Below are 56981 nucleotides of genomic sequence, written 5' to 3'. Positions count from 1 at the left end.
GCCGGGCGGCAACGAAAGTTGTCCTTACTTGCCAGCGACAGCGGCCACGACCTTCTGGGCGGCTTCTTCCATCGTGTCAGCCGAGATGATCGGCAGACCGGAATCGGCCAGCATCTTGCGACCCAGTTCTTCGTTGGTGCCCTTCATGCGGACGACCAGCGGCACGCCCAGCTGCACGGCCTTCGACGCGGTGATCACGCCTTCGGCGATCACGTCGCAGCGCATGATGCCGCCGAAGATGTTGACCAGGATGGCCTGCACGTTCGGGTTCTTCAGCATCAGCTTGAAGGCTTCGGTCACCTTCTCGGTGGTGGCACCGCCGCCAACGTCCAGGAAGTTGGCCGGCTCGCCGCCGAACAGCTTGATGGTGTCCATGGTGGCCATGGCCAGGCCGGCGCCGTTCACCAGGCAGCCGATGTTGCCGTCCAGCGAGATGTAGGCCAGGTCGAACTTCGAGGCTTCGATTTCGTTGGCGTCTTCTTCGTCCAGATCACGGTACGCAACGATTTCCGGGTGACGGAACAGTGCGTTCGAGTCGAAGTTGAACTTGGCGTCCAGGGCGATGACCTTGCCGTCGCCGGTCAGGATCAGCGGGTTGATTTCGGCCAGCGAAGCGTCGGTTTCCCAGAACGCCTTGTACAGGCCTTGCAGTGCCTGGCGAGCCTGGGCGATGCTGGCGTCGGGCACGCCGATCTTGCGGGCGATGTCGTCGGCGTCAGCGTCCTTCAGGCCTTCGGCCGGATCAACGATCAGCGTGTGGATCTTTTCCGGGGTGTGGGCAGCGACTTCCTCGATGTCCATGCCGCCTTCGCTCGATGCCATCAGGGCCACCTTCTGCGACACGCGGTCCACCACCAGCGAAACGTACAGTTCCTTCTTGATGTCGGCGCCTTCTTCGATCAGCAGGCGGTTGACCTTCTTGCCTTCCGGGCCGGTCTGGTGCGTCACCAGCGTCATGCCGAGAATGTTGCTGGCGTAGGTCTTCACCTCGTCGATGCTCTTGGCCACCTTCACGCCGCCGCCCTTGCCGCGGCCGCCTGCGTGGATCTGTGCCTTGACAACCCACACCGGGCCGCCGAGCTGTTCAGCCGCCTTCAGGGCCTCTTCGACCGAGAAAGCCGGGATGCCGCGCGGAACCGGCACATTGTATTTGCGCAGGATTTCCTTGCCTTGATACTCATGGATATTCATGCGTGTTTCCTTTCGGGTAGGCGTAAAGGGATTGGAAAAATAGTTGGAGACGAAGGGCTTGCGCCTGTTTCCTAGAGCCGACCGTGACGGTCAGCCCGACGTACCGTTGGGCCGGTGGGCCAGGGTGTCTTCGCCACCTGATGCGGGGGCATCGGCGCGTGACGCGGTCTGGGGGGACGACGCCGCAGCGCCGGCTTTCGGTTTCGGCTGGTGACCATACCAGCGCGGGTAAAACTGGCGAACCACCTCGCCCTCGAAATGGAGCGCGTGGCATCCATGGAGTTGCATCGGTGGTTCGGGATTGGGATCGTCGGCGCCGTCGCGAATCTTGAACACGTCGCCCGCGAAGGCCTGGATGGCTGCGGTCGGCAGCACGCCGGCCAGTTCGGTGAGATGGGTGCAGCCGGCCACATGGCCCAGCCGGTCGCGCACGGCCTTGCGGAACCCCTTCATCAGGTTCAGGCCGATCAGCTTGCGGTAAGCCGGGCCGATCGTGTCGCAATGCGTCGGATAAGGCACCCAGTCAGAGCATGCCTCGGCGTCCACGATATTCAGGCGCAGATCGATCGTCACGCGCAGCCACAGATCGTGCAGCGGCTGGCCTTCGGGACGGATGCGGTTGGCGGCCAATTCGATATCGCGCGGCTTCGTATCGGTCAGCCGGGCCTCGATGTCCCACAGGCCGTCATCCCGCAAATACGCTTCGGCCGTGATGGCACGGCGATGACGCAAGGCACGGTTGACGGGTGGGGAAAGCGGCATGACAGCGGGGCTGAAGCGGCAGGCTGAACGTGGCGGAATTCGGGGGCGGTACTTACGCGGGGTTCGCTACGGCGAACTTCGCGGCTTGCTTCCGTCCGGGCAGCCCGGCGCACGCCGGACGGCCGCCTGGGCCGGGGAACTCGTGGAGTTTAACATGCCGCGCTGCTTTGACCGGGAACATCCTGCGCGACAGTCTGTCCGGCCCGGATTGTTGCAATGACAAAGACGTCAAACCCGCTCCACATCAGGGTTTCCGGCCTGCGGCGCGAAGTGGCGCTGCGTTGCATCAGTGGTACGACAACTGGCTTGACGTCCGCACGAATACCCCTTATGCGTACGCAGGTATGCAGATGGCCACCCGGTGTTGCTACTCGCCGTCGTACTCGTCTTCGGCGCCCCGGATGATCTTGCCGATCACCGCACGCGAGAACCCGCGAGCCATCATGAACCGGATCTGCTTGGCCTTCGCCTCAGGTGAATCGGGCGGCACACCGAAGCGCTTGCGCCAGACTTCGGCGGCCCGCTCCAGTTCGGTATCGCGCAACCGGTCCTGGAGGTCGCGCAGTTGATCGTTGCCCAGCTGGTGCGTCTTGGCCTCCTGCATCACCCGCGCCGCGCCATATCGGCTGGCGCGCCGGTTGACCAGGCTGTCGACGAAGCGATCATTCGACAGCCAGTTTTCACGCTCCAGCGCGTCGAGCAAGGCTTCCACTTCCTCCGCCGATTCGGCATGGGGCGCCAGCTTGCGCGCCAGCTCGGCACGGCTGTGCTCGCGGCGCGACAGATAGCCAACGGCGCGGGCCTTGAGGGAAAGCGGAGGACGGGTTCCGGCCATCAGGAATCAGGGAAGCGTTTCGGGAAAAGGAAGGGGCAGAAAACAAAAAAGCCGCCGCACTGTCATGCGACGGCTTTCGTTGCCGGCAGGCGTCAACCTCAGCCTTCGAGTTCGGCCGGCGCGCCCAGCGTGGTGTTCGTCGGGGCCACACCCAGTGCCGCACGCACCTTGTTTTCGATCTCGGCGGCGATGTCCGGATTCTCGCGCAGGTATTCACGCGCGTTGTCCTTGCCCTGACCGATCTTGTCGCCGTTGTAGCTGTACCACGCACCCGACTTCTCGACGATCTTGGCATCCACGCCCAGGTCGATGATCTCGCCCTGACGCGAAATACCCTGGCCGTAGAGGATGTCGAAGAACGCCTCGCGGAACGGCGGCGAGACCTTGTTCTTGACCACCTTGACCTTGGTCTCGTTGCCCACCACTTCGTCGCCCTTCTTGATCGAGCCGATACGGCGAATGTCCAGGCGTACCGAGGCGTAGAACTTCAGCGCGTTACCGCCGGTCGTGGTTTCAGGCGAACCAAACATCACACCGATCTTCATGCGGATCTGGTTGATGAAGATGACCAGGCAGTTGGTGCGCTTGATGGTGCCGGTCAGCTTGCGCAGCGCCTGGCTCATCAGGCGGGCCTGCAGACCCGGCAGCGAATCACCCATCTCGCCTTCGATTTCGGCCTTCGGCACCAGCGCTGCCACCGAGTCGATCACGATCAGGTCGATCGAGCCCGAGCGCACCAGCGCGTCGGTGATTTCCAGTGCCTGCTCTCCGGTGTCCGGCTGGGAGATCAGCAGGTTGCCCACATCCACGCCGAGCTTGCCGGCGTACTGCACGTCCAGCGCGTGTTCCGCGTCGATGAACGCGCAGGTGCCGCCCAGCTTCTGCATTTCGGCAACAACCTGCAGCGTCAGCGTGGTCTTGCCCGACGATTCCGGGCCGTAGATCTCGACCACGCGGCCGCGCGGCAGGCCGCCGACGCCCAGCGCGATGTCCAGGCCCAGCGATCCGGTGGACACCACCTGGATATCCTGTTCGACGTCGCCATCGCCCAGGCGCATGATCGAGCCCTTGCCGAACTGCTTCTCGATCTGGGAGAGCGCGGCGGCAAGCGCCTTCTGCTTCTCAGCGCTTACGCCGGCGCCGGCCTTCTTGTCGTCCATGGTCGTCCTTCAGTCAATGGGTGGTCAATTGGTGTATAAATAGGCCGCATGCGGCGTGGCGCCTGCTTTTCAAGCCTTTTCCGATCAATTTCGGAGGCTTTCCGAAGCCTTTCGGCGCCGTGACTCGCCAGTCCCGGCCCTGCGCCGGTCCCTTCCGGGACCACTCTCGCGGAATGTCGGGTACTGTATAAAAAAACAGTATGCTTGGCAAGCCCCACCGGCACCGCAAACCGGAGGCCGGCGATGCCGGCCCGAAAAAGGTGTCAAGGGTGGAGACAAACCATGCGGATTCTGATCGCCGAAGATGACGACGTGCTGGCGGACGGCCTGACACGGTCGTTGCGCCAATCCGGCTATGCCGTCGACCACGTCGCCAATGGCGTGGAAGCCGACTCGGCCCTTTCCACGCAGAATTTCGACCTGCTGATCCTGGACCTTGGCCTGCCCCGCATGCCAGGCCTGGAGGTGCTCAAGCGGCTGCGCGCGCGCGGCGCGATGCTGCCGGTGATGATCCTGACCGCGGCCGACGGCGTGGACGAACGCGTCAAGGGGCTCGACCTGGGCGCCGACGACTACATGGCAAAGCCGTTCGCGCTGTCCGAACTGGAGGCGCGCGTGCGCGCGCTGGTGCGGCGCGGCGCCGGCGGCGGGGCCACGCTGATGCGCCACGGCCCGCTGGCCTTCGACCAGGTCGGCCGCATCGCCTTCCTCAACGACCAGATGCTGGACCTGTCGGCGCGCGAGATCGGCCTGCTGGAAATCCTGCTCACGCGCAGCGGCCGGCTGGTGTCGAAGGAACAACTCGTCGACCACCTGTGCGAATGGGGCGAGGAAGTCAGCAACAACGCCATCGAAGTCTACGTGCATCGCCTGCGCAAGAAGATCGAGGTGGGTGGCATCCGCATTGCCACCGTGCGCGGCCTGGGCTACTGCCTGGAGAAATTCCAGCCGGCCATGGCCACCCACGGCTGACGCGAACCGCCCATGAGCCTGCTGCGCCTGCCCTGGCGACGCCATCCCGCCGCAGGCACCGCCCCCCTGCCTGAACCCGCGCGCCCCACGCTGGCCGATGCCGCCGCCGAGGACTCGGCGCTGGCCGACGCCCTGCCTCACCTGGAAGAATCGTCGGCCCATCCCGCGCCGCGCTCGCTGTTCGGCGAAATCCTGGACTGGATGCTGGCGCCGCTGCTGCTGCTCTGGCCGATGAGCATCGCGGTCACGTACCTGGTCGCAAAGTCGATTGCCAACGGGCCGTTCGATCGTGCGCTGGAGGCCAGCGCCATCGTGCTGTCGCAGCAGGTGCGCGAAGTGAACGGGCGCGTGACGCTGCAGTTGCCGCTGTCGGCCCGCGAGATCCTGCGCGCCGACGAGACCGACAACATCTATTACCAGGTGGTGGGCAAGCGCGGCGAGTACGTGGCTGGCGACCACGACCTGCCGCTGCCGCCCGAAGAGGAACAGGGCCATGCCGGGCTGGTGTCGATGCGTGACGACCGCGTGGCCGGTAACGATGTGCGCGTGGCTTATACCTATGTCGACCTGAAAAATGTCGGCGGCAACCAGCCGGTGCTGGTGCAGGTGGCCGAGACGCTGGACAAGCGCGCCCGGCTGGCCAACGAGATCATCAAGGGCGTGATCCTGCCGCAGTTCGTGATCCTGCCGCTGGCCGTGGTGCTGGTGTGGTTCGGGCTCACGCGCGGGCTGGCCCCGCTGACGGCCATCCAGCAGCGCATCCGCTCGCGCAATCCTGGCGATACCAGCCCCATCGACGAGCGCGCCGCGCCGCAGGAAATCACGCCGCTGGTGGCATCGTTCAACGACCTGCTGGCCCAGCTGGACCAGTCCGTGCAGACACAGAAGCGTTTCATTGCCGATGCCGCGCACCAGATGAAGACACCGCTGGCGGGGCTGCGCATGCAGGCCGAACTGGCGCAGCGCGAGCAGTCGCCCGAGGAACTGCGCCGGTCGCTGGCGCAGATTGCCGGCAGCTCCGAGCGCACGGCACACCTGGTAACGCAGCTGCTGTCGCTGGCGCGCATGGAAAACCTGGCCGGCGCCGGCGGCATGGCGCCGCTGGATCTTGCCGCACTGGCGCGCGATGTGGTCAAGGACTGGCTGCCGCAGGCATGGGCGCGCAACATCGACCTGGGGCTGGAAGCCGACGACCATCCCGTGATGATCACCGGCAACCGGCTGATGCTGACCGAAATGCTCAACAACCTCGTGGACAACGCCATCCGCTACACACCCACCGGCGGCCACGCCACGGTGCGCGTGACCAGCGATGCGTTCGAGCCGTTCGCCTACCTGGATGTGGAAGACACGGGGCCGGGCATCGCGCCCACCGAGCGCGAACGGGTGATGGAGCGCTTCTACCGTGTGCTGGGCACCAACACCGAAGGCAGTGGCCTGGGGCTGGCCATCGTGCGCGAAATCGTGCAGCAGCATGGCGGCGAGGTAACCATCGACGACAACGTCTACCAGACGTCGCCACGGCTGGCCGGCGCGCGCCTGCGCATTACCCTGCGCCGCACCACACCGGAAGAGAGCGCGGCATGATCCGGAAAAAGCCCCGCGACCGCATGACGCCGCTGGAACGGCACGCCTGGCATCACAACGTGCGATGGATCCTGGCACTGCTGGCCGCGTGGTTCGTGATCACGTTCGGCGTAAGCTGGTTTGCGCGCGAACTGCGCTTTGACTTCCTGGGCTGGCCCTTTTCGTTCTGGATGGCCGCGCAGGGATCGCTGATTCTTTACGTGCTGATGGCCGCGCTGTATGCCTGGCGCATGAACCGCGCCGATGACGACATGCACGCCCGCGAAAACGAGCTGGCCGGCGCCGGCACCGAAGCCCACCCGGCGCCACCCGTCCAACCTGACAGTGGCAGCGGCGAACGCCGTCACGACACGATCTAAGGGTTTCCTCTGGGGCCGTGCGCATTGCTGCGGCGCAAGAACGGCGCCCGGCGCGGCAGCAGGCCGCCCCCGGCCCGGATGCGTCGCAATGCAGCACGCCAGCGTCCTGAACCGGCCCGATTTTCCTAGCGTATACCCCGACGGATTCAGCCCCCTTTGTCCTGAATCTGTCAGAACTCAGTAAGTTTCGCCTCCCACAATCGTTGCAACCTTGCCGCAGTGGGCCGGTACGCGCACACGTGCACGCCCCCGACGGCGAGGACCCCTTGAAGATTTTCGACGGAAGAACGGAAACGGAGGAGACAACAAATGGCAAACGCGCAAAACGTGGGGGCCGTACCTGCGGCCCACAATGCGCCGATGACGAAGGAAGAGAAAAAGGTCATTCTGGCCTCTTCCCTCGGCACGGTGTTCGAGTGGTACGACTTTTACCTGTACGGTTCGCTGGCGGCGGTCATCGCCAAGCAGTTCTTCGCCGGCCTTGACCCGACCTCGGCATTCATCTTCGCGCTGCTGGCCTTTGCCGCGGGCTTCATCGTGCGACCCTTCGGCGCACTGGTGTTCGGCCGCCTCGGCGACATGATCGGCCGCAAGTACACCTTCCTGGTGACCATCCTGATCATGGGCCTGTCGACGTTTATCGTCGGCCTGCTGCCCAGCTATGCCACCATCGGCTGGGCGGCCCCGATCATCCTGATCCTGCTGCGCATGCTGCAGGGCCTGGCACTGGGCGGCGAGTACGGCGGCGCGGCTACCTACGTGGCCGAGCACGCACCGCACGGCAAGCGCGGCGCCTACACGGCATGGATCCAGACCACGGCCACGCTGGGCCTGTTCCTGTCGCTGATCGTGATCCTGCTGGTCCGCGAAGCCACGGGCGCAAACTTCGAAGTATGGGGCTGGCGTATCCCGTTCCTGGTCTCGATCCTGCTGCTGGCCATGTCGGTGTACATCCGCCTGTCGATGAGCGAGTCGCCGGCCTTCCAGAAGATGAAGGCCGAGGGCAAGACGTCGAAGGCACCGCTGACCGAGGCCTTCGGCCAATGGCGCAACCTGAAGATCGTGATCCTGGCACTGGTGGGCCTGACCGCCGGCCAGGCCGTGGTCTGGTACACGGGCCAGTTCTACTCGCTGTTCTTCCTGACCCAGGTGCTGAAGGTCGATGCCAAGACGGCCAACCTGCTGATCGCCGGCGCACTGGTGATCGGCACGCCGTTCTTCATCTTCTTCGGCTCGCTGTCGGACAAGATCGGCCGCAAGTGGATCATCATGCTGGGCTGCGCCCTGGCCGTGCTGACCTACTTCCCGCTGTTCAAGGCAATGACCCACTACGCCAACCCGGCGCTGGAGCGTGCCCAGCAGTCGGCCCAGATCGTGGTGACGGCCGATCCGGCCACCTGCTCGTTCCAGGGCAGCCCGATCGCCCGCGAGATCGACTTCCGCAGCTCGTGCGACATCGTCAAGCGTACGCTGGCCCAGGCATCGGCCAGCTATGAAGTGGTGGCCGCTCCGGCCGGCACCGTGGCTTCGGTGAAGATCGGCGACAAAGAGATCAAGGCCTTTGACGCCACCGTGGGCAACGGTGCGTTCGACGACGCCAGCAAGAAGCAGATCGCCGACTTCAAGAAGGCAGTCAGCGGCGAGATGACGGCGCACGGCTACCCGACCAAGGCAGACCCGGCCCAGATGAACACGATCATGGTGCTGGTGGTCCTGGTCATCCTGGTGATCTACGTGACGATGGTGTACGGCCCGATCGCGGCCATGCTGGTCGAAATGTTCCCGACCCGCATCCGCTACTCGTCGATGTCGCTGCCGTATCACATCGGCAACGGCTGGTTCGGCGGCCTGCTTCCGACCATCTCGTTCGCGCTGGTGGCCCAGAACGGCAACATCTACTACGGCCTCTGGTACCCGATCATCATCGCTGCCATGACCTTCGTGCTTGGCGCGCTGTTCGTACGCGAAACCAAGGACGTGGACATCTACGCCAACGACTAAGCGGCCACACGAACAACAGGCCATCAGGCATTCGCCGGAGGGATACAACCGGTAACCCTCGCTCAGGATGGCTGGCCTACCGGCCAGCCGCTCCTTCCAGGCAGACCCTCGGGTCTGCCATTTTTTTAGGCAGACGCCGAAGCTTGCAGAAAATTGTCACGAAGGTGTTGACAGGCCGAAAACCGAAGGTATAATTTCGATCTTCGTTGGCGAATTAGCTCAGTCGGTTAGAGCGACGGAATCATAATCCGCAGGTCCGGGGTTCGAATCCCTGATTCGCCACCATCTATTTGAAAAGCCGCAATCCTTCACGGGATTGCGGCTTTTTGCTTTGGGCCGCAGTGGACGGCCATGGGTGCCGAGGCTGCATGCGCCCCCGCATACCCCCCGAAACGGGTTGCCCGTGCGCACCGGGGCTACCGTAGACTGTCATCACCGCCTGCCCCCATCGCCCCACACCCCAGGAGCCCATCATCGCCCAAGGCCGCATTGAACTGATCATGCCCGCCCCGGCTGCGGCGGCGTTCGAGGCGTTTCACAACCATGCGGTGCGACTGTCGTGGGACACGCTGCTTTCCGAAGCCTATGTCGAAGGCGGCGGCAGCCATCCGTACGTTGGTGCGATCACCGTGAACAAGGGCAAGGGGTGGAAGCGCCTGCTCGGGATGCAGACGCGCTTCGTCAGCTACGAGCCCGCGCGTGCGGCGGCGGCCGTGATGGTGGCGCCCACGGGGCTGTTTCATTCGTGGGGCGCTTCGATGCGGCATCGCGACCTGCCGCACGGCACGTCGCAACTGATCTACACCTTCAATATCAAGATGCGGCCGCGCTGGCTGGGCCTGCTGTTCGATCCGCTGATGGCCCGCATTTTCGCGCTGGAAACCCGCCGCCGATTCCGGGCGATGGCGGCGTATCTGCGCCAGCCGTAGGTAGCGGACGCAGGCCGCCGGAAGCGTCAGACCAGCGCCATCAACGGCGCCAGCATCGGGCTCCGCGCGGCCAGCGCGCGCTGTTCGGCCAGCACGCCCTGCAGGATGTCATGCGTCGTGTCAGGGTTGGCCAGCACCACGCGGAACACCGCGATGGCCCGGCCGCCCCACTGCGACGACGTCAGCTGCGTGCGCGACACGAACGACCGCCCGGCGTCGCGCTGCAACTCCTGGATACTGATCGTCAGCGCGTCCAGCGCCTGCTGGATCTGCTCGCGCTTCTCCGCCGGGGTCGACGCCGACAACAGCGCGGCGCGCACAGCCTCGGGCACATGACGGTAAGTCAGGATGCAAAGCTGCGGCCGGCTATCGAGCTCAAAGTCGGGCTGCTGCTCGATCAGCGAGGCAAAGTACTTTGCGTTGTCGATGCCGGTGTCGATCAATCGCGCCAGGCCCTTGCGCCCCAGCAGGTGCAGGTTGGCATAGAGCATCACTGCCGCCGCGCCGCGCGAGCCTTCCAGTGTGTGGCGGCCCAAATCGACCGAGCCCTTACGCACGATGTAGTTGGCGTGCTGGATGATCTCCTGCGTCCAGGCCGGATCGCGGAACAGCACCATGCCGGCGCCCATCGGCACATAGAACTGCTTGTGAGCATCGATCACCACAGAGTCGGCGCGCTCGATGCCTGCGAAACGCCAGCGTTCGCGTTCGGACAGCAATGTCGCGCCACCCCAGGCCGCGTCGACATGGAAATGGCACCCGGCTTCCTGGGCCACGTCGGCCATCGCGTCCAGCGGATCGACCGCGCCGGTCTCGGTCGATCCAGCGATGCCGACGATGGCCATCGGCCGGATATTGCGCGCCTTCAGGTCTGCGAGCGTTTCACGTAGCTTGTCGATCCGCATGCGGCCGTCGCCGTCGACCGCCACCGGCACAAGGTTGTCGCGGCCAATGCCCAGCACGTCGGCGGCCTTGCGCAGCGAATAATGGCCGCGCTCCGACACCACGATTGCCAGGCCGTCGTAGCCGTAGTGACGTAACGCCGCCATCAGGCCGGCATTGTGGAGGCCCGGGAAGCCGTCGCGTGCACGCAGAACGTTGTTGCGGCTGGCCCAGAGCGCCGCCAGGTTGGCCGTGGTGCCGCCCGCGCAGAACGCGCCAAGGGAATGTTCAGGGTTGTGCAGCCACTGCGCATAGAAGCCGCCATCGCGCGCAAAGACCAGCTTGTGCAGCATGCCGATGACCTGGCGCTCCAGGCCCGTCAGCGCGCCCGAGGTTTCCAGCTTGACCACGTTCTGGTTCAGCGCCGCCACGATCTTGGCAAGCGACGGCATGAACGACGGCAGCGACGACGTCATATGACCGACGAAGGTCGGCGAGGCCACGGGCATCACGTGGCGAAATACGTCGTGCAGCAGGTGATCGGCATGCGCCTGCGGCGCGGTCGGATCTTCGGGCAGGTCCACCGAGGTGAACTGCGCCTCGCGCGTGGCACAGGCGCCCACCGGATCGAAATCGGCGCCGGCGAAGAAATCGGCGGGATGCTCGGCGATGCGCCGTTCAAGGTCTTCGAACGCGCCCCGGTCCGCGTCGAACCAGTGCAGCGGACAGTCGTCGTCCAGTTGGTGGTCGTGCGAGTTGTCTGACGTCTCCGTCTTCGGCGCGTTCATTTGCAAAGCCCAGTCAATACCGTGCCGCGCCGGATGCGGCGCGGTTTGGCTGGGATTATGCCGGATAAGGACGCGCAAGGACGCGCAAGGACGAATAGGAACGGACGGAGCCGGACGCCGCCGCGGCCTGCGTGCGGCCCAGTTCGCCGATGTGCGTCAGCGTCTCGCGCGGATGCCGCCTGGACGGCGGACTAGCACACGCCGGCAACGCCTAGAGTGCGGCGGCATCGGGCCGCCTGGCGCGCGGCTTCATCACCCGGGGAGCCGGCTCGCCTTCCATTGGCAGCAGCCGATGCACACGCGCAAATTCCGCGAGGTCGATCAGCGAGCCCAGCCCCAGCTTGTCCATGATGCTGGCCTTGTGCGAACTGACGGTCTTGTTGCTGATCTCCAGCACATCCGAAATCGCCTTGTTGGAATGACCAACCGCCAGCAGCCGCAGCACGGTCAGTTCCCGGCGGCTCAGCAGGGCCTTGGGGTCGGCCGGATTGGCGGCGGCGCGGCGGAAGGTGGGCAGCGACTTCAGCGGGAATGCCGCATAGCCGCTCATCAGCGCCCGCACGGCGTCGGCCAGCGCGTCCAGCCCCGCGGCCTTGTCGATATAGCCGTGGGCACCGCCCAGCAATGCACGCTCCGCCGCGCGCCGCTGCGCCGACAGCACCAGCACGCATGTGAGCGGCCAGGTCGACACCACCTCCTCAAGCACGGCGTCGCCGGGCAGGTCGTCGAGTTGCAGATCCATCACCACCAGGTCGGCCGGGCGGTCGCGCAGTGCCAGCAGGCCGGCGGCGCCGCCTGTCGCAACACGGACTTCGTCAAAGCCGGAAGCGGTCTCCAGGATCTTGCAGACGGTCTTGCGAACAGCGATATGCGGATCGATAACGATTGCGTTGGGCATGCCAGGTCTCCGTGAACAAGAACAGCGGGCAGCTTAGGCTGTTCAGCGCCTTGCCAGCGGCAGAACGGGCTGAAAATGCGTGCTGAAACTTCCGGGCTTTCTTACGGAAATTTCAGACGTTGAGCCGTTGCGTCCGCCAGTTCGCGGAAGAACGCGTTTCGGCGCGCCGATCAAGCATATCGCCGCGCAGATAACAATCGTGAAATCCTTAAAAATTGCGCGCAGATTTGATCTAGGTTACGGTGTGAGCCTTCTCTGCGTGCCATGATGATCACGTCGCGCCAGCCACGCGCCGTAGCATTTCAACCAAGGAGATAGCGCCATGCCCCCGATGTCCAATATCGTGCTCGCCACCGACGGTTCTGCTTTCAGCGACGCCGCCGCACGCTTCCTGGCCGATGGCAAGCTGCTGCAGAGCGGTTTCACAGTGCATGTGGTACACGTGTCACCCGACGTCACGGGCCAGGTGCGCGCCTTCGTCAGCAAGGAAACCATCGACGCCTGGCACAACGAGGCCAGCGAAAAGGCCATGACATCGGTCTGCGCCATCCTTGAAGGCGCGAAGATTCCGTTCGAACGCCACGCGCTGCATGGCTACCCGCCCGAGAAAATCCTGGGCCACGCAAAATCGGTGAATGCCAGCGCCATCGTCATGGGCACGCACGGACGCGGATCGTTCTTCGACGCCGTGCTCGGGTCGGTGGCCGGCCGCGTACTGGCGCAGGCCGATTGTCCGGTGGTGATGGTGAAGGCGGAAGGAAAGGTCAAGCCGCAGGCTTGACGCATCTGCCGGCCTGGTCCGGCGAATACGGAGGGATCAAGCCGCCCAGAGCGGCGGCTCGTCCATCAGCGCAATCTGTTCGCGCAGTTCCAGGATGCGATCCTGCCAGTAGCGCGCGGTACCGAACCACGGGAACGCGGCCGGGAACGCGGGATCGCGCCAGCGGCTTGCCAGCCAGGCGCTGTAATGCAGCAGCCGCAGCGTGCGCAGCGCCTCTACCAGCCACAGCTCGCGCGTATCGAAATCGGCAAAGTCCTCGTAGCCTGCCACGATGTCGGCCAACTGGTCCTGCATTGCTGCACGATCGCCTTCCAGCAGCATCCAGATGTCCTGCACCGCCGGGCCCATGCGGCTGTCGTCGAAGTCGACGAAGTGTGGGCCTGGCGTGCCCCGGCCGCGCGCATCCTCTTCATCGATCCATAGCACGTTGCCGCGATGGCAGTCGCCATGCAGGCGCAGCAGGCGCACGTCACCGGCCCGCTCGTAGCAGCGGCGTACGGCATCGAGCGCCAGGTCCACGGCCGCGCGCCAGGGCGCCAGCAGATCGGCCGGAATGCAGTCGTGGCCGAGCAGGTAGTCGCGCGGGGCCACGCCGAATGTCTCGATATCGAGCGCCGGCCGTGCCTGGTACGCCGTGGCTGCGCCACAGGCGTGAATGCGGCCGATGAAACGGCCCAGCCACGTGCGCGTGGCGGCCTGGTCCAGTGCCGGCTCGCGGCCGCCGCAGCGCGGAAATACGGCGAAGCGGAAACCCGCGTGCGCAAGCAGCGTGCTGGCCGGCGCTTCGCCCGTGCGCAGGGGCAGCGCCGGCACGGCGGGAATCTCCGCATCGGCCAGCTGCTGCACGAACGCATGCTCTTCAAGGATGGCCGCGTCGCTCCACCGGCCTGGCCGGTAGAACTTGACCACCACGGGCGAGGCATCCTCGATGCCGGCCTGCCAGACGCGATTCTCGTAGCTGTTCAGGGCCAGCAGACGGCCGTCCGGATAGAAACCCGCTGCCTCCAGCGCATCCAGGATGCACTCGGGCGTCAGTCCCGCATAGGGGACATCGGCGTCTGACAGGGGGCTATCCGGGTTGGTCATGGGCAGGTCCGGTCAGGGTGCCGGCTTGCGGCTGCCGCCGAGCAGCGCGGCTTGCGGCGCCGGACGACGATTGCGGGCCGGTGCCGAAGCCGCTGCATCCTGTGCCGGACGCGGCTGCTGGGGACGAGCCTGTTGCGGGCGCGGCTGCTGCTGCGAACGGGCCTGTTGCGGACGCTGGCCCGCCGGCTTGGCGGCGCCATTGCCCGAACCGTTGCCATTGCCATTGCCGTTGCGGCCTTCGCCGCGTGCGGGCTGCGCGCCCTGTGCGGGACGCGGCTGGCGCGACTGGCCCGGCTGACCGGCCGACTGGCCGCCCGATTCCTGGCGCTGCCCTTGCGGAGCACGCGGCGCGCGGCGCTCGCCGCCATTGGCATTGCCACCGCCGTTGCCGCGCGGCTGGCCGCCACGGCCCTGCTGCGGGCCGCCGCGTTGCTGGCGGCCCTTCTGGATCGGCTCGGCCGCGATGTTCGGGTCCACTTCAAACCCGGGCAGCACCACCTGTTCGATCTGGCGCTTGATCAGGCGCTCGATATCGCGCAGCAGGCCGTGCTCGTCGACGCAGACCAGCGAGATCGCCTCGCCTTCGGCGCCCGCGCGGCCCGTGCGGCCGATACGGTGGACGTAGTCCTCGGGCACGTTGGGCAGGTCGAAGTTCACCACGTGCGGCAGCTGGTCGATGTCGATGCCGCGTGCGGCAATGTCGGTCGCCACCAGCAGACGCAGCGTGCCGGCCTTGAACTCGGTCAGCGCGCGGGTGCGGGCCGACTGGCTCTTGTTGCCGTGGATCGCCAGCGCGGACAGGCCATCCTTGGTCAGCTGTTCCGCCAGGCGGTTGGCGCCGTGCTTGGTACGCGTGAACACCAGCACCTGGTGCCAGTCGTGCTGGCGCACCAGGTGGGCCAGCAGTTCGCGCTTGCGTTCACGGTCCACGGGGAACACGCGCTGCGCCACGGTTTCGGCCGTGGTATTGCGGCGGGCCACCTCGATCGAGGCCGGGTTGTTCAGCAGGCGGTCGGCCAGCGCACGGATATCGTCCGAGAACGTGGCCGAGAACAGCAGGTTCTGCCGCTTGGCCGGCAGCACGTTCAGGATCTTGCGGATGTCGTGGATGAAGCCCATGTCGAGCATGCGGTCGGCTTCATCGAGCACCAGCAGTTCCACGTGTGACAGGTCGATGGTGCGCTGGGACACGTGATCGAGCAGGCGGCCCGGGGTGGCTACCACGATGTCCACGCCGCGCTTGAGCGCTTCGATCTGCGGATTGATGCCGACGCCGCCGAACATCACCATCGAGCGCAGCTTGAGGTACTTGCCATAGTTGCGCACGCTTTCCTCGACCTGTGCGGCGAGTTCGCGCGTGGGGGTCAGCACCAGGGCGCGTACCTGCGGACGGGTGCCGCGCGGCGCCGGGTTGCGCGCCGCGGCATCGCCCAGCAACTGCAGCATGGGCAGGGTGAAGCCGGCGGTCTTGCCAGTGCCGGTCTGGGCACCGGCGAGGAGATCGCCACCTTTCAGAATTGCGGGAATGGCTTGCGCCTGAATCGGGGTCGGCGTGGTGTAGCCCTGTTCGGCCACGGCACGCACCAGCTTGTCGGACAAGCCGAGTTCGGAAAAAGACATGAATTGACGCTTCGGCTGCCCGTTGCGCAGCAGATGTGCGCCAATCGTGGGGCAGCTCGGGTAGATAACCGTACCTGAGGGTCAGGGCCGGCGGGATGGGTCGATTGCCCCCGTTCCCGGGCTGGAAAGGCCCGTAGTGTACCAGTCTGTGGAAACCCGCGCGCCGCTTGTCGACCCCAGGTGGCGCTGCGCTATCATGACGGCCACCCGGCGCCGGCGCGCGCCAGCCCCCTCCCATCGCCCTTCCCCCATCGCCATGCGGTTCCGTTTCGTCGAAGACCAGGAAGTCACGCTCTTTGCGGCCATCCCCGTGGGCCTGCTGGCCGGCATCGTGACCACGATGTTCAAGGAAGCGCTGGAAGCCAGCGGCCTGGTCATGTTCGGCAAGGACGCCGATATCGTGATGATCTTCGCGGGCCTGGCGCTGGCCTGGCGGGTCGTGATCCCGATGGTGGGCGGCGCCCTGGCCGGCGCGCTGCTGGTGGCGGCACAGCGTTATGCCCGCACCGAGACCCTGCCCAGCGAATACATGGAAGCCGTGGCGCGCGGCACGGGCCGCCTGCCGGTGCGCATCACGCTGCTACGCGCGCTGTCGTCGTTCTGCTCGATCGTCTCGGGCAGCTCGGTGGGCAAGGAAGGCGCGATGATCCAGCTGGCCGCGCTGACCGGGTCGATCTTTCCGTCCGGGCGCGCCGACCAGGCCTCCGGCGACAGCAACATGCGCCGCATGCTGACGGCCTGCGGCGCTGCGGCCGGTCTGGCTACGGCCTATCACACCCCTTTGTCGGCCGCGGTATTCGTGGCCGAAGTCGTGTTTGGCGCACTGGCCGTGCAGCGCCTGATGCCGCTGTTGCTGGCCTCGGTGGCCGGCACCATGGTCAGCCAGTGGCACGGCGGCCTGGAACCGCTCTACTCGGGGCTGCATATCGGCCCCGACCTGCTCCAGCAGCCGCACCTGCTGCTGGCCGCCGCCGGCATCGGCCTGATTGCCGGGGTGTCGGGGGCGGTATTCATGCGCGCCAATACGCTGGCCCGCGCCGGATTCCGGCACGTGCCCGGCGGCCCCGTGGCGCGCCTGGCGCTGGGAGGCCTGCTGGTGGGACTGCTGGCTATCGTGGTGCCGGAAGTGGTGGGCAACGGCTACTACACGATCCAGACGATCCTGCGCAACGAACCGCTTTCGGTTGCGGTCTGGGGCGTGCTGCTTGCCAAGCTGGTGGCTACCGTGGTCAGCATGGGCTCGGGGGCCGTGGGCGGCGTGTTCACGCCATCGATGTTCGTGGGCGCGGCACTGGGCCAGCTGGTGGCGCTGGGCATTCCGGGCGGCACGGCCACACCCGTGCTGCCGCTGGTGGGCATGACGGCCTTCCTGGCGGCAACCAGCCAGGCGCCGCTGATGTCGATCCTGATGGTCTTCGAAATGACGCTGGCGCCCACGCTGCTGCTGCCGCTGATGATCGGCGCGGTGGCGGCGTACTACACGGCGTCACGCTGTCAGACCCTGTCGCTCTACAGCGTGGTGGTCGAGCGCGCGCAGGCGTCGGCGGCCGTGGAGCGGGCTCGCGGCCTGCGCCTGGCCGGGCTGTGCGATCCGACCACCACGGTGATCGACCCCACTGCCACGGTGGCCCAGGCGGCCGACAAGTTTGCCGAAACCGGCACCCGATACCTGTACCTGGTGGACACGGCCGGCACGCTGCTGGGCGCGATCTCGATCCATGCTGTCCAGCGCGCGCAGCGCGAGGCGCCCGACGCCACGCTGCTCAGCCTGGGCGACCTGGCATTCCCCTCCCTGACACCCGACTCGCGCTTGCGCGATGCCCTGGCGATCTTCTCCGAGCACGGCATCAACCGCATTCCGCTGGTGCGCGACGCCGCCAGCCGCGAACTGATGGGCACCGTCTCCAAGCAGCGCGTGCTGCAGGAGGCATCCTGCCTGTTCTGAGGCGGCTACGCCACAAATGCCCGGCGCGACGTTCCCCCGCCCACGGCGCAAACGGGTAAAATTGCGGGTTACCCTGCCTGCGCAATGGCTGCAAGCGTGATGGCGTCCGGCGCCGGCGGTATTCCAAGAACGATCGCTGTATTTCTTGTCGGGAGCCTTCATGCTGAAGCCGTTGTCGCGTTCGTCGCACATCGCGTGCGCCGCAGTGTTGCTGTTGTCCGCCGCCCCTGCCATGGCGCAGACCGTCCAGACCACGACCCAGACCACCGGGCAGGTCACGACCCAGGTGACAAACCTGGCGATGGCCGGCACCCCGGTACGGGTCATTCCGGACGATGCCCCGATGGCACGCCTGGAACTGGCGCGTCCGACGGCCACCGACCCGCTGCAGGCAAAGCTCGACGGCAAGGCCCACGGCGTGGCCCCCGGACTGCGGCTCTTCAGCACCGACACCGTGCTGATGAACCCGAACACGGTGGCAGGCAAGAAGCTCAACGTGCGATACAAGCTCGACCTCTATGGCCAGTTGCTGACCGCGTGGGTACTGACCGACGCGGAAGTGAAGGCATGGAAGGCCGCGCACTGACCCTTTCCGAATCAACCTGTTGTGCCCTGATGCCCCCAGGTAAACCACTGAGACCGGCACCATGAAGAAGGTATTTGTCAAAACGTACGGCTGCCAGATGAACGAGTACGACTCGGACAAGATGGTGGACGTGCTGAACGCCACGCAGGGCATGGAGCCCACGGACAACGTCGAGGACGCCGACGTGATCCTGTTCAACACCTGCTCGATCCGCGAGAAGGCCCAGGAGAAGGTGTTCTCCGAACTGGGCCGCATGAAGGCGCTCAAGGCCGCCAAGCCCGACCTGGTGATCGGCGTGGGCGGTTGCGTTGCCAGCCAGGAAGGCGCGGCCATCGTGTCGCGCGCCCCGTACGTCGACGTCGTGTTCGGCCCGCAGACGCTGCACCGCCTGCCCGACCTGATCAACCGCCGCCAGTCCACCGGCCTGTCGCAGGTCGACATCTCGTTCCCGGAAATCGAAAAGTTCGACCACCTGCCGCCGGCGCGCGTGGATGGCCCGAGCGCCTTCGTGTCGATCATGGAAGGCTGCTCCAAGTACTGCAGCTACTGCGTGGTGCCCTACACGCGCGGCGAGGAAGTATCGCGTCCGTTCGAGGACGTGCTGGCCGAAGTGGCCGGCCTGGCCGAGCAGGGCGTGCGCGAGGTGACGCTGCTGGGCCAGAACGTGAACGCCTACCGCGGCACGATGGGCGGCACCAGCGAGATCGCCGACTTCGCGCTGCTGATCGAATATGTGGCCGAGATTCCCGGCATCGAGCGTATCCGCTACACCACCAGCCATCCGAAGGAATTCACCTCGCGCCTGGTGGAACTGTACGAACGCTGCGACAAGCTCGTGAACCACCTGCACCTGCCCGTGCAGCATGCGTCGGATCGCGTGCTGATGGCGATGAAGCGCGGCTACAGCGTGCTGGAGTACAAGAGCATCATCCGGCGCCTGCGCACCATCCGCCCGGACATGTCGATGTCGTCGGACTTCATCATCGGCTTCCCTGGCGAGACCGACGCCGACTTCGACAAGCTGATGGCGATGGTCCACGAGATCGGCTACGACACGTCGTTCTCGTTCATCTTCAGCCCGCGCCCCGGCACGCCGGCCGCGAACCTGCACGACGACACGCCGCATGACGTGAAGCTGCGCCGCCTGCAGATCCTGCAGGCCGCAATTGAAGAAAATGTGGTGCGGATCAGCCAGGGCATGGTTGGCACGGTGCAGCGCATCCTGGTGGAAGGCCCGGCCCGCAAGGACCCGAACGAACTGCACGGCCGCACCGAGAACAACCGGGTGGTCAACTTTGCGCTGCCGGGCATCCCCCAGGCCCAGCGCGACCGCATGGTCGGCCAGATGGTCGACGTGAACATCACGCAGGCGTTCCCGCACTCGCTGCGCGGTGAAATCGTCGTGCGCCAATAAGCCTTTATGAAGATTCCGACAGCAGAATTTGTCGCCCCCAAGGACGACAACACGCGCCTGCAGAACCTGTGCGGGCCGCTGGATGAAAACCTGCGCCAGATCGAACAGGCGCTGGACGTGACGATCCAGCGCCGCGGCCATCGCATGACGGTGCGTGGCGAGCGCGCGCAGGACGCAGCGCTGGCGCTGGAGCGCTTCTACAACAACGCCAGGGTCACGCTGTCGATCGACGACGTGCAGCTTGGGCTGGTGGAATCGCGCCAGATCGCCGCGCACGGCGCCTACCTGCCCGGCAACGAAAACGACGCCGGGTCACCCGATCCTGACGACGATTCGCCGGTGCTGCACACGCGCCGTGCCGGCCTGCAGGGCCGTACGGCCACGCAGCGCGAGTACCTGCGGCACATCCTGTCGCACGACCTGACGCTTGGTGTCGGGCCAGCCGGTACCGGCAAGACCTATCTGGCGGTGGCCTGCGCCGTGGACGCGCTGGAGCGCGATGCCGTCAAGCGCATCGTACTGACGCGCCCGGCCGTGGAAGCCGGCGAGCGGCTCGGCTTCCTGCCGGGCGACCTGGCCCAGAAGGTAGACCCGTACCTGCGTCCGTTGTACGACGCGCTGTACGACCTGCTGGGCTTCGATCGCACGCAGAAGATGTTCGAGCGCCAGATGATCGAGATCGCGCCGCTGGCCTACATGCGCGGCCGCACGCTGAACCACGCCTTCATCATCCTGGACGAAGCCCAGAACACCACGCCGGAACAGATGAAGATGTTCCTGACGCGGATCGGCTTCGGCTCGAAGGCCGTGATCACCGGCGACACCACGCAGATCGACCTGCCGCGCGGCCAGAAGAGCGGCCTGGTGGAGGCGCAGCACGTGCTGCGCGAGGTGCGCGGCGTCGCTTTCACACGCTTTTCCAGCATCGACGTGGTGCGCCATCCGCTGGTGGCACGCATCGTCGATGCCTACGACGAATATCACGCCCAGCACAAGGACGCCTGATCTTGACCAAGAAGTCTCCCGCAACAAAGACGCCCGACGCCACGCGCGTTGTCCTGTTCGATGCCGACGGCCGCGCCCGCAAGGCGTCGGCCCACGCGCTGCGCATCCAGCTGGCCGACGGCCGCAGCCTGACGCTGGACCTGTCGCAGGCCAACGACGGCGTAGTGGCGCTGCTGGCCGAACACACCGACCCGCGCCAGCAGGCCGGCCTGCTGGTGCGCCCCGACAACGGCGACGCGCTGTCGGTGGCCGTGACCGCCACGCCGATCGTCACCACCACGGGCACGCCGGCCACGCCGGCCGAGGTGGAACTCGACATCCAGTTCGGCGACGGCACGCGCAAGCGCAAGGGCGTACCGACCCGCAGGCAGATCGAAAAATGCGTGAAGTCGGCCCTGTATGACGATGCCGCGCTGACCATCCGTTTTGTCGACGAGGAAGAAGGCCGCGCGCTGAACCGCACCTATCGCGGCAAGGACTACGCGACCAATGTCCTGACATTTGCCTACGCCGAGACGGCCGACGACCCGGTCAGCGGCGACATCGTGCTGTGCTGCCCGGTGGTGGAAGCCGAGGCAAAGCAGCAGAAGAAGCCGCTGGAGGCGCACTATGCGCACCTGATCGTCCACGGTGTGCTGCACGCGCAAGGCTACGAGCACGAGGACGACGCCGAGGCCGAGGAAATGGAGGCCATCGAGACCGAAACGCTGCAGGCGCTGGGCTTCAGCGACCCGTACCAGCCTGTGCGCGAATAAGCACAAAAGGCTGACACCCGTGATGCCGGCGCCATTGCAATGCTGGCGTCACGGGGGCTGCAAGCCTTTTAGTGTATGCTTCAGACGATCTCCACCACGCGCTAGCCGCGACATGAACGACCCCTATCCCAGTTCGAAGCCTGCCAGCTTCAGGCAGCAGGATCGGCCCCGATCCCTTCTCGAACGTCTTTCGGATTTCATTTCCCCCGAGCCGGACACCCGCGCCGAACTGCTGGAAGTGCTGCAGGACGCGCATGAGCGCAACCTGATCGACGCCGATTCGCTCTCGATGATCGAGGGTGTGTTCCAGGTGTCGGAACTGACGGCGCGCGACATCATGGTGCCCCGCGCCCAGATGGATGCGGTCAACATCGCGGATACGCCAGAAGCGTTCATCCCCTACATGCAGCAGACCGCGCACTCGCGCTTTCCGGTGTATGAGGGCAATCGCGACAACATCATCGGCATCCTGCTGGCCAAGGATCTGCTGCGCTACTACACCGACGAGAGCTTCGACCTGCGCGAGACATTGCGCCCGGCCGTGTTCATTCCGGAGTCGAAGCGGCTGAACATCCTGCTGCGCGAATTTCGTATCAATCGCAACCATATTGCGATCGTTGTCGACGAGTACGGCGGCGTAGCCGGGCTGGTCACGATCGAGGACGTGCTGGAACAGATCGTTGGCGACATCGAGGACGAGTTCGACCTGGACGAAGACCAGGACATGATCCTGCCCACCACGGACGGCGCCTGGCGCGTGCGCGGCCTGACCGAGATCGAGCAGTTCAACGAGGCGTTCGGCACGGCATTCCCGAACGATGACGTCGATACGGTGGGCGGCCTGCTGACCAACCACGTGGGCCATGTCCCGCATCGCGGCGAGATCATCACCTTGCCGCCGATCCGTTTCGAAGTGCTGCGCGCCGACGCGCGCCAGGTGCATCTGCTGCAGGTACACCGCGAGGCTCCGGCCGACACCAACGGCGTGGCCGACGCATGAAGCGCGCCGGCACGCCCGACGCCGTGGGTACCCGCCGCGCCGATCCGCTGATCGGCGCCGGTCCAACCTCCCCCTCTTCCGCACCGGCTGGCGCCCAGCGCGCATCGCGCCAGGGTGTGCTGTTCCGGCTGCTGATCGCCGCAGCGCTGGGCGTGGCCCATACGCAGGCGTTTGCGCCGCATGACTGGTGGTGGCTGCAGATCCTGTCGCTGGCCGGGCTGGTGGCGCTGGTCGCCGATACCGCGCGCCCGCGTGCGGCGGCCGCCACGGCCTACGCCTTCGGCATGGGCTGGTTCCTGTCCGGCATCTGGTGGCTCTATATCAGCATGCACGTCTACGGCGAGATGCCGGCGTGGATGGCCGCGCTGGCCGTAGTGCTGTTCGGGGCGTACCTGTCGCTATGGCCGGCGCTGGCCGCCGGCGTCTGGCACTGGCTGACCCGGCGCGGCCAAGGCGGCATCCTGTCCGCGCTGGCGTTCGCCGCCGCGTGGGCCCTGTCGGAATGGCTGCGCGGCGTGGTGTTCACCGGTTTCCCGTGGCTGGGCAGCGGCTATCCCCATACCGACGGCCCGCTGTCGGGCTTCGCGCCGCTCATCGGTGTTTATGGCATTACGTTCCTGGCAGCGGCATCGGCGGCATTGCTGGTCGTTGCCGTGCGCGCCGCACTGCGCCGCGCCGCGCCGGGGGCTGCACGTGTCGCCGCCTGGTCGGCCGGGCTGGTGGCCGTCACGCTCGGCGGCGGGATGGCGCTGGCGCCAGTTGCGTACACCACCCCGATCGGCAAGCCCGTCAGCGTGCGCCTGCTGCAGGGCAACGTGGCGCAGGACATCAAGTTCGAGCCGGTAGGCATCCAGCGCTCGCTGCAACTGTACCGCGACATGATCACGGCGGCGCCGGCCGACCTCGTCGTCACGCCAGAAACCGCGTTCCCGGTGATTCTGCAGGACCTGCCGCTGGATATCGCCAGGGATGTGCGCACCTATATGGAGAAGACCGGCACGACGGTCGTCTTTGGTGCGGCGGGCGCCGATTCGCCGGTGGACTTCACCAACAGCGTGTTTGCGATCGGGCCCGAGCTGGAGGCGCTCTACCGCTACAACAAGCACCATCTGGTGCCGTTCGGCGAATTCATCCCGTTCGGCTTCCACTGGTTCGTCAACATGATGAAGATGCCGCTGGGCGACTTCCGGCGCGGCACGCTGGACCAGCCGGCAGTGCCGGTGCGAGGCATCCATGTGGCGCCCAATATCTGCTACGAGGATCTGTTCGGCGAGGAAATCGCCGCCACGCTGCGGCAGCAGGCCACGCCCGCCAATCTGCTGGCGAACGTCACAAACCTGGCCTGGTTCGGAGACACCATCGCGCTGGACCAGCACCTGCAGATCTCGCGCATGCGGGCGCTGGAAATGCGCCGGCCCATGCTGCGCGCGACCAATACCGGCATGACCGCCGTGGTCCGGCCGGACGGCACGGTGCAGGCGAAGCTGCCGACGTTCGAGGTGGGTACGCTGACGGCGGACGTGCAGGGCATGCAGGGCCTGACGCCGTATATCCGCTGGGGCAACGTGCCGGCACTGGCCGGCAGCGTGCTCGTGTTGTTGCTGGCGCTGCGGGGGCGGCGCCGCTTGCTGGATTAACCGACCAGCGAGGTCGCCATCGAGACGGCGGCGGCGGCCACCATCACGGCGATGGCGACGATATAAGGTTTGCGAGACAGCAGCGACATGACCAATCCCCTTGAAGTTGTTATTTCGAGCCCGCATCGCGTTATCGGTCCGCCGGGCTGAAAGCTGACGCTTCCGGCCCCGGCAGGCCCGCAATCCGGCCTGGCGGCCATCTGGTTTGTGATTCGGTGACCGCGTGCTTTTACTGTATACAAAAACGGTATCGGCACCTATCGGACAGTTCTGAAACCCGTGTCAGGATTTACCCGACCCGTTGCGCCGGCCCGACACCCGCTGCATGCACGATTCGTGCCCTGCGATACCGTTTTCCTGCCGGTTCCCGGCTGAGACAGGCCAAAAACCCGATAGAATCCAAGGTTTGGCAAACCCGGCGCGAGACGGTTCGCGCACTTGCCCGCCAGCTTTCCATTTCGTCTTCCTATGCTGACCTTCCAACAAATGATTCTGACCCTGCAGGCCTACTGGGACCGGCAGGGTTGCGCATTGCTGCAACCGATCGATCTGGAGGTCGGCGCCGGTACGTCCCACGTGCACACGTTCCTGCGCGCGATCGGCCCCGAGCCGTGGCGCGCCGCCTACGTGCAGCCGTCGCGCCGGCCCAAGGACGGCCGCTACGGCGAGAACCCGAACCGCCTGCAGCACTACTACCAGTACCAGGTGGTACTGAAGCCGGCGCCCGAGAACATCCTGGAGCTGTATCTGGGCTCGCTGGAAGCGCTGGGCCTGGACCTGAAGCAGAACGACATCCGCTTCGTCGAGGACGACTGGGAAAATCCGACGCTCGGCGCCTGGGGCCTGGGCTGGGAAGTCTGGCTCAACGGCATGGAAGTCACGCAGTTCACGTACTTCCAGCAGGTGGGCGGCATCGACTGCAAGCCGATTACCGGCGAAATCACCTACGGCATCGAACGCCTGGCGATGTACCTGCAGAAGGTGGAAAACGTCTACGACCTGGTCTGGACCGAGTGGGAAGAGAACGGCGAGACGCGACGCCTGACCTACGGTGACGTCTACCACCAGAACGAGGTGGAGCAGTCCACCTACAACTTCGAGCACAGCAACACCGACATCCTGTTCCGCCACTTTGCCGAGCACGAGGGCGAGGCCCGCCGCCTCATGGGCGATGCCGGCGAGAAAAACGAAGACGGCACGCCGAAGCTGACCGACACCCGCCTGGCGCTGCCGGCGTACGAACAGGTGCTGAAGGCCGCACATACGTTCAACCTGCTGGATGCGCGCGGTGCCATTTCGGTGACCGAGCGCGCCGCCTATATCGGCCGTATCCGCAACCTGTCGCGCATGGTCGCGCAGGCCTACTACGATTCGCGCGAGGCGCTGGGCTTCCCGATGTGCAACAACGGGGCCCGCGCATGACGGCCCGCGTGCGCGGCGCGCTGGCACTGATGGCGTTTGCCGTGCCGGTTGTGCTGTCGCCTGCCGGCAGCGCGTTTGCCGCCGCGCGGACGTCACCCGTGCCGTCGCCCCAGGCGCTGTACCTGCCGTCCGACCTGACCAATATCTGCGAGGCGGATACCCAGACGCTGCAGCAGGCCATCACGCGGCACTGGCGCCCGTCGCTGTCGTCGATCGACCAGTGGACGCAGCTGGTGCGTTCGTTCTCGTGCGACCTGTCCGGGTCGCGCGACCTCGGCTGGCACCGCGTGCCGCTGCGCGCCTACGAGAGCGCCATCCGCTACCCGCTGCAGTGGGTCGAATGGGAGGAAAACGGCGGGCGTTCGCGTCGCACGGTGCGGACCTACTATTCCGCCGCGCAACTGCCCGCGAAGATCGATTTCTGGGTGGGCGGGCGCATCGACGAGATCCGCTACGACCGTCGGGCCCATCGCATCGACGCGCGTTTCCCGGCCGCAGGCACCCGCGGCGCTTCCGGCGTGGCCGTGCAATGCGCCTACACCACGCTGCAATTCCGCCAGCAGAACGGCCTGTGGCTGCTGTCTGGCGTGGAACCCAATCTCGCGCCGCGCTGCTGATGCGCGCGCCCATACCTGTTGGATAGATTCATGTCGCAACCCATGACCGATTCGCTGCTGATCGAACTGTTCACCGAAGAACTGCCGCCGAAGGCGCTGGCCCGCCTGGGCGAAGCCTTCGCACAGGGGCTGTTCGATGGCCTCGGCGCACGCGATCTGCTCGAAGCCGGCGCCGCCGTGACGCCCTTTGCCACGCCGCGCCGCCTGGCCGCCCTGGTAACCGGCGTGCGCCGCACCGCGCCGGATCGCGAACAGCGCGAAAAGGTGCTGCCGCTGACCGTGGCGCTTGACGCCAACGGCGCCCCGACCGCCCCGCTGTCCAAGAAGCTGGCCGCCCTGGCAAAGTCGGTAGGCGTGGCCGAGATCGACTGGCAAACGTTGGAGCGTGCCTCGGATGGCAAGGCCGATGCGTTCTTCTACCGCTACACGGCCAAGGGCGCCGCGCTGGCCGACGGCCTGCAGGCCGCGCTGGACGACACCCTGGGCAAGCTGCCGATTCCGAAGCTGATGAGCTACCAGCGCCCGGACGGCACCACGGTGCATTTCGTGCGCCCGGCGCACAGCCTGATCGCGCTTTACGGCGCAGAAATCGTGCCGGTGTCCGTGCTCGGCCTGCCTGCCAGCAACATCACACAGGGCCACCGCTTCCTGTCGCAGGGCACCATCGAGATTCCGCACGCTGGCGAATACGCGGGCCTGCTGGAATCGCGCGGCCGCGTGATCGCCAGCTATGCCGACCGCCGCGAGCGCATCCGCACCACCCTGCTCAAGGAAGCCGGCGCCGACCAGGTGATCATGCCCGAGTCGCTGCTGGACGAGGTGAATTCGCTGGTCGAGTGGCCCGTGGTCTATCCGTGCCACTTCGAGGAAGCCTTCCTCGCCGTGCCGCAGGAATGCCTGATCCTGACGATGCAGACCAACCAGAAGTACTTTGCGCTGACCGACGCCGCCGGCCACCTGCGCAACCGCTTCCTGATCGTCTCGAACCTGGCCACCGACACGCCGCAGTCGATCATCTCGGGCAACGAGCGCGTGGTGCGCCCGCGCCTGGCCGATGCCAAGTTCTTCTTCGACCAGGACCGCAAGAAGACGCTGGCATCGCGCGTGCCGCAGCTTGCCAACGTGGTCTATCACAACAAGATCGGCAGCCAGCTGGACCGCGTGCAGCGTCTGCAGCAGATTGCCGGCCACATTGCCGACGCGATGAATGCCGCCGGCGCGCCGGCCGACAAGGCTGCCGCGATGCGCGGCGCCGAGCTGGCAAAGGCCGACCTGCTGACCGACATGGTGGGCGAGTTCCCCGAGCTGCAGGGCACCATGGGCACGTACTACGCGCGCCATGACGACGAGGCCGAAGACGTGGCGCTGGCCTGCTCCGAGCACTACCGCCCGCGCTTTGCCGGCGACGCGCTGCCCGAAGGCAACGTCAGCACCGCCGTGGCGCTGGCCGACAAGCTCGAAACGCTGGTGGGCATCTGGGGCATCGGCCTGCAGCCCACGGGCGAGAAGGACCCGTTCGCGCTGCGCCGCCACGCGCTGGGCATCCTGCGCATGCTGATCGAAAAGCCGCTGGCGGTGTCGATCGACACGCTGCTGGGCCTGACCGAACAGGCGTTCGCGGGCATTGCCACCGTGAAGCCGGCCCGCGAGGCGATCTCCGACTTCCTGTACGACCGCGTGCGCGGCTACCTGAAGGACAAGGGCTACACCACGAACGAGGTGGAAGCCGTGGTGAGCCTGCGTCCGCAAAGCCTGCACGACATCCTGGCCCGCATGGAAGCCGTGCGTACGTTTGCCGCGCTGCCCGAGGCCGAGGCGCTGGCCGCCGCGAACAAGCGCATCACGAACATCCTGAAGAAAACCGACGAGGCCATCGGCTCCGTCGACACGGCGCTGTTCCAGGAAGCTGCCGAAGGCGCGCTGTTCGAAGCCATCGAACGCGTGCGCCCGGGCGTGGAAGCCGCCTTTGCGGGTGGCGATTTCACCGCCGCGCTGCGCGACCTGGCCCAGCTGCGCGACGCCGTCGACCGCTTCTTCAACGACGTGATGGTGATGGCCGACGACGCGAAGCTGCGCGCCAACCGCCTGGCGCTGCTGTCCACGCTGCACGGCCTGGCCAATCGCGTGGCAGACATTTCGAAGCTGGCCGCCTAAGCTGTCTACAAGCCGCCCCGGAGCCGCCATGCCACAGTCCCTGCCGAAGTTCGTCATCCTCGACCGCGATGGCGTGGTCAACCTGGACAGCGACCACTTCATCAAGACCCCCGACGAGTGGGTGCCGATCGCCGGCAGCCTCGAGGCCATCGCCATGCTGAACCAGGCTGGCTATCGCGTCGTCATTGCCAGCAACCAGTCGGGCATCGGCCGGGGGCTGTTCGAGATGAGCGCGCTCAACGCGATGCACGAGAAGATGTACAAGGCGCTGGCTGCGCTGGGCGGCCGCGTGGAGGCCGTGTTCTTCTGTCCGCATACCGCCGCCGACAACTGCGACTGCCGCAAGCCGAAGTCGGGCCTGTACGAGCAGATCGGCGAGCGCTTTGGCGTGGAACTGCGCAACGTGCCCACCGTGGGCGATTCGCTGCGCGACCTCGAAGCCGGCGTGGCCGTGGGCTGCGTGCCGCACCTGGTGCGCTCCGGCAAGGGCCTGCGCACGCTGGACAAGGGCGGCCTGCCCGCCGGCACGCGTGTCCATGACGACCTGGCCGCGTTCGCGCGCTGGCTGGTTGCCGAAGGGGCGCACAAGACCCCTGCCCCGGCGGCCCACGCGGCGCAGCCCGCTCCCTGAGGCACCGTCCGCCCCCTGAATCTCGCCCCCATCGATGACCTTTATCCGCTCCTTGCTGTTCGCGCTGTACCTGGTGGTGCTGACCCCGCCCTACGCGTGCATGTGTTTCATCGTCTTCCCGTTCATGAACGCGGAAAACCGCTTCCGCTTCGTGCGCGGCTGGCCGCTCCTGGTGATCTGGGCCGCGCGCCTGATCTGCGGCATCCAGTACCGCATCGAAGGCATGGAGAAGATGCTGGCGATGCTGGACAAGCCCGTGGTGCTGCTGTCCAAGCACCAGTCGGCCTGGGAAACCGTGGCCTATGTGGCGCTGATGCCCAAGCCGCTGTGCTTCGTCTTCAAGCGTGAACTGCTGTTCGTGCCGTTCTTCGGCTGGGCGCTGGGCATGCTCAAGATGGTCCACATCAACCGCAAGGACGGCACCCGGGCGTTTGCCTCGGCCGCGAGACAGGGCCGGGAGCGGCTCAACGAGGGCGCCTGGATCATCATGTTCCCCGAAGGTACGCGCACCCCGTCCGGCAAGGAAAACCCGCGCTACAAGAGCGGCGGCGCCCGCCTGGCCGTGGAGACCGGTGCCTGGGTCTTTCCGATGGCGGTCAACTCGGGCCGCGTCTGGCCGCGCAATTCGTTCATGAAATATCCGGGCATGATCACGATCTCGATCGGCGACGCGATTCCGTCGGCCAACAAGACCGCCGACGTGCTGAACCAGGAAGTGGAAACCTGGATCGAGGCCGAGATGCGCCGTATCGATCCGGAAAGCTACCGCCGCGCAAGGAGCCAGGCCACCGCATGAAGCTGCTGCGTCCCACCGCCGACCCCAACGCGCAACTGGAGCTGCCGCTGGCCGACTTCACGCCGCCCGTCCAGTCGCTGCAGCATAACCTGCTCGCGCCGGCGCCCGACGCGCAGCCGGGGACCGAGCGGGCCGTGGACCGAGCCGGTGACGTATGGCCGCCGGTGCTGCCGAACGGCCGCGTGCTGCAGGTGGGCGAACGGACGCTGCACTATTCGCTCAAGCGCTCGTCGCGCCGGACCATCGGGTTCACGGTGGATGACCGCGGGCTGTCGATCACGGCGCCGCGCTGGGTGACGCTGGTCGATATCGAGTCGGCCATCCTGGAAAAACAGCGCTGGATCTTCACCAAGCTTGGCGAATGGCGCCACCGCGAGTCGCGCCGCGTACTGCCCACGGTGCAGTGGCGTGACGGTGCCGAGTTGCCATTCCTGGGCCAGCCGGTCACGCTGCGGCTGGAATCCCCGGCCGGCGTGCTGTGTTTCGATGCCGATACCCGCGTGCTGCATCTGGCGCTGCCGGGCCACGCCGAAGAGCAGCAGATCAAGGACCGCGTGCAGGGCTGGCTGCAGAACCAGGCCCGCCGGCTGCTGGCCGAACGGCTCGATGTCTACGCGTCCAAGCTCGGCGTGCGCCATACCGGATTTGCGCTGACCTCGGCCGCCACGCGCTGGGGCAGCTGCACCGCCGACGGCAAGATCCGGCTCAACTGGCGCCTGATGCACTTCCCGCTGTCGATGATCGACTACGTGGCCGCACACGAGCTGGCGCACCTGAAGGAAATGAACCACAGCCCGCGTTTCTGGGAAACCGTGGAATCGATCTTCCCCGAGTTCCGCGACGCACGCGCCCGGTTGCGCGCGCATCCGCCCGAACTGCTGCCAACGTTCTGACGCACCGGCGGCCCACCGTGGCCCCGGCTCACCAGGCATAGTGCGCACCCAGCCGCAGCGCGTATTGCCGGTACCCCTGGCTGCCCCACTGCCCGCCCACATTCCCCCAACTGCTCCAGCCGCGTGCCAGCCTGGCATCGATCCCAAGCTTGAGCTCGTAGCGGTCGCGCGGGAACAGCTGCCCGAGCACGGTCTCGCCGAACTTTACCGATGTACTGGCCTGGTCATGCCACCAGTTCAGCGTGGCGTAGGGCTGCATCCGCCCGCCATCGTCGCGGTCCAGCGTTTGGAAGATCCGTATGCCGAACCGGGTCACCACACCATTGGTGTCGCCACCACCGATCTGCGTGCCGCCGGGCTCGGTCAGGCTGACCCCGCGATGCCGCAACCATGCCACCTGCGCCTGCGGCTCGACGCGCCATGACGACGCGGCCAGCGGCAGGGCCCAGCCACTTTCGAGCGACACATTCCACGCCTGGCCGTGATAGCCGACCTTGGGCAACTGGTCGCCACGCACATTGCTGTCGAACCAGGCGTACTGGAACCAGGTGTCGACATAAGGCCCGAGGTCCGAAGCCGCCTGGCCGAACCAGGTGGCGTACATGCCCGCGCCATAGCCGTTCACCTCGCCCTGGGCCCGGGCCGTGTTGCCCGCAGCCAGGCCATCGTTCCGCACGTTGCCGTAGCCGAACATCGCGCCCAGATGCAGGCGGTCGGCCGTGCCAAACAGCGACCCGCGCGCGAAGTCGCCACCGCCGTGCAGGATCACCGTATCGCCACGGGCGCTGTAGTCGTTGCTGCGGCTGCCGCTTTCGGCGGTCTTGCCCACCAGCCGCAACCATCCGGCAGGTGCCGACGAAAACGGCAACTCGCCCATGCGGTCATGCAAGCTATGCAGGAACAGGCTGGCCGCCGCTTGCTCGTTGGCGATGTAGGCGGGCACTTCGGGCCGGTACATCGGCCTGGAGGGGGTCGGGGGAACGGGCGGCCCAGGCAGTTGCCGGGACCTCAGGTACCAATTGCCGTCAGCGGCATCGTGCAGGCTACCGCGATAGAGCTTGTACTCGTACGGCCCCGCCACCGCACGCCCAGCCAGCACGAAGGTACCATCCGGCGCGCTGCCGCCGCCGGTCATCACGATCACCGGAATGCCCTGGTCCGTCAGGGCGCCTTTCCCGCCCGCATTGACGATGCGCAGTGCCGTGGTGCCGGTCACGCTTCCGGTATCGATCACGAGGCGATCCGACGGCGAGCCGTCGCCGTTCAGCGCTGCGGTCATCGTCAATGTTCCGCCCTCGCTGTGATAGCGCTGCAGCGTCAGTGTATGAAAGACCCTGTCGGTGGGCACCATGAATGAAACCGTGCTGCCAAGGTTGTCCAGCCGCATCAGATTCGAGTCGCCGGTGATCCACCATGCCGAGCCATCACGGAGCGTCAGCGTTGCTGCGGCCGCGCTGCCGTCGGCGGCCGGTGCCGCACGCACGGCACCTCGCAGGTAGGTGGCGCTTGCATCGACATCCACGCGAAAAGCAGTGGCGCCGCTGTCGATTGCCAGCAGCAATGGCCCGGTGACCCTGCTGCTGGCAAGCCCAATGCTTGCGGGGCCGCTGGCAACCCGGATGGCGGCCCCCTGGGGCGCCGAGAGCGTGCTCGCGGTCACGGTGGTAGTTTGCAGTGCGCCCGTTCCCTCGTCGGACAAGGCCAGCCCGCTGCCGTCGACGCCCGTGCCGGTCGCACTGCCGTTGGCAAATGCAAGGTGTCCGCCCTGCTCGACCTGCAACGCGGATGTTCCAGCGCCTGCGGCCACCACCGCCGTCCCGTCCGCCTTGATCGTGCTGCCCAGCCCCTGCACCGACAGTCCGGCAGACCGGGCTTGCGACGTCGTTACCCTGCCGCCGCGCAGCGCGATGGTGCCGCCGTCGAGCGCGCGGACACCGATGGCCGCCTGCCCTGTCGTTTCGATGTTCGTATTGTCCGCCTGAACGCTCGTCGTGCCTTGCGCAAAGATGCCGAACGACGCCGTGCCCTGCGTGGCGATATCGACGTTACGCAGCACAACCGTGCCCCGGCCCTCCGCCGACCCGGAGCCGAACGACGCCTGACCCGTCGTACGAATGGAGATCCGGCTTCCCTGCCCATCCACGACGACATTCGACACTCCCGACGTGAGCGCCACGCCGGGCGCAACGTCTCCGGTGGTGAGAATGGTGCTATGGCCCAGCAGCGTGATCATGCCAGCCGCCAGGCCCAGCCCGGCCGCCTCGGCCCCATGCGTGACGATGGACGTATCGTGCAGCATCACCACGCCGCCAAAGTCGGCAAACACGGCATGGGCGCGCTCGCCGGACGTCACGATGTTGACTTGCCCGGAGATGCTGGCCAGCCCGAATGCGTGTACGCCATTCGAGTGCGCGCCGCGCATCGTCAGCGTGCTGCCCGGTGCCTCGAAATGGATGGCACCATTGGATTCCGCATACGCGCCGGTCGAGTTGCCGCCCTCGGAATGCAGCGATACCGGCCCGATGACCGTGATCGAGCCGCCGTTGGCGGCATGAAAGACCGACGCATAGCCGGCGGTGCCGGTGTCGAACGTGCCCCCGGCAACGGTGCCGCTGCAGTTGTCTGCCATATAGAACGTCGCGGTCGGCGACGGTGGCACGCAGTCCGCAGCGTGGCCGGCGGACGCACCGAGCGCCATTGCCGACGCACACGCCAGGGTGCCGCAGGTACTGCCCCGGAAGCATCGCGTCATACAGTTTCCTCTCTGTCAGGGAAAGCCTGTCGCGCGACCTTCGGCGCTGCCGCGCCGTGTTTGACCGGCGTAGGCATTCATGCAGCTGTCGAAGCATTGAAGACTCTAGCAACTGCCCGGCGTCCACATGGGCGCCGTCGATGTGAAATTTTCTTTGCTGCGTGTTTAGCGATGCCCCGCAGGGCAATCAGGCACGATGGCGCGGGCAGGACTAAAATGGCGGACTCTGTTGTCTCAACAACCCACAGAAGGTCCCCCCTATGCGACTCCTCCACACCATGCTGCGCGTTGGCGACTACCAGCGCTCGATCGACTTCTATACGCGCGTGCTGGGCATGCAACTGCTGCGCGAGAGCGACAACCCCGAGTACAAGTACCGCCTGGCCTTTGTCGGCTACGGCCCGGAAAGCGAAACGGCTGTGCTCGAACTGACCTACAACTACGGCGTGGACCAATATGACCTGGGCACCGCCTACGGCCATATCGCGCTGGAAACCCCGAACGCCGCCGAAGCCTGCGACCGCATTCGTGCCGCTGGCGGCAAGGTCACGCGCGAGGCCGGTCCGGTCAAGGGCGGCACCACGGTGATCGCTTTCGTGGAAGACCCCGACGGCTACAAGATCGAACTGATCGAACGCAACTCCACCCGCGACGCTGCCCGTCCGTAAGCGACGCGGCGATGTCCACACAACTTATAACAAGGCGCCCGCTGGACGGCACGGCCATCGGACTGATGGTATTGCTGTGCGCCGCATGGGGACTCCAGCAGGTGATCATCAAGGTCACCGCTCCGTTGATGGGCGCCGTGCTGCAGGCCGGCGTCCGCTCCGCTATCGCCGCGCTGCTGGTGTTCGCGTTCGCTGCGTGGCGTGGCACGCCGCTCTGGGAACGCGACGGCACGCTGCGCGCCGGGCTCGTCGCCGGACTGCTGTTCGGCGCCGAGTTCTTCTGCATCTTCGTCGGGCTGGGCCACACCACGGCATCGCGCATGGCCGTGTTCCTCTACACGGCGCCGATCTTCACCGCGCTGGGCCTGCACCTGTTCGTGCCGGGCGAACACCTGCAGCGCGGCCAGTGGGCCGGCGTGGCACTGGCGTTCCTGGGCATGGTGCTGGCATTCGCGGACGGCATCGTCGCAGCGTCCACGCAGTCGAGCACGCTGCTGGGCGACTCGCTGGGCGTACTGGCCGGCGCCCTATGGGCCGCAACAACCATCGTGGTACGCGGCAGCAAGCTGTCGCACGCCCCCGCCAGCAAAACGCTGCTCTACCAGTTGACCGTATCGGCCGTGCTGCTGCTGGTCATGGCCCTGGCCGCCGGTCAGGTCCATCGCGTGGAAGTCACCGGGTTCGTGGTCGCCAGCCTGTTCTACCAGTCGGTGCTGATCGCCTTTGCCAGCTACCTGATCTGGTTCTGGCTGCTGCGCCAGTATCTGGCATCGCACCTGTCCGTGTTCTCGTTTTTGACCCCGCTGTTCGGGGTCGCCTTCGGCGTGCTGCTGATGCACGACCACGTTGGCATGCGATTCGCGCTGGCGGCGGTGATGGTATTGGGGGGGATCGTGCTGGTGAACCGGAAGGCCTGAGCGGCCTTCGGTGTTCGTCCCTCCCGGCGGGCGGGAGGGACGCGTGACGCGGCAAGCGCCGATTACTTCGGGAACGAGAACATGCCCACGGCGCTGCGCACTTCGTCCAGCGTCTGCTGGGTCAGCTCGCGGGCGGTTTCGGTACCCTTCTTCAGGATGTCGAACACGTAGCCCGGGTCCTGCGCCAGTTGCTCGCGGCGCTCGCGGATCGGGCGCAGCATTTCCTGAAGGATGCCTTCCACACGGCGCTTGAGCACCATGTCGCCCAGGCCGCCGCGCTGGTAGTGGTCCTTCAGCGCCTGCACTTCCTCCACGTTCGGATCGAACGCATCCAGGTACGTGAACACGACGTTCCCCTCGACCTGGCCCGGGTCCGACACCTTGAGGTGGTTCGGATCGGTGTACATCTTGTGCACGGCCTCGCGGATCTGCTCCGGCGATGCGCCGAGCGGAATCGCGTTGCCCTGCGACTTGCTCATCTTGGCCTTGCCATCGACGCCCGGCAGCCGGCCATGCTTCGGAATCAGCGCGGCGGCTTCGGGCAGGATATCGCGGCCCACCTGATGGTTGATACGGCGCACGATCTCGTTGGTCTGCTCGATCAGCGGCGCCTGGTCCTCGCCCACCGGCACCAGCACGGCCTTGAAGCCGGTGATGTCGGCGGCCTGCGACGCCGGGTAGCACAGGAAGCCAGCCGGGATGTCGCGACCAAAGCCACGCGCCTGGATTTCTTCCTTGATCGTCGGGTTGCGCTCCAGGCGCGACACCGTGACGAAATTCAGGTACATCAGCGTCAGTTCGGCCAGCGCCGGCAGGTGCGATTGCACCGTGATCGTGGTCTTGGCGGGGTCGATGCCCACCGCCAGGTAGTCCAGCGCCACTTCCAGCACATTGCGGCGGACCTTGTCCGGGTCGTGCGCGTTGTCGGTCATCGCCTGCGTATCGGCCAGCAGCACGTACTGCTTGTGCGTTTCCTGCAGGGCCACGCGGCTCTTCAGCGAGCCAACATAGTGGCCCAGATGCAGCGGGCCGGTGGGACGGTCGCCAGTCAGGATGACGGGACGCGGATCGGTCTTGGTCTGTTCGGTCATGAGCGTCGCGATAGCTTCAGGATGTTCGGGTAGTTCAGCGGAAAATTCGAAATCGGTGTCGGCGGCGATGTCGCGCTGTGGCGTCAGGCCGCACCGCGCGTCGGCGGCACGGCGCTGTTGCCGACGATGCGGGCCAGCTCGACATACTCGGCCACCGGCACTTCCTCGGCACGGCGGCCCAGGTCGAAGCCAAGCGCATCGAAGTCCACCTGGTCGCGCAGGAACGACAGCGTGTTGCGCAGCACCTTGCGGCGCTGCGAGAACGCGGCGGTCACCACATCACCGAGCACACCGGGGTCGCACGCCGGATACGGCGAACGCAGCGTACCGTCTTCGGCACGCGGCCAGGGAATCATGCGCACCACGGCCGAATCGACCTTGGGCGGCGGGTTGAACGAGGCGGGCGGCACGTCGAGCACGTGTTCCATGTGGTAGCGCACCTGCAGCATGATCGACAGCCGGCCAAACGCCTTGCTGCCGGGTTCGGCCACCATGCGCTCGACCACTTCCTTCTGCAGCATGAAATGCTGGTCTCGCACGTGATCGGCGAAATCCATCAGATGGAACAGCAGCGGGCTCGAAATGTTGTACGGCAGGTTGCCCACGATACGCAGCGCGCGGCCCGGCTCCTTGAGCTTGCCGAAGTCGAACGCAAGCGCGTCGCCGGCATGCACGGTCAGACGGTCGTTGTAGCGGTTGCGCAGGCGCTCCACGAGATCGCGGTCGAGTTCCACCACCTGCATGCTGGGCAGGCGTTCGAGCAGCGGGTTCGTCAGCGCGCCCAGGCCCGGTCCGATTTCGACGATAACGTCGTCCGGTTGCGGATCGATGGCGTTGACGATGCCGTAGATGATGCCGTCATCGACCAGGAAGTTCTGGCCGAATCGTTTGCGGGCCACATGGCCCTGATGCACGTTTGGACGCATAAGTCAGTGCCGGCCGCTGGCGGACGCGCCGTGGCGTCCGCTGGCATGGCCGGCCATGGTAATGGCACACCGGATGGCTTCGATCATGCTGCCGTGCTCGGCCCGGCCGGTGCCGGCCAGGTCGAGCGCGGTGCCATGATCCACCGATGTGCGGATAAAGGGCAGGCCCAGCGTGATATTGACGCCGTGACCAAAGGTGCCGTACTTGAGCGGCGCCAGGCCCTGGTCATGGTACATCGCCAGCACGCAGTCGGCATCGCGCAGGTGGCGCGGCTGGAACAGCGTGTCGGCAGGATACGGCCCGCGCGCGTCGATATCGGCATCGCAGGCCAGCGCCAGCGCCGGCCCGATGACATCGATCTCCTCGCGACCCATATGCCCCGATTCCCCGGCATGCGGATTGAGCCCGGTCACCAGGATACGGGGGCGGGCAATGCCGAAGTGGCGCCGCAGATCGTGGTCGACGATCTTCAGCGTTTCCTGCAGCATCGGGATCGTCAGCGCGTCGGGCACGGCCCGCAGCGGCAGGTGCGTGGTGGCCAGCGCCACGCGCAGCATGGCGTTGTCATGCGCGGGCTGCGGGCCAGCCAGCATCATCACCACGCGCGGCACGGCGGCGCGTTCGGCCAGGTATTCGGTATGGCCCGTGAACGGTACGCCCGCGTCGTTGATCGTGCTTTTCTGCACCGGGGCGGTGATCATGGCCGCAAAACGTCCGTCCTGCAGACCGTCGATGGCGGTATCGAGCAACTCCAGCACGTAGCGGCCGTTGCGGGCATCGAGCTGGCCGGGCTCGCAGGCCACGCCCAGCGCGACATCCTCGACCACCACGTCGCCATCGGCCAGCCGCCGCTGCCACGCATGCGCCACGCCCAGCGACTCGGCGCGCCGCGCCAGCAGGCGCGCGTCGCCGATCACATGAAACCGGTACGCGCCATGGCCCATGCCATTGGCCGCGCCGCCAAGCTGCAGCAGGGCGCCGATCGTGATGTCGGGACCGATGCCGGCGGGTTCTCCGGTGGTGATGGCAAGCGCCAGTGGCGCGGGTGCAGGGTCGGGCATGGCAGGAGCGGTGCGCCTCAGCGCTGTCGGTTGATCCGGTATTCGACGTACGCCGCGCTGCGGAGCTGGCGCACCCAGTCATCATAGGCGGCGCGCAGCTTCTGTTCCCGCACTTCCTGACGGGCGAAGTCCCGCTGCTTCTCGGCCGACACCTCGGTCTCGCGGCGGTTTTCCACCTGGATCAGGTGAACCCCGAACTGCGTGACCACGGGCTCCGAGATTTCACCCGGACGCAGGCGGTTCATGGCCTGCTCGAACTCGGGCACCAGTTCGCCCGGCGATACCCAGCCCAGCTCGCCGCCCTGCTGGGCGGACCCATCCTGCGAGTAGCGCCGCGCCGCATCGGCAAAATCGGCGCCGTGCGTGAGGCGGTCGCGCAGCGTCGACATCTGGCGCTTCGCTTCGGCCTCCGGCATGTTCGGACCGGTACGGATCAGGATGTGGCGCACCTGGGTCTGCGTGATGTGATCGGCAGCAGCCTGCTGTGCCGGTGCGGCCGTACGCTTGGCAGCCAGCTTGAGCACATGGAAGCCGTTAGCCGATTCCACCACTTCCGGCACCACCTTGCCAGGCTGCAGGTCGACCACGGCATTGGCGAACAGTGCCGGCAGGCGACCGATTTCGCGGAAGCCAAGCGCACCGCCCTGCGACGCTTCGGGCGCCTCCGAATTGGCCTTGGCCAGCTCGGCAAAGTCAGCCCCGCCCTGGGCCTGCTTGAGCAGGCCTTCGGCCTTGGCCTTGAGTTGCGCCTTCTGGGCTTCGGATGCGTCATCCGGCACGCGCACCAGGATCTGCTGCACGTTGTATTCGGCCGGGCCCACGGCGGCAGGCTGTCCGCTGCGCGCCGCCAGGAAGTTGTCGATCTCGCCGTCGTAGACCTGCACCTTCGAGTCCACTTCGCGTTCGCGCAGGCGAATCACCTGCACCTGCTTGCGCAGTTCGTCGCGGTACTTGGTCCAGGTCATGCCGCTGGCTTCCACGCGTGTGCGCAGATCCGTCGCGGACATCTTGTTCTGCTGCGCGACCGATTCGATCGCACGGTCCACTTCCTGGTCGGTCACCTTGATGCCCGCGTCCTGCGCGGCCTGCGTCTGCACGCGTTCCATCACCAGCCGTTCCAGCACCTCGCCCAGCAGGTCGGGACGTTCGGGAATCGGACGATTGGCGGCGCGCAGCTGGTTCTCGATCTCGTCGGCCCGGTCAAGCAGCTCGCGGCGCGTGATCACGCTGTTGTTGACGATGGCAACAACCTCGTCCACCAGTTGCGAGCGCTTCTGCGCCGGCTGCGGAATGCCCATCTGCGGCTGGCTTGGCGCCACCGTACTCGTCTGGCTGCCGCCCTGCTGCGGCACGAAGATGCCCTGGGTACGCGCTCCCGGCGCGCGCAGTTGCGCGGCGGCCGGCGCGGCCAGCGTGACGAGCACCGCGGAGAGCAGCAGCTGCTGCCAGGGATTCAGGCGGGACATAACCGAAAAGGTTTGACGTTTCATCTTGGTCCGTCATTCATAGTGATCGTACGGGGACGTGGGCACCGGTCGCGCGGTCACGGGCTCGTAGCCCGGCACGTTCAGGCGCAGCATGTCCAGCGGATTGGAGCCAACTTTCGACAATCCGCGGAATTCCACCTGCAGGAAGACCCGGCCGGTGTATCCGTTCGTGGTGTTGCGGAAACGCTGGTACACGAAACGGCCAACCCAGCAGTCGGCCGTGTACTCGAAGCCCGCCAGCGCATCCACCAGCTGGTTGGCCGACTGGTCATACGCCACACGGCCAATGCCGTAGACGCGCTGCGTGACCGGCCACTGGCCCGACACCTCGAACTGGTCGATCGCGGTATTGTCGGTCACCGACGTCGGCCGGCGATAGCGGTAGCCCACGTTGAGCAGCTTGCGCGACTCCGGGCGCCATTGGAATGCCACGTTCGAGTAGTTGACGCGGTTTTCATCCGGGTTCCACTGGATGCCCGCGTCGAGATAGTAGCCGCGGAACAGCTGGATCGTCGTCGCGGCCAGCAGGTCCGAGTATGTCGGCTTGGTGTCCGTCAGCGTGCCGCCAATCTGCACGCGCTGCCCGGTGAAGTCGATCCGTTGCGCAATCGTGCCACGGAACCGCTCTACCCCGGTATCGGACTCGATCAAGCGTGTGGTCAGGCCAGCGGTCAGCTTGTTGTTGTCGGCAATCCGGTCGTTACCGCTGAACGGATTCTCGGTAAAGATCTGGCCATAGCTGAAATCCGACTGCACCGTGTCGAACAGCGGGAACTGGCTCTGGTCGCGGAACGGCGTGTAGACGTAGAACAGGCGCGGTTCCAGCGTCTGCGTGTAATTCACGCCGAACAGCCGGCTGATGCCCGGCGCATCGCGGTCGAACGTCATGCCCGAATCGACGCTGACGGTCGGGATCGCGCGGCTCAGCGTGTTGGATGCCCCGGTCGTGTTGGTGCCGACATCCATGTTGTACTGCGCCGCGTTGAAGATCACCTTCGGCGTCACGTACCAGCCTGGCCGGATGATCGGATAGCTGATCGACGGGTTGAAGTAGGCACGGCTGCCTTCGGGCTGCTGAACGCCGGTTGACGTCAGCGGAATCTTGAAGCGCGTGTAGTCGGTGTCCAGCGCAATATCGAAGCCACCGAGGTCATAGCGCGTGTACTTGGCATTGATCTGCGGCTCTCGTTCGTAGGACGGCCCGCTCGGAAGCAGCGTCTGGAACTTCTGCACGCGCGCCATGAACGTCCAGTTCTGCCAGTTGTAGATCACGCCGCCTTCCTGCGTGTATTGCCGCAGGGTGGATTGCGACACGCTACGGGTCAGGTCGTCCGGATACTGGTCATCCGAGACCTTGCTGACGTTCGCGTACGCCAGCATGCCAGGCATGATCGTCTGGAAGTGCTGGATCGAATAAGCCCAGCGGTTGCGACCAGCCTTCTTGTCGTCCGGCAGGAACTCGGCGCGGATGCGGCCGTTGTAGCCATCGCCCAGGTAGCGGAAGTCACCACCCAGTTGCACCCCGCGCTCCGACAGGATACGCGGATACACGGTCAGGTCGCGGTTCGGTGCCAGGTTGAAGTAATACGGGACGGTCAGGTCCGCCCCCGACTTCGAGCTGTAGCCGAACAACGGCGGCAGCACACCGCTGCGGCGGTCGTTGTTGAGCGGGAACGAGAACGCCGGTGCAGCCGCCACGGGCACACCGAAGAAATTCAGCACGCCGCCATATGCCACGCCCACTTCGCGGTCGCTATCCAGGTCCAGCTTGCGCGCGCTGAAATACCAGTCGGCGTTGTCGGGCGAACAGGTCGTGTAGGTGGCCTTCTTGAGCGTACTGCGGTCCGGATCGAGAAAATCGATCCGCTCGGCGCTGCCCGATCCCCCGGTCTGGTCGAAATAGTAGTCCGGCGACAGCATGTAGCCTTCGTTGGCCTGTACGCGCAGCTTCGCCTCGGGGCCCACGGCCAGCGTACCGTTCTTCGACAGGCGCACGTTGCCCGTCGCATGGGCTTCGTCGGTGTCCTGGTCGTAGGTCAGCTTGTCGCCCTTGACCACGCCGCCGTCGCGGCGCAGCTCGGCGTTGCCCTCAAGCTCGACACCCTTCTCGTTGTATCCGGTCATGCGGTCGCCCGATGCATAGGCTGGCGCATTCGGATTCGACGGGGTCGACGCGGGGGCCGCCCCCAGCGCGCTGCTGCCCGCATTGGCGGGCTTGCGCGGCGGCTCGGTCAGGCGCGGCACCAGTTCGCCTGCCTCGGGCGGCGGCGGTTCCGGCTCGGCGGCCTGCGTGACAGCCGGCTCGACCATATCGATATTGGGAATGGTAGAGGCGGCGCCGTACTGTGCATGCGCGTTGACCGAAAGGCCAGCCATGGCCAGCACGAGCGGTCGCAGGGCGCTGGCGGGCACGCGGGCGCGCCGGGGCTTGCCCTGGAGCGCAGGCGGTCGGGTGGCCGGATGATGCGGTTGTCGTTGTTCGGTCATGCAAACGGTTATCGGTCGGCTCGGCGGCGGGCGCTGCGCGGGGGCTCGCAATGCGGCTTCCCGCGCCCCCCAGCCCAATGCCGGAGCGGGCTGCGGGGCGACAAAGGCCCCTCCCGAGGGCCACCCGGCGCCCGGGTCTGGTCGGGTATTATACGGGGCATCGTATTCTCCCTTTCCGGCATGGCAGCACTTATTGACGACCCGGGCCACGACCCGCGTATCGAACAACTGAAATCGTGGGTTGCCGGACTCGGCACAACTTGGTCGATCGACCCCGCTTCGTGTGCCCCGGCATCGGCCGACGCGAGCTTCCGCCGCTACTTCCGCGTGCGGACCGGCCACCCGCGCCACCCGACCGCCATCGTGATGGATGCCCCCCCGTCCCATGAGGACTGCCGGCCTTTCATCCACGTGGCGAAGCTGTTCGGCGATGCCGGCGTGACGGTGCCCACCGTGCTGGAACAGGACCTGGCGCAGGGTTTCCTGCTGCTGGCCGACCTGGGCAGCCAGACCTACCTGTCGCGCCTGGACGCGGCCTCGGCCCGCCCGCTGTATGGTGACGCCGCCTCCGCGCTGGTGCAGATCCAGCTGGCTACCCGCCCTGGCGAACTGCCGGCCTACGACCGCCCGCTGCTGCAGCGCGAGCTGGACCTGTTTCCGCAGTGGTATGTCGCCAGGCATCTCGGGGTCACGCTCGACGACCGCCAGCAGGCCGATCTGCGCGAGGTGTTCGACACGATCCTGGCCAACAACCTGGCCCAGCCGCAGGTCTACGTCCATCGCGACTACCATTCGCGCAACCTGATGGTGCTGCCCGAAGGCGCCACGGTGGGCGCCAATCCGGGCATCCTGGACTTCCAGGACGCCGTGATCGGCCCGATCACCTACGACGCCGTGTCGCTGTGGCGCGACGCCTATATCGAATGGGAAGAGGAGCAGCAGCTCGACTGGCTGATCCGCTACTGGGAACAGGCACGCAAGGCGGGCCTGCCGGTGGCTGGCGATTTTGGCGATTTCTACCGCGATTTCGAATGGATGGGGCTGCAGCGCCACCTGAAGGTGCTGGGCATCTTCGCGCGCCTGTACCATCGTGACGGCAAGGACGGCTACCTGGCCGACATGCCGCTGGTGCTCAAGTACACGCGCAATGTGGCGGGCCGCTACTCGGAAATGCGCAAGCTGGTGCGGCTGCTGGACGCCCTGGAAGGCACCGAGCGCCCCACCGGCCTGACATTCTGACCGTGGCCGCCCCCCTTGAAACGCCCGCAGACCCCACCATCACGCGCCGCGGCGAGTGGTGGGCCGGGGTATGCGCCCTGGCGCCGATGCTGCTCGGCGTGGTGCCGTTCGGGCTGATCTACGGCGTGCTGGCCGTCAATGCCGGCATGCCGGCGTGGCTGGCCTGCGCGATGAGCGCGATCGTCTTCGGCGGTGCATCGCAGATGATCCTGACCCAGCTCTGGTCCGCCGGCACCCCGGCGCTGGTCATTGCGTTCACGGTCGCCATGGTCAACCTGCGCCACGCGCTGTATTCCGCCACCATCGCGCCGTCGCTCGCGCCCTTGCCGCGCCGCTGGAAGGCGCTGGTGGCCTATCTGCTGACCGACGAGGCCTTTGCCGCGATGACGCGCCGCCTTGGCGATACCGGCCCACGGGCCCGCTACCGCCACTGGTTCTATTTTGGCGCCGGCATCGCGCTGTGGTCGAGCTGGCAACTGTCGACGCTGGCTGGCGTGCTGGTGGGCGCCCAGGTGCCGCGCGACTGGCCGCTCGATTTCTTCCTGCCGCTGACCTTTATCGCGATCATCGTGCCGAATCTCAAGCACCGCGCCCAGGTGGCGGCCGCGCTGGTCGCCACCGCGCTGGCGGTAGCCTGCTACGCGATGCCGCACAAGCTCGGCATCATGGTGGCCGCGCTGGGCGGTATTGCCGCGGGAATGCTGCTGCTGGAACGCAATCGGCGCGGCGGGCAGCCTGCCGCCGGCGCGTCCGACAGCAAGGAGCATGTGGCATGAGCTCGCTGACCCTGCTGTGGGTATTCCTGGGCGCGGGCCTTGCCACATACCTGATCCGCCTTTCGTTCATCGCCGTGGAAGGCCGGGTGCGCCTGCCGCCATGGTTCCGCACCGCCCTGCAGTTCGTGCCCGCCGCCATGCTGTCCGCGCTGATCGCGCCAGACCTGCTGATGCACGACGGCGCGGTGTATCTGAGCCCCTACAACACGCGCCTGGTGGCTGGCCTGGTGGCCATCGTCGTCGCGGCCCGCACGCGCAGTGTGGGCTGGACCATTGCCAGCGGCATGGCCACCCTGATCGGCCTGGAGACCCTGTTTTGAAAGCGATGATCTTTGCCGCCGGGCGCGGCGACCGCATGCGCCCGCTGACCGATACCACGCCCAAGCCCCTGCTGGCCGTGGCCGGCAAGCCGCTGATCGTCTGGCAGATCGAGGCGCTGGCGCGCGCCGGTTTCAGCGACATCGTCATCAACCATGCATGGCTGGGTGACAGGCTCGAAGCGGCGCTTGGCGACGGCCGGCAGTTCGGCGTACGCATCCACTGGTCGGCGGAGGGCAGCGCGCTGGAAACAGCGGGCGGCATCGCCCATGCGCTGCCGTTGCTGACCGCCGATGGCGGCGACGGCGTCTTCCTGGCCGTGTCGGGCGACATCTTCTGCGACTTCGACTACCGGCAGTTGCTGCCGCGCACCCGTGCCATGGCCGCCGCCGCGCGCCCCCAGATGCATCTGGTCATGGTGCCGAACCCGCCCTTCCATCCGCACGGCGATTTCGTGCTTGGCGATGACGGCCACCTGCGCATGCCCGCCGACGGCGCCGGCGGCCACGCGCTGACCTTCGGCAATATCGGGCTCTACGACACCCGCCTGTTCCGCGATATCGCGCCGGGACAGAAAGTGCCGATGTCGCCGTACTACCGCGAGGCGATCCGCCAGGGTACGGCGACCGGCGAGCGCTTCGACGGCCGCTGGGAAAACGTCGGCACCCCCGCGCAACTGGCCGCCCTGGACCGCGCACTGCGCGGCTGAACGTCCGGATCCGCACGGCGCGCGGCCTTTCAAGCGCCTTTCAGGGCGCATGTCACGCCCGCATCGCGCGCCGGCGGGTTTAGAATCGGCACATTCCCCTCACCGGCTTCACTCCATGTCCGCACCCGAATCCGCTCTTCTTGGCGCGTGCCGCGACCGCCGCGCCCGTGTGCTGCAACACCTGCGCGCCCAGGGCGGCGGCGTGGCCATCGTGCCGACCGCGCCGGAGGCCATGCGCAACCGCGACAGCGACTATCCGTACCGGCACGACAGCTATTTCTATTACCTGACCGGCTTCACCGAACCCGAGGCGGTGCTTGTGCTCGTGGCTGGCGCGGCCGGCGAAGGCGACAGGAGCATCCTGTTCTGCCGCCCCAAGCATGAGGAGCGCGAGATCTGGGACGGCTTCCGCTTCGGCCCGGAAGGCGCCCGCGCGACGTTCGGCTTCGACGAGGCCCATTCGGTCGAGGACATCGACAAGCTGCTGCCGCCGCTGCTGGCCAACCGCGCCCAACTGGCCTATCCGCTGGCCGCCACCACCGACATCGACGTGAACGTGCGCCGCTGGCTCGACGCCGTGCGCATGCAGGGCCGCGCCGGCGTATCGTCGCCGTCGGTGGCCGTGGACGTGCGTACGCTGCTCGACGAAATGCGCCTCTTCAAGGATGCCGGCGAACTGGCGACGATGCGCCGCGCGGCCGAGATTTCCGCCCAGGCCCATGTACGCGCCATGCGCACATCGCGTGCCGGGCTGCGCGAATTCCACCTCGAAGCCGAGCTGCTCTATGAATTCCGCCGGCATGGTGCGCAGAGCGTGGCCTACAACTCGATCGTGGCTGCCGGCCCCAATGCGTGCGTGCTGCATTACCGCGCCGGTCCGGCGGAACTGCGCGACGGCGACCTGTGCCTGATCGACGCAGGCTGCGAGCTGGACGGCTATGCGTCCGACATCACGCGCACCTTCCCGGTCTCGGGCCGCTTCACGCCGGCCCAGCGCGAGCTGTATGACCTGGTGCTCGCCGCGCAGGAAGCCGCCATCGCCGAAACGCGCGCCGGGGTGCCCTACAACGTGCCGCACGACGCGGCCGTGAAGGTACTGGCGCAGGGCATGCTCGACACGGGCCTGCTCGACCGCAACAAGGAAGGCACGCTCGATGACGTGCTGGCCAGCGGCAGCTATCGCCGCTTCTACATGCACCGCACGGGCCACTGGCTCGGCATGGACGTGCACGACGTGGGCGAGTATCGCGTGCCCGGTCCGCTGCCGGCCGGCCAGGAAGGCGAGCGCCCATGGCGCCCGCTGGAACCGGGCATGGTGCTGACCATCGAGCCGGGCATCTATGTGCGCCCGGCCGAAGACGTGCCCGAACGCTACTGGCATATCGGCATCCGCATCGAGGATGACGCCGTGGTGACCTCGGGTGAATGTGAACTGATCACGCGCGGCGTGCCTGTAAAGGCCGACGAGATCGAGGCACTTATGCGCGGCAACGGAGGATCGTCGCGATGAAGGCGTTGTTGAGCAAACTGTTTGGCGTGGGCGTACCGAAGCACCGGAGCACCGTCCACCCGGTAGACCCGAACCAGCCGTTCGTGGTGAACCTGTATGACGACCGCCTGGTCGTGCATCGCCCGGACGGCCAGCGCGAAGAGCTGGCGTGGGACGCACTGGAACGCGTGGTGGTGCGTGTTTCGGACCGCGGGCCCTGGGCCGGCACGCCATGGCTGATCCTGGCCGGCGACGCCAGCAGCCAGCAGGGCTGCGTGGTGCCGATGACCGCTGCCAACCACGATGCGCTGGTCGAACGCCTGCAGCAGCTGCCCGGCTTCAGCCAGCAGAAGCTGGATAACGCGATGCGCGACGCGGCTGCCGGCAAGGCGCGCACCGATGCGAACCTGTGGAAGCGCGGCGCGGTCGAGGCAACGCCCGTGCAGGAGGAAGCCAGCCATGACGCAAGCGGGCAGCCCTGACACTGCCGGTCTGGCATCCGTGACTGACGCCGAGCCGAGCGACATCGCCATCGTCGGCGGTGGCCCGGTGGGCCTGGCGCTGGCGTGCCAGCTGCTGCGCACCACGCGCTGGCGCATGACGCTGATCGACGCGGCCACGCCAGCCCGCGCTGCGCGCGACCCGCGCGCCATCGCCCTGTCGCACGGCAGCCGCCAGTTGCTGGAGCAGATCGGCGCCTGGCCGGTGCCGGCGCAACCGATCGAGCACATTCACGTCTCGCAGCGCGGCCGCTTCGGCCATGTGAAGCTGCATTGCGACGACTATGGCGTGCCCGCGCTAGGCCACGTGGTCAAGTACGGCGACTTGTGCCAGACACTGGAACGGGCGCTTGCCCGGGCCGCCGATGCGGCGCCGGGCCGTCTTGAACGCGTGTTCGAGACCCGCATCGACAATATCGAGCAGGACGCCGACCGTGGCGACCGGCCCGACACCGCCGTGGTGCGGCTGACCGGCACCACCCACGTCGATCACGATGGCCTGCCAGTGGCGTATGCAGCACTTATCGCAGTGCAGGCGGAGGGCGGCTTGTTCCACCAGCAGGTGCAGCGCCTGTCACGCGGCGCTGAAGTCACACGGCGACGCGACTACGGCCAGACGGCCATCATCGGCCATGTCACCTGCTCGCAGCCGCAGCCTGGCTGGGCCTGGGAACGCTTTACGGACGAAGGGCCGCTGGCGCTGCTGCCGCACGAGGATCATGGCGTGCCCGGCTACGCGCTGGTCTGGTGCTGCGCGCCGGAACAGGCGCAGCGGCGCCTGGCCTTGTCCGATGCCGAGTTCGCCGACGAACTGGGCCGGGCATTCGGTACGCGCCTGGGCCGCTTCACGCTGGTGGGCAAGCGTCACGCGTTTCCGCTGGGCCTGAATGCCGCGCCGGTCACCGTCAGCGGCCGCGTGGCGGCCGTGGGAAATGCGGCGCAAACGCTGCATCCCGTGGCTGGGCAGGGTCTGAACCTGGGATTGCGCGATGCCTTTGCGCTGGCCGATTCGCTGCGGACTGGCTGCACGCCGCAGGCATTGCAGACATTTGCCAGCCGCCATCGCCTGGACCGCGCCATGACGATCGGCATCACCGATCTGCTGCCGCGCGTGTTTGGCATCGGCGGGCCGCTGGCGGCTCATGCACGCGGCGCATCGCTGGCGGCTCTGGCGTGCGTGGCACCGCTCAAGCACGCACTGGCCCGGCAGATGATGTTCGGCGCACGTCAGTAGCGCCCGGGGGCGGTCAGACCGTCCCCAAGCACCGCCGCCAGCCGCGCCGGTCACGCCCCTGGCAGGGGCGCGACACCCTCCCGCCGCATGATATTTGCTCATTTATTGGGCAACCGCGCCGGTTTGGCGGTAAAATCCCGGCCTCGCCCATGACCCCGACCACGCCGACAGCTGTTCCGGCAGGGGCATGTTTTTGCCAGTTCCAGCCAGATTCCAGCGTCCCCACCGTGCAGATCGGTCCCCACCAACTCCGCAACAACCTCTTTGTCGCCCCGATGGCCGGGGTGACGGACCGGCCGTTCCGGCAGCTGTGCAAGCAGCTGGGCGCCGGTTACGCGGTGTCCGAGATGGTGGCGTCGAACGCGCAGCTGTGGAAAAGCGAGAAAACCATGCGCCGCGCCAATCACGCCGGCGAGGTCGAGCCGATTTCGGTGCAGATTGCCGGCGCGGAGCCGTCGATGATGGCCGAGGCGGCCCGCTACAACGTCGACCGTGGCGCGCAGATCATCGACATCAACATGGGCTGCCCGGCCAAGAAGGTCTGCAATGTGGCCGCCGGATCGGCGCTGCTGCAGAACGAACCGCTGGTGGTGCGCATCGTCGAGGCCGTGGTGGGCGCCGTGGGTGACCGCGTGCCGGTCACGCTGAAGATCCGCACGGGCTGGGACCGCGAACACAAGAATGCACTGCGCGTGGCGCGCATGGCCGAAGACGCCGGCATCAGCATGCTGACGATCCATGGCCGCACCCGCGCCGACCTGTACCACGGCGAGGCCGAGTACGAGACCATCGCCGCGGTCAAGGCCGCGCTGCGCATTCCGGTGGTGGCGAATGGCGACATCACGTCGCCGCAGAAGGCCAGGCTGGTGCTGGAAGCGACCGGCGCCGACGCCATCATGATCGGCCGTGCCGCCCAGGGGCGTCCGTGGCTGTTCCGCGAGATCGAACACTTCCTGAAGACTGGCGAATTGCTGCCGGCACCTGAAGTGGCCGAGATCCGCGCGATCATGAACCATCACCTGGCGGATCACTACGCGTTCTACGGCGAGTTCACCGGTGTGCGCACCGCGCGCAAGCATATTGCCTGGTACACGCGCGGGCTGAAGGGCGCGAACCTGTTCCGCCACCGCATGAACACGCTGGAAACCACGGGCGCGCAGCTGGAAGCGGTCAACGCGTTCTTCGACGAGCAGGCAGCCATTTCGGATCGCCTGGTCTATGTCGACGACACCGCCACCGCCACGGACGAAGAAGAAAACATCCACAACAAAAAGAAACGGGAACTGCTTGCCGCATGAGCCGCAACGCTATCGACCAATGTATCCGGGACAGCCTGGATACCTATTTTCGTGACCTGGACGGCGAAGAGCCGTCCAATATGTACAACATGGTGCTGGAGGCCGTTGAACGGCCGCTGCTGGAAGCCGTGATGTTGCGCGCGGAGCGCAACCAGTCGCTGGCGGCCGCGTATCTCGGCATCAACCGCAATACCCTTCGCAAGAAGCTGCAGCAACACGGATTACTTTGAAGCGTTCCCCCAAGCCATGATCAAGCAAGCCCTTCTCTCTGTTTCCGACAAGACCGGCATCGTCGATTTCGCCCGCGACCTGAACGCGCTCGGCGTCACGCTGCTGTCCACCGGCGGTACCGCCAAGCTGCTGGCCGATGCCGGCCTGCCCGTGACGGAAGTTGCCGACTACACCGGCTTCCCCGAAATGCTCGACGGCCGCGTGAAGACGCTGCACCCGAAGGTGCATGGCGGCATCCTGGCCCGTCGCGACCTGCCCGAGCACATGGCTGCCCTGGCCGAGCACAACATCCCGACGATCGACCTGCTGGTGGTGAACCTGTACCCGTTCCAGCAGACCGTTGCCAAGGATGACTGCACGCTGCCGGACGCCATCGAGAATATCGACATCGGCGGCCCGACCATGCTGCGCTCGGCGGCCAAGAACCACCGCGACGTGACCGTGATCGTGGACCCGGCCGACTACGCCGTGGTGCTCGACGAAATGCGTGCCAACGCCAACAGCGTGGGCTACGACACCAACTTCCGCCTGGCGACCAAGGTGTTTGCCCACACGGCCCAGTACGACGGCGCGATCACGAACTACCTGACCAGCCTTGGCGCCGACAAGTCGCACCAGGCGCGCAGCAGCTACCCGCAGACGCTGAACCTGGCCTTCGAGAAGGTGCAGGAAATGCGCTACGGCGAAAACCCGCACCAGTCGGCCGCGTTCTACCGCGACCTGAAGGCCGTGGACGGCGCGCTCGCCAACTACGTGCAGCTGCAGGGCAAGGAACTGTCGTACAACAACATCGCCGACGCCGATGCCGCGTGGGAATGCGTGAAGTCGTTCGACGCCGCCAACGGCGCCGCCTGCGTCATCATCAAGCACGCCAACCCGTGCGGCGTGGCGATTGGCGCCAACGCGCTGGAAGCCTACGACAAGGCCTTCAAGACCGATTCGACCTCGGCCTTCGGCGGCATCATCGCCTTCAACGTGGAACTGGACGAGGCTGCCGCCCAGGCCGTGGCAAAGCAGTTCGTGGAAGTGCTGATCGCCCCGTCGTTCAGCACCGCCGCGCGCAACGTGTTTGCCGCCAAGCAGAACGTGCGCCTGCTGGAAATCCCGCTGGGCAAGGGCGTGAACCAGTTTGACCTGAAGCGCGTGGGTGGCGGCCTGCTGGTGCAGGGCCCGGACGCCCGCAACGTGCAGCCGAGCGAACTGCGCGTGGTGACGCGCCGTCATCCGACCCCGAAGGAAATGGACGACCTGATGTTCGCCTGGCGCGTGGCGAAGTTCGTGAAGTCGAATGCCATCGTGTTCTGCGGCAACGGCATGACGCTGGGTGTCGGCGCCGGCCAGATGAGCCGCGTGGATTCGGCCCGCATCGCCAGCATCAAGGCGCAGAACGCCGGCCTGACGCTGGCCGGTTCGGCCGTGGCATCGGACGCGTTCTTCCCGTTCCGCGACGGCCTGGACGTAGTGGTGGACGCTGGCGCCACGGTGGTGATCCAGCCGGGCGGCTCGATGCGCGATGACGAAGTGATCGCCGCCGCCGACGAGCGCGGTATCGCCATGGTGCTGACCGGCACGCGCCACTTCCGTCACTAAGGCGGAGACCTTGTCGAGCGCTGCCGTGCCGGATAAAACCGACGGCTTTGCTCGATGTGGTGCCTGGCTAAGCCACCCCTCTCTCCCGCTCTCTCCCCCTGAGGGGAGAGAGCACCAAGACCTCGCCATCTGGCCGCATCTGGACGTGGCTGACGGCGTTAGCCGCCAAACAACCAACAGCCTTGCAGGGGTTCTCGTCCCCCCGTGTGAAGGTGAGAGGGCGCAAACTCACCACGGTGCGCATCCCCTCCCCCGCGGCGTAATCCACTACACTACGCCCATCTGTCTTCCCTCCCCCGCTTCATGCGCATTCTCGGCATCGATCCCGGTCTGCGGACCACCGGCTTCGGCGTGCTCGAAAAGCACGGCAACAAGCTCGCCTATGTGGCCTCCGGCACGATCCGCAGCAATGGCGACGAAAGCCTGCCCCTGCGCCTGAAGACACTCTATGACGGGATTGCCGAAGTCGCGCGCACCTATGCACCCGACTGCGCGGCCATCGAAAAGGTCTTCGTCAACGTCAATCCGCAATCGACACTGCTGCTGGGCCAGGCGCGCGGCGCCGCCATCTGCGGTCTGGTGGGCCAGGGGCTGCCGGTGTTCGAGTACACCGCGCTGCAGCTGAAGGTGGCCGTGGTCGGTTACGGGCGCGCCAACAAGGAACAGGTGCAGGAGATGGTGATGCGTCTGCTGGCGCTGTCCGGCCGTCCCAGCAGCGATGCCGCCGACGCGCTCGGCGTGGCGATCTGCCATGCCAACGGTGGCGATACCCTGGGCACGCTGGCGACGATGGCGCCGGAACTGGCGCGCAAGGGGCTGCGTGTGCGGCGCGGCCGGCTGATCGGCTAACCTTCGGCCTGGCGACAGGCCCGGCGCCTGCGTCGCTTAGAATCGGCGTTCGAGAGCCCGCCCAGGAACGCCCCAGATGCCGCAATCCCTCGTCTACCGTTTTTCATTGGCCGCCGCCACGGCCACGCTGGTCGCCGGCTGCGTAACGGCGCCGCGCGCACCGGTCTCCGCATCACCCCCTGCCCCGGCGCCGGCACCGGCCGCCCCGCCCCCCGCGCCCGCCCCCCCGGCACTGGTCATCGGCCATCGAGGCGCCAGCGCGCTGCGGCCCGAGCACACGCTGGCTTCGTACCAGAAGGCGATCGACGATGGCGCCGACATCATCGAGCCAGACCTCGTGTCCACCAGGGACGGCGTGCTGGTGGCCCGCCACGAGAACGACATCACCGGCACCACCAACGTGGCCGAAGTGCCCGAGTTTGCCGGCCGCCGCCGCATCAAGGTCATCGACGGCGAGCGCATCGACGGCTGGTTCACCGAGGACTTCACGCTGGCCGAACTCAAGACGCTGCGCGCCCGCGAGCGCATTCCGAAGCTGCGGCCCTACAACGCCAAGCTCAATGACCAGTTCGAAATTCCCACCTTCGACGAAATCCTGAAGCTGGCGGCGCAAGCGTCAGGCCGCCGCGGCAGCCCGGTGGGCATCTATCCCGAACTGAAGCACCCGAGCTATTTCCGTGGCATCGGCCTGCCGCTCGAAGAAAAGCTCGCCGCCGCACTGCAGGGCAATGACTTCGCAAGGACCGCACCGGTGTACGTGCAGTCGTTCGAAGTGGGCCCGCTGCGCACCATGAAGCGGTTGCTGGGCACCGCCATGCCGAACGTGAAGATCGTGCAACTGATCGGCAACACCAGGCAGCGCCCTGCCGACTGGCGCCTGGCGGGCGACAACCGCACCTATGCGTCGATGCTGACGCCGCTGGGCCTGCGCGAGGTAGCCACCTATGCCAACGGCATCGGGCCCGAGAAAAGCCTGGTGATTCCGCGCGACGCCCAGGGCGGCCTGGCGACACCCACGCCGCTGGTCGCCAACGCGCATGCCGCCGGCCTGGTGGTGCACCCGTATACGTTCCGCCCCGAGAACAGCTTCCTGCCGAAGCCGCTGCGCGCACCCGGCGACGATGCCACGCGCAACCCGGACGGCATGGTGCGCGAAGTCCAGGCCTTCCTCGCAGCCGGCATCGATGGCTTCTTCACGGACGATCCGGCACTGGGCCGTCGCGCCGTGGCCACGCCGGCCGGCCAGTAACCCCACGGGCCGCGCTACACTTGCGGCCACTTCTTCTTACGCTTTCACCATGATCGGACGCATCGCCGGCACCCTGCTTGAAAAGAATCCCCCGCATCTGCTGGTCGACTGCCACGGCGTCGGCTACGAGATCGATGTGCCGATGAGCACGTTCTACAACCTGCCGGCCGTGGGCCAGCCCGTGACGCTGCTCACGCAGCAGATCATCCGCGAGGACGCGCACCTGCTGTTCGGCTTTGGTACCGCCACCGAGCGCAACACCTTCCGCGAACTGATCAAGATCACCGGCATCGGGGCGCGCATGGCGCTGGCCGTGCTGTCCGGCCTGTCCGTGCCCGAACTTGCGCAGGCCGTGACGATGCAGGAAGCCGGCCGGCTGACCAAGATCCCCGGCATCGGCAAGAAGACCGCCGAACGGCTGCTGCTGGAACTCAAGGGCAAGCTTGGCGCCGACCTGGGCCACGTGCCCGGCGCCGCACAGGTGCCCGACAGCGCCGTCGACGTACTCAACGCGCTGCTGGCGCTGGGCTATTCCGAGAAGGAGGCCGCGCAGGCCATCAAGCAGGTGCCGGCCGGAACGGGCGTGTCCGAGGGCATCAAGCTTGCGCTCAAGGCGCTGTCGAAGGGATAACGCAGCCTGCGCCGGAATGCGCCGGAACGCGTCCGATTGCGCCGGTCCACGCGCACCGGCAGCGTAGAATGGCGTCATACTGCTTTCCATTGCCATGATCGAAACCGACAAGCTGACCGGTGACCGCCCGCCGGAGCGCGTGATCTCCGCCACCCCGGCATCCACCCAGGAAGAAGCCTTCGAGCGTGCGCTGCGCCCCAAGCTGCTCGACGAATACGTCGGCCAGGAAAAGGTGCGGGGCCAGCTGGACATCTTCATGCACGCGGCCCGCAAGCGCCGCGAGGCGCTGGACCACGTGCTGCTGTTCGGCCCGCCGGGCCTGGGCAAGACCACGCTGGCACACATCATCGCGCGCGAGATGGGCGTGAACCTGCGCCAGACGTCGGGGCCCGTGCTGGAGCGCCCGGGCGACCTGGCCGCGCTGCTGACCAACCTCGAAGCTCACGACGTCCTGTTCATCGACGAAATCCACCGCCTGTCGCCCGTGGTGGAAGAAATCCTGTACCCGGCGCTGGAGGACTACCAGATCGACATCATGATCGGCGAGGGTCCGGCCGCGCGCTCGGTCAAGCTCGACCTGCAGCCGTTCACGCTGGTGGGCGCCACCACGCGCGCCGGCATGCTGACCAACCCGCTGCGCGACCGCTTCGGCATCGTGGCGCGGCTGGAGTTCTATTCGGCCGAAGAGCTGGCGCGCATCGTGACGCGGTCGGCGCAACTGCTCAACGCGGTAATCGATCCGGCCGGCGCGCTCGAGATTGCACGCCGCGCGCGCGGCACGCCCCGTATCGCCAACAGGCTGCTGCGCCGCGTGCGCGACTTCGCCGAGGTCAAGAGCGATGGCACGATCACGCGCGAACTGGCCGACGCGGCGCTGGCAATGCTCGACGTGGACAGCGTCGGCTTCGACCTGATGGACCGCAAGCTGCTGGAGGCCGTGCTGCACAAGTTCGACGGCGGCCCGGTGGGCGTGGACAATCTGGCCGCCGCCATCGGCGAGGCCCGCGACACGATCGAGGACGTGCTGGAGCCTTACATGATCCAGCAGGGTTATCTGCAGCGCACACCACGCGGCCGGGTGGCCACCGCCGCCGCCTATCGCCATTTCGGGCTGGCCTCGCCGCAAAGCGAGCGCCGGGGCGAAGGCTTCGACGCACCCTGAGGGGCGCCGCAGACGGGGTTGCACCGGCAGGTGCAACGGCCGTCCGCACAGGCCATCCGCACGGCCTCTGACCCCGGCCCAGCGCCTTTGCGCGGGCGGCCGGGCGTCAATTAAACGTTTTCGCGACCCCTGCAAATTTTTTCGAAGTGGATTGCTGGCCTATGCCCAGTTGTCCACAATGGCTGCATCCTTTTTACAAAATGCGCACCTGCGCCAACAAGGACAGTCATGAAAATCAGAGCCCAGCACTCCCTTTCCATTGCCGCCTGCCTCATGTTCGCCTGGGCCGGTGCCGCGCATGCGCAGAAACCGTCGACACCCGCGCCGATCGGCGTGGCCGAGGAAGCGGTGGTCAGCGGCCGCGTCGTCAATGTCGATCCGGAGTCAAAGGCCGTACTGGTCAAGGGCCCGGGCGGCAATCTGGTCGAGATCATCGCGGGCGACGAAGCCAAGAACATCGGCAACGTCAAAAAGGGCGACATCGTCACACTGACGCGCGGTGCGGCCGTGGTGGCCGGCCTGGAGCCGATCGGCAGCAAGGACACCGCGCTGATGGAGCAGGTCGAGCGCGTTTCGCACGCGCCCGAGGGCGGCAAGCCCGGCGTGATGCGTGAAATCACCACCACCATTACCGCACAGGTCACCAATGTGGATGTTGCCAAGCGCACAGTCACGTTCCGGGGCCCACGTGAGACTTTGCGCACCGTGAAGGTCCAGGATCCGAATATCGATCTTGCCAATATCAAGAAGGGCCAGATGGCCAAGTTCGTGATCAAGGAAGTGGTGGCGATCACGGTCAAGGCACCAACCGCTGGCTGACCGGTTCGGCAACCCCTGCCGCATCGCCTCTGACGCAGTACCTTTCCCCTTCAGGAGAACAACAAATGGATCGACGTCAGTTTGTCACCCGGGTTGCCGGGTCGGGCCTGCTTGTCGCCACGGCCGCCTTTGCTGCCGGTTGCACGACGACGGGCAGCAGCGCGGGCACCGATGCCGCGGCCAAACGGCAGGAAATCGACGCCGGCGCCGATGGCGCGCTCAACCGGCTCTTTTCGTCGGTAAAGGGCTCGCAGGAACTTGCCAACCGGTCGCAGGGCATTCTGGTGTTCCCGCGCGTGCTGGCCGGCGGGCTGGTCGTGGGCGGCGAGTATGGCGACGGCGCGTTGCGCAGCAAGGGCACCACGCAGGGCTACTACCGCACCATCGCGGGCACCTTCGGCCTGACCGCCGGCGGACAGTCACGCTCGATCATCATCATGTTCATGACGCCCGAGGCCTACAGCAAGTTCGTGCAGTCGAAGGGCTGGACGGTGGGCGCCGATGCCAGCGTGGCGCTGGCCAAGGTGGGCGCCAACGGCACCATCGACACCATTACCGGCCAGCAGCCGGTCATTGCCTTCGTGCAGACCAATGCCGGCCTGATGGTCGACGTGTCACTGAACGGCGCCAAGATCAGCAAGCTCGAGATCTAGCCCTTGCGTTGGCGCCGCCCGGCCTGCCGGGGCGGCACCGCGGCAAGACGGAAACGCCCGGCTCCGGCCGGGCTTTTTCATGAGCGCGCCACGCGCATGGCCTGCCACTGGCATAATCGCGCGAATCACGCCCGTCGC

General features: G+C 66.6%; 51 protein-coding genes and 1 tRNA gene. 38 read left to right on the top strand and 14 right to left on the bottom strand.

Features of this window, described 5'->3' with window-relative positions; genetic code table 11:
* Positions 1-24: 24 nt before the first annotated feature.
* The 4 genes from sucC to recA form a co-directional block, all read right to left on the bottom strand.
* Complete coding sequence (gene sucC, locus ACOABP_RS11605) at positions 25-1191, bottom strand: ADP-forming succinate--CoA ligase subunit beta (RefSeq protein WP_066739433.1); 1167 nt, start codon at positions 1189-1191, stop codon at positions 25-27.
* A gap of 90 nt (positions 1192-1281) precedes the next feature.
* Positions 1282-1953 carry a DUF2889 domain-containing protein gene (locus ACOABP_RS11600; protein ID WP_474225119.1) on the bottom strand — a complete coding sequence of 224 codons (672 nt, stop codon included), beginning with the start codon at positions 1951-1953 and terminating at the stop codon, positions 1282-1284.
* A 367-nt stretch (positions 1954-2320) separates the two neighbouring features.
* Positions 2321-2788 carry a recombination regulator RecX gene (recX, locus tag ACOABP_RS11595; RefSeq protein ID WP_474225118.1) on the bottom strand — a complete coding sequence of 156 codons (468 nt, stop codon included), beginning with the start codon at positions 2786-2788 and terminating at the stop codon, positions 2321-2323.
* Between the two features lie 98 nt (positions 2789-2886).
* Entirely contained in the window at positions 2887-3948 is a 1062-nt protein-coding gene (gene recA, locus ACOABP_RS11590) for a recombinase RecA (protein ID WP_474225117.1), read from the bottom strand.
* A 282-nt stretch (positions 3949-4230) separates the two neighbouring features.
* On the opposite strand from recA, the gene ACOABP_RS11585 reads away from it, so the two are divergent.
* From ACOABP_RS11585 to ACOABP_RS11560, 6 genes are all read left to right on the top strand, one after another.
* Entirely contained in the window at positions 4231-4920 is a 690-nt protein-coding gene (locus tag ACOABP_RS11585) for a response regulator transcription factor (RefSeq protein WP_066739437.1), read from the top strand.
* A 12-nt stretch (positions 4921-4932) separates the two neighbouring features.
* On the top strand, positions 4933-6507 hold the full coding sequence (locus ACOABP_RS11580) for a sensor histidine kinase N-terminal domain-containing protein (protein ID WP_474225116.1): 1575 nt from the start codon (positions 4933-4935) through the stop codon (positions 6505-6507).
* Positions 6504-6866: a DUF4212 domain-containing protein gene (locus ACOABP_RS11575; protein WP_474225114.1), complete on the top strand. Its 363-nt coding sequence runs from the start codon at positions 6504-6506 to the stop codon at positions 6864-6866. The genes ACOABP_RS11580 and ACOABP_RS11575 overlap by 4 nt, the downstream gene beginning before the upstream one ends.
* A 309-nt stretch (positions 6867-7175) precedes the next feature.
* On the top strand, positions 7176-8867 hold the full coding sequence (locus ACOABP_RS11570; RefSeq protein ID WP_474225113.1) for an MFS transporter: 1692 nt from the start codon (positions 7176-7178) through the stop codon (positions 8865-8867).
* Between the two features lie 208 nt (positions 8868-9075).
* Positions 9076-9152 (top strand) — tRNA-Met (locus tag ACOABP_RS11565).
* Positions 9153-9367: 215 nt separating this feature from the next.
* On the top strand, positions 9368-9796 hold the full coding sequence (locus ACOABP_RS11560; protein WP_474225111.1) for an SRPBCC family protein: 429 nt from the start codon (positions 9368-9370) through the stop codon (positions 9794-9796).
* 26 nt (positions 9797-9822) lie between these two features.
* Here ACOABP_RS11560 and panP read toward each other — a convergent pair whose 3' ends face one another.
* Positions 9823-11466 carry a pyridoxal-dependent aspartate 1-decarboxylase PanP gene (panP, locus tag ACOABP_RS11555; RefSeq protein WP_474225110.1) on the bottom strand — a complete coding sequence of 548 codons (1644 nt, stop codon included), beginning with the start codon at positions 11464-11466 and terminating at the stop codon, positions 9823-9825.
* 211 nt (positions 11467-11677) lie between these two features.
* Positions 11678-12364, bottom strand: a complete 687-nt coding sequence (locus tag ACOABP_RS11550) for a LuxR C-terminal-related transcriptional regulator (protein ID WP_474225108.1) — start codon at positions 12362-12364, stop codon at positions 11678-11680.
* 331 nt (positions 12365-12695) lie between these two features.
* Between ACOABP_RS11550 and ACOABP_RS11545 the strand changes: the two genes are divergently transcribed.
* Entirely contained in the window at positions 12696-13145 is a 450-nt protein-coding gene (locus ACOABP_RS11545) for a universal stress protein (protein ID WP_474227821.1), read from the top strand.
* 36 nt (positions 13146-13181) lie between these two features.
* Here the strand turns inward: ACOABP_RS11545 and ACOABP_RS11540 are convergent, their stop codons facing one another.
* Entirely contained in the window at positions 13182-14231 is a 1050-nt protein-coding gene (locus tag ACOABP_RS11540; RefSeq protein WP_474225106.1) for a serine/threonine protein kinase, read from the bottom strand.
* A gap of 12 nt (positions 14232-14243) precedes the next feature.
* On the bottom strand, positions 14244-15851 hold the full coding sequence (locus ACOABP_RS11535; protein ID WP_474225105.1) for a DEAD/DEAH box helicase: 1608 nt from the start codon (positions 15849-15851) through the stop codon (positions 14244-14246).
* A gap of 256 nt (positions 15852-16107) precedes the next feature.
* On the opposite strand from ACOABP_RS11535, the gene ACOABP_RS11530 reads away from it, so the two are divergent.
* The 13 genes from ACOABP_RS11530 to ACOABP_RS11470 all read left to right on the top strand — a co-directional run bounded on the left by ACOABP_RS11530 (position 16108) and on the right by ACOABP_RS11470 (position 30706).
* Positions 16108-17796 carry a ClcB-like voltage-gated chloride channel protein gene (locus tag ACOABP_RS11530; RefSeq protein ID WP_474227820.1) on the top strand — a complete coding sequence of 563 codons (1689 nt, stop codon included), beginning with the start codon at positions 16108-16110 and terminating at the stop codon, positions 17794-17796.
* Between the two features lie 160 nt (positions 17797-17956).
* Positions 17957-18382 carry a hypothetical protein gene (locus ACOABP_RS11525; protein ID WP_474225103.1) on the top strand — a complete coding sequence of 142 codons (426 nt, stop codon included), beginning with the start codon at positions 17957-17959 and terminating at the stop codon, positions 18380-18382.
* A gap of 61 nt (positions 18383-18443) precedes the next feature.
* Positions 18444-19796 carry a tRNA (N6-isopentenyl adenosine(37)-C2)-methylthiotransferase MiaB gene (gene miaB, locus ACOABP_RS11520; protein ID WP_474225102.1) on the top strand — a complete coding sequence of 451 codons (1353 nt, stop codon included), beginning with the start codon at positions 18444-18446 and terminating at the stop codon, positions 19794-19796.
* A 6-nt stretch (positions 19797-19802) separates the two neighbouring features.
* Complete coding sequence (locus ACOABP_RS11515; RefSeq protein WP_474225101.1) at positions 19803-20801, top strand: PhoH family protein; 999 nt, start codon at positions 19803-19805, stop codon at positions 20799-20801.
* The gene (ybeY, locus tag ACOABP_RS11510; RefSeq protein WP_474227819.1) at positions 20801-21556 is read left to right on the top strand and encodes an rRNA maturation RNase YbeY; all 756 of its coding nucleotides are present in this window, start codon (positions 20801-20803) and stop codon (positions 21554-21556) included. The genes ACOABP_RS11515 and ybeY overlap by 1 nt, the downstream gene beginning before the upstream one ends.
* Before the next feature lie 112 nt (positions 21557-21668).
* Positions 21669-22556, top strand: a complete 888-nt coding sequence (locus ACOABP_RS11505) for an HlyC/CorC family transporter (RefSeq protein ID WP_474225100.1) — start codon at positions 21669-21671, stop codon at positions 22554-22556.
* Positions 22553-24193 (top strand): apolipoprotein N-acyltransferase, encoded by a 1641-nt coding sequence (lnt, locus tag ACOABP_RS11500; protein ID WP_474225099.1) that lies wholly within the window; start codon positions 22553-22555, stop codon positions 24191-24193. Before ACOABP_RS11505 ends, lnt begins: the two co-directional genes overlap by 4 nt.
* 468 nt (positions 24194-24661) lie before the next feature.
* The gene (gene glyQ / locus ACOABP_RS11495) at positions 24662-25615 is read left to right on the top strand and encodes a glycine--tRNA ligase subunit alpha (protein ID WP_066739453.1); all 954 of its coding nucleotides are present in this window, start codon (positions 24662-24664) and stop codon (positions 25613-25615) included.
* Positions 25612-26232: a hypothetical protein gene (locus ACOABP_RS11490; protein WP_474225098.1), complete on the top strand. Its 621-nt coding sequence runs from the start codon at positions 25612-25614 to the stop codon at positions 26230-26232. Before glyQ ends, ACOABP_RS11490 begins: the two co-directional genes overlap by 4 nt.
* 30 nt (positions 26233-26262) lie before the next feature.
* On the top strand, positions 26263-28386 hold the full coding sequence (gene glyS / locus ACOABP_RS11485) for a glycine--tRNA ligase subunit beta (protein ID WP_474225097.1): 2124 nt from the start codon (positions 26263-26265) through the stop codon (positions 28384-28386).
* 28 nt (positions 28387-28414) lie between these two features.
* Positions 28415-29017, top strand: coding sequence for a D-glycero-beta-D-manno-heptose 1,7-bisphosphate 7-phosphatase (gene gmhB, locus ACOABP_RS11480; RefSeq protein ID WP_474225096.1), 603 nt, complete (start codon positions 28415-28417; stop codon positions 29015-29017).
* A gap of 34 nt (positions 29018-29051) precedes the next feature.
* Complete coding sequence (locus ACOABP_RS11475) at positions 29052-29813, top strand: lysophospholipid acyltransferase family protein (protein WP_474225094.1); 762 nt, start codon at positions 29052-29054, stop codon at positions 29811-29813.
* On the top strand, positions 29810-30706 hold the full coding sequence (locus ACOABP_RS11470; RefSeq protein ID WP_474225093.1) for a M48 family metallopeptidase: 897 nt from the start codon (positions 29810-29812) through the stop codon (positions 30704-30706). The genes ACOABP_RS11475 and ACOABP_RS11470 overlap by 4 nt, the downstream gene beginning before the upstream one ends.
* A gap of 28 nt (positions 30707-30734) precedes the next feature.
* On the opposite strand, the gene ACOABP_RS11465 is transcribed toward ACOABP_RS11470, so the two are convergent.
* Positions 30735-33458, bottom strand: a complete 2724-nt coding sequence (locus ACOABP_RS11465) for an autotransporter family protein (protein WP_474225092.1) — start codon at positions 33456-33458, stop codon at positions 30735-30737.
* Between the two features lie 260 nt (positions 33459-33718).
* Here ACOABP_RS11465 and gloA point away from each other — a divergent pair, with 260 nt between their 5' ends.
* Positions 33719-34126 carry a lactoylglutathione lyase gene (gloA, locus tag ACOABP_RS11460; RefSeq protein ID WP_066739460.1) on the top strand — a complete coding sequence of 136 codons (408 nt, stop codon included), beginning with the start codon at positions 33719-33721 and terminating at the stop codon, positions 34124-34126.
* 11 nt (positions 34127-34137) lie between these two features.
* Positions 34138-35043 carry a DMT family transporter gene (locus ACOABP_RS11455; RefSeq protein WP_474225091.1) on the top strand — a complete coding sequence of 302 codons (906 nt, stop codon included), beginning with the start codon at positions 34138-34140 and terminating at the stop codon, positions 35041-35043.
* Positions 35044-35105: 62 nt separating this feature from the next.
* Here the strand turns inward: ACOABP_RS11455 and trpS are convergent, their stop codons facing one another.
* The 5 genes from trpS to ACOABP_RS11430 all read right to left on the bottom strand — a co-directional run bounded on the left by trpS (position 35106) and on the right by ACOABP_RS11430 (position 42096).
* Positions 35106-36134, bottom strand: a complete 1029-nt coding sequence (gene trpS / locus ACOABP_RS11450) for a tryptophan--tRNA ligase (RefSeq protein WP_066739462.1) — start codon at positions 36132-36134, stop codon at positions 35106-35108.
* 83 nt (positions 36135-36217) lie between these two features.
* The gene (rsmA, locus tag ACOABP_RS11445) at positions 36218-37060 is read right to left on the bottom strand and encodes a 16S rRNA (adenine(1518)-N(6)/adenine(1519)-N(6))-dimethyltransferase RsmA (RefSeq protein ID WP_474225089.1); all 843 of its coding nucleotides are present in this window, start codon (positions 37058-37060) and stop codon (positions 36218-36220) included.
* Between the two features lie 3 nt (positions 37061-37063).
* Positions 37064-38122: a 4-hydroxythreonine-4-phosphate dehydrogenase PdxA gene (gene pdxA, locus ACOABP_RS11440; RefSeq protein WP_474225088.1), complete on the bottom strand. Its 1059-nt coding sequence runs from the start codon at positions 38120-38122 to the stop codon at positions 37064-37066.
* Between the two features lie 17 nt (positions 38123-38139).
* On the bottom strand, positions 38140-39612 hold the full coding sequence (locus tag ACOABP_RS11435; RefSeq protein ID WP_474225087.1) for a peptidylprolyl isomerase: 1473 nt from the start codon (positions 39610-39612) through the stop codon (positions 38140-38142).
* A 9-nt stretch (positions 39613-39621) separates the two neighbouring features.
* The gene (locus ACOABP_RS11430; protein WP_474225086.1) at positions 39622-42096 is read right to left on the bottom strand and encodes an LPS-assembly protein LptD; all 2475 of its coding nucleotides are present in this window, start codon (positions 42094-42096) and stop codon (positions 39622-39624) included.
* 180 nt (positions 42097-42276) lie between these two features.
* Here ACOABP_RS11430 and ACOABP_RS11425 point away from each other — a divergent pair, with 180 nt between their 5' ends.
* The 16 genes from ACOABP_RS11425 to ACOABP_RS11350 all read left to right on the top strand — a co-directional run bounded on the left by ACOABP_RS11425 (position 42277) and on the right by ACOABP_RS11350 (position 56843).
* Positions 42277-43335 (top strand): aminoglycoside phosphotransferase family protein, encoded by a 1059-nt coding sequence (locus ACOABP_RS11425; RefSeq protein WP_474225085.1) that lies wholly within the window; start codon positions 42277-42279, stop codon positions 43333-43335.
* An 86-nt stretch (positions 43336-43421) separates the two neighbouring features.
* The gene (locus tag ACOABP_RS11420) at positions 43422-44111 is read left to right on the top strand and encodes an AzlC family ABC transporter permease (protein WP_474227818.1); all 690 of its coding nucleotides are present in this window, start codon (positions 43422-43424) and stop codon (positions 44109-44111) included.
* Positions 44108-44431 carry an AzlD domain-containing protein gene (locus tag ACOABP_RS11415; protein WP_066739468.1) on the top strand — a complete coding sequence of 108 codons (324 nt, stop codon included), beginning with the start codon at positions 44108-44110 and terminating at the stop codon, positions 44429-44431. The genes ACOABP_RS11420 and ACOABP_RS11415 overlap by 4 nt, the downstream gene beginning before the upstream one ends.
* Complete coding sequence (gene murU / locus ACOABP_RS11410) at positions 44428-45138, top strand: N-acetylmuramate alpha-1-phosphate uridylyltransferase MurU (RefSeq protein ID WP_474225083.1); 711 nt, start codon at positions 44428-44430, stop codon at positions 45136-45138. Before ACOABP_RS11415 ends, murU begins: the two co-directional genes overlap by 4 nt.
* Positions 45139-45253: 115 nt before the next feature.
* On the top strand, positions 45254-46648 hold the full coding sequence (locus ACOABP_RS11405) for an aminopeptidase P N-terminal domain-containing protein (protein ID WP_474225082.1): 1395 nt from the start codon (positions 45254-45256) through the stop codon (positions 46646-46648).
* Entirely contained in the window at positions 46645-47109 is a 465-nt protein-coding gene (locus ACOABP_RS11400; protein WP_474225081.1) for a hypothetical protein, read from the top strand. Before ACOABP_RS11405 ends, ACOABP_RS11400 begins: the two co-directional genes overlap by 4 nt.
* Positions 47087-48361 carry a UbiH/UbiF/VisC/COQ6 family ubiquinone biosynthesis hydroxylase gene (locus ACOABP_RS11395; protein WP_474225080.1) on the top strand — a complete coding sequence of 425 codons (1275 nt, stop codon included), beginning with the start codon at positions 47087-47089 and terminating at the stop codon, positions 48359-48361. Before ACOABP_RS11400 ends, ACOABP_RS11395 begins: the two co-directional genes overlap by 23 nt.
* A gap of 227 nt (positions 48362-48588) precedes the next feature.
* Positions 48589-49659, top strand: coding sequence for a tRNA dihydrouridine synthase DusB (gene dusB, locus ACOABP_RS11390; RefSeq protein ID WP_474225079.1), 1071 nt, complete (start codon positions 48589-48591; stop codon positions 49657-49659).
* Positions 49656-49889, top strand: a complete 234-nt coding sequence (locus ACOABP_RS11385) for a Fis family transcriptional regulator (RefSeq protein WP_066739474.1) — start codon at positions 49656-49658, stop codon at positions 49887-49889. The genes dusB and ACOABP_RS11385 overlap by 4 nt, the downstream gene beginning before the upstream one ends.
* Before the next feature lie 16 nt (positions 49890-49905).
* Positions 49906-51480, top strand: a complete 1575-nt coding sequence (gene purH, locus ACOABP_RS11380; protein WP_474225078.1) for a bifunctional phosphoribosylaminoimidazolecarboxamide formyltransferase/IMP cyclohydrolase — start codon at positions 49906-49908, stop codon at positions 51478-51480.
* A 303-nt stretch (positions 51481-51783) separates the two neighbouring features.
* Positions 51784-52329 carry a crossover junction endodeoxyribonuclease RuvC gene (gene ruvC / locus ACOABP_RS11375; protein WP_101680100.1) on the top strand — a complete coding sequence of 182 codons (546 nt, stop codon included), beginning with the start codon at positions 51784-51786 and terminating at the stop codon, positions 52327-52329.
* A gap of 76 nt (positions 52330-52405) precedes the next feature.
* Positions 52406-53578: a glycerophosphodiester phosphodiesterase gene (locus tag ACOABP_RS11370; protein WP_474225077.1), complete on the top strand. Its 1173-nt coding sequence runs from the start codon at positions 52406-52408 to the stop codon at positions 53576-53578.
* 49 nt (positions 53579-53627) lie between these two features.
* Complete coding sequence (gene ruvA / locus ACOABP_RS11365; protein WP_474225075.1) at positions 53628-54209, top strand: Holliday junction branch migration protein RuvA; 582 nt, start codon at positions 53628-53630, stop codon at positions 54207-54209.
* A 94-nt stretch (positions 54210-54303) separates the two neighbouring features.
* Positions 54304-55371 carry a Holliday junction branch migration DNA helicase RuvB gene (gene ruvB / locus ACOABP_RS11360; protein ID WP_066739479.1) on the top strand — a complete coding sequence of 356 codons (1068 nt, stop codon included), beginning with the start codon at positions 54304-54306 and terminating at the stop codon, positions 55369-55371.
* Between the two features lie 228 nt (positions 55372-55599).
* Positions 55600-56190, top strand: coding sequence for a hypothetical protein (locus ACOABP_RS11355; RefSeq protein ID WP_474225074.1), 591 nt, complete (start codon positions 55600-55602; stop codon positions 56188-56190).
* Between the two features lie 65 nt (positions 56191-56255).
* On the top strand, positions 56256-56843 hold the full coding sequence (locus ACOABP_RS11350) for a BPSL1445 family SYLF domain-containing lipoprotein (protein WP_474225072.1): 588 nt from the start codon (positions 56256-56258) through the stop codon (positions 56841-56843).
* Positions 56844-56981 lie beyond the last annotated feature (138 nt).

The organism is Cupriavidus sp. HE11, from assembly GCF_056097175.1.
This window is presented reverse-complemented; position numbering and strand designations above follow the sequence as displayed.

What these genes read in the sequence shown, in the direction of transcription:
- sucC (WP_066739433.1), bottom strand. Translation starts at nt 1,191, where the DNA reads ATGAATATCCATGAGTATCAAGGCAAGGAAATCCTGCGCAAATACAAT.
- ACOABP_RS11600 (WP_474225119.1), bottom strand. Translation starts at nt 1,953, where the DNA reads ATGCCGCTTTCCCCACCCGTCAACCGTGCCTTGCGTCATCGCCGTGCC.
- recX (WP_474225118.1), bottom strand. Translation starts at nt 2,788, where the DNA reads ATGGCCGGAACCCGTCCTCCGCTTTCCCTCAAGGCCCGCGCCGTTGGC.
- recA (WP_474225117.1), bottom strand. Translation starts at nt 3,948, where the DNA reads ATGGACGACAAGAAGGCCGGCGCCGGCGTAAGCGCTGAGAAGCAGAAG.
- ACOABP_RS11585 (WP_066739437.1), top strand. Translation starts at nt 4,231, where the DNA reads ATGCGGATTCTGATCGCCGAAGATGACGACGTGCTGGCGGACGGCCTG.
- ACOABP_RS11580 (WP_474225116.1), top strand. Translation starts at nt 4,933, where the DNA reads ATGAGCCTGCTGCGCCTGCCCTGGCGACGCCATCCCGCCGCAGGCACC.
- ACOABP_RS11575 (WP_474225114.1), top strand. Translation starts at nt 6,504, where the DNA reads ATGATCCGGAAAAAGCCCCGCGACCGCATGACGCCGCTGGAACGGCAC.
- ACOABP_RS11570 (WP_474225113.1), top strand. Translation starts at nt 7,176, where the DNA reads ATGGCAAACGCGCAAAACGTGGGGGCCGTACCTGCGGCCCACAATGCG.
- ACOABP_RS11560 (WP_474225111.1), top strand. Translation starts at nt 9,368, where the DNA reads ATGCCCGCCCCGGCTGCGGCGGCGTTCGAGGCGTTTCACAACCATGCG.
- panP (WP_474225110.1), bottom strand. Translation starts at nt 11,466, where the DNA reads ATGAACGCGCCGAAGACGGAGACGTCAGACAACTCGCACGACCACCAA.
- ACOABP_RS11550 (WP_474225108.1), bottom strand. Translation starts at nt 12,364, where the DNA reads ATGCCCAACGCAATCGTTATCGATCCGCATATCGCTGTTCGCAAGACC.
- ACOABP_RS11545 (WP_474227821.1), top strand. Translation starts at nt 12,696, where the DNA reads ATGTCCAATATCGTGCTCGCCACCGACGGTTCTGCTTTCAGCGACGCC.
- ACOABP_RS11540 (WP_474225106.1), bottom strand. Translation starts at nt 14,231, where the DNA reads ATGACCAACCCGGATAGCCCCCTGTCAGACGCCGATGTCCCCTATGCG.
- ACOABP_RS11535 (WP_474225105.1), bottom strand. Translation starts at nt 15,851, where the DNA reads ATGTCTTTTTCCGAACTCGGCTTGTCCGACAAGCTGGTGCGTGCCGTG.
- ACOABP_RS11530 (WP_474227820.1), top strand. Translation starts at nt 16,108, where the DNA reads ATGCGGTTCCGTTTCGTCGAAGACCAGGAAGTCACGCTCTTTGCGGCC.
- ACOABP_RS11525 (WP_474225103.1), top strand. Translation starts at nt 17,957, where the DNA reads ATGCTGAAGCCGTTGTCGCGTTCGTCGCACATCGCGTGCGCCGCAGTG.
- miaB (WP_474225102.1), top strand. Translation starts at nt 18,444, where the DNA reads ATGAAGAAGGTATTTGTCAAAACGTACGGCTGCCAGATGAACGAGTAC.
- ACOABP_RS11515 (WP_474225101.1), top strand. Translation starts at nt 19,803, where the DNA reads ATGAAGATTCCGACAGCAGAATTTGTCGCCCCCAAGGACGACAACACG.
- ACOABP_RS11505 (WP_474225100.1), top strand. Translation starts at nt 21,669, where the DNA reads ATGAACGACCCCTATCCCAGTTCGAAGCCTGCCAGCTTCAGGCAGCAG.
- lnt (WP_474225099.1), top strand. Translation starts at nt 22,553, where the DNA reads ATGAAGCGCGCCGGCACGCCCGACGCCGTGGGTACCCGCCGCGCCGAT.
- glyQ (WP_066739453.1), top strand. Translation starts at nt 24,662, where the DNA reads ATGCTGACCTTCCAACAAATGATTCTGACCCTGCAGGCCTACTGGGAC.
- ACOABP_RS11490 (WP_474225098.1), top strand. Translation starts at nt 25,612, where the DNA reads ATGACGGCCCGCGTGCGCGGCGCGCTGGCACTGATGGCGTTTGCCGTG.
- glyS (WP_474225097.1), top strand. Translation starts at nt 26,263, where the DNA reads ATGTCGCAACCCATGACCGATTCGCTGCTGATCGAACTGTTCACCGAA.
- gmhB (WP_474225096.1), top strand. Translation starts at nt 28,415, where the DNA reads ATGCCACAGTCCCTGCCGAAGTTCGTCATCCTCGACCGCGATGGCGTG.
- ACOABP_RS11475 (WP_474225094.1), top strand. Translation starts at nt 29,052, where the DNA reads ATGACCTTTATCCGCTCCTTGCTGTTCGCGCTGTACCTGGTGGTGCTG.
- ACOABP_RS11470 (WP_474225093.1), top strand. Translation starts at nt 29,810, where the DNA reads ATGAAGCTGCTGCGTCCCACCGCCGACCCCAACGCGCAACTGGAGCTG.
- ACOABP_RS11465 (WP_474225092.1), bottom strand. Translation starts at nt 33,458, where the DNA reads ATGACGCGATGCTTCCGGGGCAGTACCTGCGGCACCCTGGCGTGTGCG.
- gloA (WP_066739460.1), top strand. Translation starts at nt 33,719, where the DNA reads ATGCGACTCCTCCACACCATGCTGCGCGTTGGCGACTACCAGCGCTCG.
- ACOABP_RS11455 (WP_474225091.1), top strand. Translation starts at nt 34,138, where the DNA reads ATGTCCACACAACTTATAACAAGGCGCCCGCTGGACGGCACGGCCATC.
- trpS (WP_066739462.1), bottom strand. Translation starts at nt 36,134, where the DNA reads ATGACCGAACAGACCAAGACCGATCCGCGTCCCGTCATCCTGACTGGC.
- rsmA (WP_474225089.1), bottom strand. Translation starts at nt 37,060, where the DNA reads ATGCGTCCAAACGTGCATCAGGGCCATGTGGCCCGCAAACGATTCGGC.
- pdxA (WP_474225088.1), bottom strand. Translation starts at nt 38,122, where the DNA reads ATGCCCGACCCTGCACCCGCGCCACTGGCGCTTGCCATCACCACCGGA.
- ACOABP_RS11435 (WP_474225087.1), bottom strand. Translation starts at nt 39,612, where the DNA reads ATGAAACGTCAAACCTTTTCGGTTATGTCCCGCCTGAATCCCTGGCAG.
- ACOABP_RS11430 (WP_474225086.1), bottom strand. Translation starts at nt 42,096, where the DNA reads ATGACCGAACAACGACAACCGCATCATCCGGCCACCCGACCGCCTGCG.
- ACOABP_RS11425 (WP_474225085.1), top strand. Translation starts at nt 42,277, where the DNA reads ATGGCAGCACTTATTGACGACCCGGGCCACGACCCGCGTATCGAACAA.
- ACOABP_RS11420 (WP_474227818.1), top strand. Translation starts at nt 43,422, where the DNA reads ATGCTGCTCGGCGTGGTGCCGTTCGGGCTGATCTACGGCGTGCTGGCC.
- ACOABP_RS11415 (WP_066739468.1), top strand. Translation starts at nt 44,108, where the DNA reads ATGAGCTCGCTGACCCTGCTGTGGGTATTCCTGGGCGCGGGCCTTGCC.
- ACOABP_RS11405 (WP_474225082.1), top strand. Translation starts at nt 45,254, where the DNA reads ATGTCCGCACCCGAATCCGCTCTTCTTGGCGCGTGCCGCGACCGCCGC.
- ACOABP_RS11400 (WP_474225081.1), top strand. Translation starts at nt 46,645, where the DNA reads ATGAAGGCGTTGTTGAGCAAACTGTTTGGCGTGGGCGTACCGAAGCAC.
- ACOABP_RS11395 (WP_474225080.1), top strand. Translation starts at nt 47,087, where the DNA reads ATGACGCAAGCGGGCAGCCCTGACACTGCCGGTCTGGCATCCGTGACT.
- ACOABP_RS11385 (WP_066739474.1), top strand. Translation starts at nt 49,656, where the DNA reads ATGAGCCGCAACGCTATCGACCAATGTATCCGGGACAGCCTGGATACC.
- purH (WP_474225078.1), top strand. Translation starts at nt 49,906, where the DNA reads ATGATCAAGCAAGCCCTTCTCTCTGTTTCCGACAAGACCGGCATCGTC.
- ruvC (WP_101680100.1), top strand. Translation starts at nt 51,784, where the DNA reads ATGCGCATTCTCGGCATCGATCCCGGTCTGCGGACCACCGGCTTCGGC.
- ACOABP_RS11370 (WP_474225077.1), top strand. Translation starts at nt 52,406, where the DNA reads ATGCCGCAATCCCTCGTCTACCGTTTTTCATTGGCCGCCGCCACGGCC.
- ruvA (WP_474225075.1), top strand. Translation starts at nt 53,628, where the DNA reads ATGATCGGACGCATCGCCGGCACCCTGCTTGAAAAGAATCCCCCGCAT.
- ruvB (WP_066739479.1), top strand. Translation starts at nt 54,304, where the DNA reads ATGATCGAAACCGACAAGCTGACCGGTGACCGCCCGCCGGAGCGCGTG.
- ACOABP_RS11355 (WP_474225074.1), top strand. Translation starts at nt 55,600, where the DNA reads ATGAAAATCAGAGCCCAGCACTCCCTTTCCATTGCCGCCTGCCTCATG.
- ACOABP_RS11350 (WP_474225072.1), top strand. Translation starts at nt 56,256, where the DNA reads ATGGATCGACGTCAGTTTGTCACCCGGGTTGCCGGGTCGGGCCTGCTT.